48 protein-coding genes (2 of these 48 only partly in view) are annotated in these 57,671 nt (G+C 63.4%); 16 read left to right on the forward strand and 32 right to left on the reverse strand.

All coding sequences use genetic code 11. The features are described from left to right. On the reverse strand, nt 1-1,413 hold the start of the coding sequence (gene metH, locus NFH97_RS19405; protein ID WP_349625394.1) for a methionine synthase. The gene continues 2,289 nt to the left of window position 1, outside the view; 1,413 of the gene's 3,702 nt are visible here — the first part of the coding sequence; its start codon is at nt 1,411-1,413; its stop codon lies beyond the left edge, outside the window. A 319-nt stretch (nt 1,414-1,732) separates the two neighbouring features. On the opposite strand from metH, the gene nfuA reads away from it, so the two are divergent. Beyond that, on the forward strand, nt 1,733-2,323 hold the full coding sequence (gene nfuA, locus NFH97_RS19410) for a Fe-S biogenesis protein NfuA (RefSeq protein WP_045992189.1): 591 nt from the start codon (nt 1,733-1,735) through the stop codon (nt 2,321-2,323). 642 nt (nt 2,324-2,965) lie between these two features. On the opposite strand, the gene NFH97_RS19415 is transcribed toward nfuA, so the two are convergent. The 6 genes from NFH97_RS19415 to NFH97_RS19440 form a co-directional block, all read right to left on the reverse strand. Beyond that, entirely contained in the window at nt 2,966-3,193 is a 228-nt protein-coding gene (locus NFH97_RS19415) for a hypothetical protein (RefSeq protein WP_349625395.1), read from the reverse strand. 398 nt (nt 3,194-3,591) lie between these two features. After that, nucleotides 3,592-3,966 carry a hypothetical protein gene (locus tag NFH97_RS19420; protein ID WP_306168751.1) on the reverse strand — a complete coding sequence of 125 codons (375 nt, stop codon included), beginning with the start codon at nt 3,964-3,966 and terminating at the stop codon, nt 3,592-3,594. Beyond that, nucleotides 3,932-8,743, reverse strand: a complete 4,812-nt coding sequence (locus NFH97_RS19425) for a polymorphic toxin type 17 domain-containing protein (protein WP_349625396.1) — start codon at nt 8,741-8,743, stop codon at nt 3,932-3,934. Before NFH97_RS19425 ends, NFH97_RS19420 begins: the two co-directional genes overlap by 35 nt. Nucleotides 8,744-9,094: 351 nt before the next feature. After that, a complete protein-coding gene (locus NFH97_RS19430; RefSeq protein ID WP_349625397.1) occupies nt 9,095-12,079 on the reverse strand; it encodes a type VI secretion system Vgr family protein in 2,985 nt (994 codons plus the stop codon). A gap of 393 nt (nt 12,080-12,472) precedes the next feature. Then, the gene (locus NFH97_RS19435) at nt 12,473-13,507 is read right to left on the reverse strand and encodes a DNA-binding protein (RefSeq protein WP_213227851.1); all 1,035 of its coding nucleotides are present in this window, start codon (nt 13,505-13,507) and stop codon (nt 12,473-12,475) included. 1,028 nt (nt 13,508-14,535) lie between these two features. Continuing rightward, a complete protein-coding gene (locus NFH97_RS19440; RefSeq protein WP_108195028.1) occupies nt 14,536-14,745 on the reverse strand; it encodes a hypothetical protein in 210 nt (69 codons plus the stop codon). A gap of 221 nt (nt 14,746-14,966) precedes the next feature. Here NFH97_RS19440 and NFH97_RS19445 point away from each other — a divergent pair, with 221 nt between their 5' ends. Further along, entirely contained in the window at nt 14,967-16,169 is a 1,203-nt protein-coding gene (locus NFH97_RS19445) for a tyrosine-type recombinase/integrase (RefSeq protein ID WP_222516804.1), read from the forward strand. An 86-nt stretch (nt 16,170-16,255) separates the two neighbouring features. On the opposite strand, the gene NFH97_RS19450 is transcribed toward NFH97_RS19445, so the two are convergent. Both NFH97_RS19450 and NFH97_RS19455 read right to left on the reverse strand, forming a co-directional pair. Further along, nucleotides 16,256-16,414 carry a hypothetical protein gene (locus NFH97_RS19450; RefSeq protein ID WP_156088610.1) on the reverse strand — a complete coding sequence of 53 codons (159 nt, stop codon included), beginning with the start codon at nt 16,412-16,414 and terminating at the stop codon, nt 16,256-16,258. Next, entirely contained in the window at nt 16,414-16,833 is a 420-nt protein-coding gene (locus tag NFH97_RS19455; protein WP_213227843.1) for a hypothetical protein, read from the reverse strand. The genes NFH97_RS19450 and NFH97_RS19455 overlap by 1 nt, the downstream gene beginning before the upstream one ends. 173 nt (nt 16,834-17,006) lie before the next feature. Between NFH97_RS19455 and NFH97_RS19460 the strand changes: the two genes are divergently transcribed. After that, on the forward strand, nt 17,007-17,432 hold the full coding sequence (locus tag NFH97_RS19460; protein WP_045992080.1) for a SufE family protein: 426 nt from the start codon (nt 17,007-17,009) through the stop codon (nt 17,430-17,432). 34 nt (nt 17,433-17,466) lie between these two features. Here the strand turns inward: NFH97_RS19460 and yidD are convergent, their stop codons facing one another. The 6 genes from yidD to NFH97_RS19490 form a co-directional block, all read right to left on the reverse strand. Continuing rightward, complete coding sequence (yidD, locus tag NFH97_RS19465; protein ID WP_261395504.1) at nt 17,467-17,766, reverse strand: membrane protein insertion efficiency factor YidD; 300 nt, start codon at nt 17,764-17,766, stop codon at nt 17,467-17,469. A gap of 100 nt (nt 17,767-17,866) precedes the next feature. Beyond that, nucleotides 17,867-18,310 (reverse strand): phosphoribosyl-AMP cyclohydrolase, encoded by a 444-nt coding sequence (gene hisI, locus NFH97_RS19470; protein ID WP_213227839.1) that lies wholly within the window; start codon nt 18,308-18,310, stop codon nt 17,867-17,869. 5 nt (nt 18,311-18,315) lie between these two features. After that, nucleotides 18,316-18,834 (reverse strand): Fur family transcriptional regulator, encoded by a 519-nt coding sequence (locus NFH97_RS19475; protein ID WP_108133629.1) that lies wholly within the window; start codon nt 18,832-18,834, stop codon nt 18,316-18,318. 72 nt (nt 18,835-18,906) lie between these two features. Further along, on the reverse strand, nt 18,907-19,887 hold the full coding sequence (locus tag NFH97_RS19480; RefSeq protein WP_045992077.1) for an alpha-L-glutamate ligase-like protein: 981 nt from the start codon (nt 19,885-19,887) through the stop codon (nt 18,907-18,909). A gap of 3 nt (nt 19,888-19,890) precedes the next feature. Further along, nucleotides 19,891-21,405, reverse strand: a complete 1,515-nt coding sequence (locus NFH97_RS19485; RefSeq protein ID WP_108447945.1) for an inactive transglutaminase family protein — start codon at nt 21,403-21,405, stop codon at nt 19,891-19,893. A 61-nt stretch (nt 21,406-21,466) separates the two neighbouring features. Beyond that, nucleotides 21,467-22,318 carry an ATP-dependent zinc protease family protein gene (locus NFH97_RS19490; RefSeq protein WP_108133627.1) on the reverse strand — a complete coding sequence of 284 codons (852 nt, stop codon included), beginning with the start codon at nt 22,316-22,318 and terminating at the stop codon, nt 21,467-21,469. A 438-nt stretch (nt 22,319-22,756) separates the two neighbouring features. Here NFH97_RS19490 and NFH97_RS19495 point away from each other — a divergent pair, with 438 nt between their 5' ends. Then, nucleotides 22,757-23,440 (forward strand): type 1 glutamine amidotransferase domain-containing protein, encoded by a 684-nt coding sequence (locus tag NFH97_RS19495; RefSeq protein ID WP_222516807.1) that lies wholly within the window; start codon nt 22,757-22,759, stop codon nt 23,438-23,440. A 41-nt stretch (nt 23,441-23,481) separates the two neighbouring features. Then, nucleotides 23,482-23,685 carry a hypothetical protein gene (locus NFH97_RS19500; RefSeq protein ID WP_108133625.1) on the forward strand — a complete coding sequence of 68 codons (204 nt, stop codon included), beginning with the start codon at nt 23,482-23,484 and terminating at the stop codon, nt 23,683-23,685. Between the two features lie 335 nt (nt 23,686-24,020). On the opposite strand, the gene NFH97_RS19505 is transcribed toward NFH97_RS19500, so the two are convergent. The 12 genes from NFH97_RS19505 to gorA form a co-directional block, all read right to left on the reverse strand. Then, nucleotides 24,021-24,779 (reverse strand): FadR/GntR family transcriptional regulator, encoded by a 759-nt coding sequence (locus NFH97_RS19505; protein ID WP_213227835.1) that lies wholly within the window; start codon nt 24,777-24,779, stop codon nt 24,021-24,023. A gap of 217 nt (nt 24,780-24,996) precedes the next feature. After that, nucleotides 24,997-25,809, reverse strand: coding sequence for an NAD-dependent epimerase/dehydratase family protein (locus NFH97_RS19510; protein WP_349625398.1), 813 nt, complete (start codon nt 25,807-25,809; stop codon nt 24,997-24,999). Between the two features lie 50 nt (nt 25,810-25,859). After that, complete coding sequence (locus NFH97_RS19515) at nt 25,860-26,723, reverse strand: amidohydrolase family protein (RefSeq protein WP_349625399.1); 864 nt, start codon at nt 26,721-26,723, stop codon at nt 25,860-25,862. Continuing rightward, on the reverse strand, nt 26,720-27,862 hold the full coding sequence (locus NFH97_RS19520; RefSeq protein ID WP_349625400.1) for a mandelate racemase/muconate lactonizing enzyme family protein: 1,143 nt from the start codon (nt 27,860-27,862) through the stop codon (nt 26,720-26,722). Before NFH97_RS19520 ends, NFH97_RS19515 begins: the two co-directional genes overlap by 4 nt. A gap of 73 nt (nt 27,863-27,935) precedes the next feature. Continuing rightward, the gene (locus NFH97_RS19525; protein WP_222516811.1) at nt 27,936-29,216 is read right to left on the reverse strand and encodes a TRAP transporter large permease; all 1,281 of its coding nucleotides are present in this window, start codon (nt 29,214-29,216) and stop codon (nt 27,936-27,938) included. A 2-nt stretch (nt 29,217-29,218) separates the two neighbouring features. Next, nucleotides 29,219-29,848, reverse strand: coding sequence for a TRAP transporter small permease (locus NFH97_RS19530; RefSeq protein ID WP_231498708.1), 630 nt, complete (start codon nt 29,846-29,848; stop codon nt 29,219-29,221). A gap of 57 nt (nt 29,849-29,905) precedes the next feature. Further along, complete coding sequence (locus NFH97_RS19535; RefSeq protein ID WP_045992069.1) at nt 29,906-30,913, reverse strand: TRAP transporter substrate-binding protein; 1,008 nt, start codon at nt 30,911-30,913, stop codon at nt 29,906-29,908. 589 nt (nt 30,914-31,502) lie between these two features. Beyond that, nucleotides 31,503-32,474: a SphA family protein gene (locus tag NFH97_RS19540; protein WP_052704298.1), complete on the reverse strand. Its 972-nt coding sequence runs from the start codon at nt 32,472-32,474 to the stop codon at nt 31,503-31,505. A gap of 283 nt (nt 32,475-32,757) precedes the next feature. Then, nucleotides 32,758-33,150 (reverse strand): ectoine synthase, encoded by a 393-nt coding sequence (locus NFH97_RS19545; RefSeq protein ID WP_045992068.1) that lies wholly within the window; start codon nt 33,148-33,150, stop codon nt 32,758-32,760. Between the two features lie 194 nt (nt 33,151-33,344). After that, nucleotides 33,345-34,610 carry a diaminobutyrate--2-oxoglutarate transaminase gene (gene ectB / locus NFH97_RS19550; protein WP_045992067.1) on the reverse strand — a complete coding sequence of 422 codons (1,266 nt, stop codon included), beginning with the start codon at nt 34,608-34,610 and terminating at the stop codon, nt 33,345-33,347. An 85-nt stretch (nt 34,611-34,695) separates the two neighbouring features. Then, nucleotides 34,696-35,274: a diaminobutyrate acetyltransferase gene (ectA, locus tag NFH97_RS19555; protein ID WP_045992066.1), complete on the reverse strand. Its 579-nt coding sequence runs from the start codon at nt 35,272-35,274 to the stop codon at nt 34,696-34,698. A 322-nt stretch (nt 35,275-35,596) separates the two neighbouring features. Then, nucleotides 35,597-36,958, reverse strand: a complete 1,362-nt coding sequence (gene gorA / locus NFH97_RS19560) for a glutathione-disulfide reductase (RefSeq protein ID WP_349625401.1) — start codon at nt 36,956-36,958, stop codon at nt 35,597-35,599. Nucleotides 36,959-37,180: 222 nt separating this feature from the next. Between gorA and can the strand changes: the two genes are divergently transcribed. From can to NFH97_RS19600, 8 genes are all read left to right on the forward strand, one after another. Continuing rightward, nucleotides 37,181-37,828, forward strand: coding sequence for a carbonate dehydratase (gene can, locus NFH97_RS19565; RefSeq protein ID WP_108133618.1), 648 nt, complete (start codon nt 37,181-37,183; stop codon nt 37,826-37,828). Between the two features lie 397 nt (nt 37,829-38,225). Next, on the forward strand, nt 38,226-39,797 hold the full coding sequence (locus NFH97_RS19570; protein WP_108133617.1) for an ABC transporter substrate-binding protein: 1,572 nt from the start codon (nt 38,226-38,228) through the stop codon (nt 39,795-39,797). A gap of 104 nt (nt 39,798-39,901) precedes the next feature. Then, entirely contained in the window at nt 39,902-40,948 is a 1,047-nt protein-coding gene (locus tag NFH97_RS19575) for an ABC transporter permease (RefSeq protein ID WP_045992062.1), read from the forward strand. Next, nucleotides 40,945-41,886 carry an ABC transporter permease gene (locus tag NFH97_RS19580; protein ID WP_045992061.1) on the forward strand — a complete coding sequence of 314 codons (942 nt, stop codon included), beginning with the start codon at nt 40,945-40,947 and terminating at the stop codon, nt 41,884-41,886. Before NFH97_RS19575 ends, NFH97_RS19580 begins: the two co-directional genes overlap by 4 nt. Nucleotides 41,887-41,896: 10 nt before the next feature. Further along, entirely contained in the window at nt 41,897-42,919 is a 1,023-nt protein-coding gene (locus NFH97_RS19585) for an ABC transporter ATP-binding protein (protein WP_108133615.1), read from the forward strand. Between the two features lie 65 nt (nt 42,920-42,984). Then, entirely contained in the window at nt 42,985-44,013 is a 1,029-nt protein-coding gene (locus NFH97_RS19590) for an ABC transporter ATP-binding protein (protein ID WP_045992090.1), read from the forward strand. 108 nt (nt 44,014-44,121) lie between these two features. Beyond that, a complete protein-coding gene (locus NFH97_RS19595; RefSeq protein WP_349625402.1) occupies nt 44,122-45,051 on the forward strand; it encodes a LysR family transcriptional regulator in 930 nt (309 codons plus the stop codon). A 30-nt stretch (nt 45,052-45,081) separates the two neighbouring features. Then, the gene (locus tag NFH97_RS19600) at nt 45,082-46,128 is read left to right on the forward strand and encodes a hydrolase (protein ID WP_349625403.1); all 1,047 of its coding nucleotides are present in this window, start codon (nt 45,082-45,084) and stop codon (nt 46,126-46,128) included. Between the two features lie 127 nt (nt 46,129-46,255). Here NFH97_RS19600 and tamB read toward each other — a convergent pair whose 3' ends face one another. The 3 genes from tamB to NFH97_RS19615 are packed head-to-tail and all read right to left on the reverse strand — an operon-like array spanning nt 46,256 to nt 53,161. Then, the gene (gene tamB / locus NFH97_RS19605) at nt 46,256-50,344 is read right to left on the reverse strand and encodes an autotransporter assembly complex protein TamB (RefSeq protein ID WP_349625404.1); all 4,089 of its coding nucleotides are present in this window, start codon (nt 50,342-50,344) and stop codon (nt 46,256-46,258) included. Nucleotides 50,345-50,378: 34 nt separating this feature from the next. After that, nucleotides 50,379-52,259 (reverse strand): autotransporter assembly complex protein TamA, encoded by a 1,881-nt coding sequence (gene tamA / locus NFH97_RS19610; protein ID WP_222516815.1) that lies wholly within the window; start codon nt 52,257-52,259, stop codon nt 50,379-50,381. A 32-nt stretch (nt 52,260-52,291) separates the two neighbouring features. Then, on the reverse strand, nt 52,292-53,161 hold the full coding sequence (locus tag NFH97_RS19615) for a hypothetical protein (protein WP_146164684.1): 870 nt from the start codon (nt 53,159-53,161) through the stop codon (nt 52,292-52,294). A gap of 234 nt (nt 53,162-53,395) precedes the next feature. On the opposite strand from NFH97_RS19615, the gene NFH97_RS19620 reads away from it, so the two are divergent. After that, nucleotides 53,396-53,962, forward strand: a complete 567-nt coding sequence (locus tag NFH97_RS19620) for a Fe-Mn family superoxide dismutase (protein WP_349625405.1) — start codon at nt 53,396-53,398, stop codon at nt 53,960-53,962. 154 nt (nt 53,963-54,116) lie between these two features. On the opposite strand, the gene NFH97_RS19625 is transcribed toward NFH97_RS19620, so the two are convergent. Both NFH97_RS19625 and galU read right to left on the reverse strand, forming a co-directional pair. Further along, nucleotides 54,117-55,409, reverse strand: a complete 1,293-nt coding sequence (locus NFH97_RS19625) for a nucleotide sugar dehydrogenase (RefSeq protein ID WP_108133609.1) — start codon at nt 55,407-55,409, stop codon at nt 54,117-54,119. A gap of 4 nt (nt 55,410-55,413) precedes the next feature. Continuing rightward, on the reverse strand, nt 55,414-56,304 hold the full coding sequence (gene galU, locus NFH97_RS19630) for a UTP--glucose-1-phosphate uridylyltransferase GalU (RefSeq protein ID WP_045992053.1): 891 nt from the start codon (nt 56,302-56,304) through the stop codon (nt 55,414-55,416). A 145-nt stretch (nt 56,305-56,449) separates the two neighbouring features. On the opposite strand from galU, the gene ubiG reads away from it, so the two are divergent. Both ubiG and NFH97_RS19640 read left to right on the forward strand, forming a co-directional pair. Further along, entirely contained in the window at nt 56,450-57,175 is a 726-nt protein-coding gene (ubiG, locus tag NFH97_RS19635) for a bifunctional 2-polyprenyl-6-hydroxyphenol methylase/3-demethylubiquinol 3-O-methyltransferase UbiG (protein WP_108133608.1), read from the forward strand. Continuing rightward, nucleotides 57,172-57,671, forward strand: partial view of an HAD family hydrolase gene (locus NFH97_RS19640; protein WP_213227817.1) — the 5' portion only. Its footprint extends 163 nt past the window's final position; only the first 500 of its 663 coding nucleotides appear in the window; the start codon lies at nt 57,172-57,174; the stop codon falls past the right edge of the window. The genes ubiG and NFH97_RS19640 overlap by 4 nt, the downstream gene beginning before the upstream one ends.

Raw genomic sequence — 57,671 nt, forward strand, 5'->3', positions numbered from 1 at the left:
GCGGAAGGCCTCTTCGCCTTCCTTGAGCGAGATCGAGTTGACCACCGCCTTGCCCTGGATGCACTTGAGGCCGGCCTCGATGATCTCCCACTTGGAGGAGTCGACCATGATCGGCACCCGCGCGATGTCCGGCTCACCGGCGATCAGATTGAGAAAGCGCACCATGGCTTCCTGGGACTCGAGCATCCCCTCGTCCATGTTGATGTCGATCACCTGGGCGCCGTTCTCGACCTGCTCGAGCGCCACCTCCAGGGCGGTGGTGTAGTCCTCTTCCTTGATCAGTCGCTTGAAGCGAGCAGAGCCTGTGACGTTGGTACGTTCCCCGACGTTGACGAACAGCGAATCGTGCTCGATGTTGAATGGCTCCAGGCCAGACAGACGGCAGGCTCTGCTGCGGTCTGGAATCTGGCGCGGGGGCAGGTCCTTGATCGCGCGGTGGATGGCGGCGATATGCTCGGGGGTGGAGCCACAGCAGCCACCGATGATGTTGACCAGGCCACTGCGCGCGAACTCGGCGACGATCTCGGCCATCTCCTCGGGGGTCTGGTCGTACTCGCCAAACTCGTTGGGCAGACCCGCGTTGGGGTGAGCCGAGACGAAGGTGTCGGCCTTGGTCGACAGCTCCTCGACGTAGGGGCGCAGCTCCTCTGCGCCGAGGGCACAGTTGAGGCCCACGGTCAGCGGCTGGGCGTGGCGCACCGAATTCCAGAAGGCCTCGGTGGTCTGGCCCGACAGGGTGCGCCCGGAGGCGTCGGTAATGGTGCCCGAGATCATTACCGGCAGGCGCTCGCCGGTCTCGTCGAAGATCTCTTCGAGGGCGTAGATCGCCGCCTTGGCGTTCAGGGTGTCGAAGATGGTCTCGATCATGATCAGATCGGAGCCGCCTTCGATCAGTGCCAGGGCTGCCTCGCGGTAGTTGTCACGCAGGGCATCGAAGGTCACGTTGCGCTTGGCTGGGTCATTGACGTCCGGCGACAGCGAGGCGGTGCGCGAGGTAGGGCCAAGCACCCCGGCCACGTAGCGGGGCACCCCGGTCTCTTCGCCGACGTCGTCGCACACCTGGCGGGCCAGCCGAGCGGCTTCGCGATTGAGCTCCGGGACCAGCTCCTCCATGCCGTAGTCCGACTGGGACAGGCGAGTCGAGTTGAAGGTATTGGTCTCGAGGATGTCGGCACCCGCCAGCAGATAGTCGCGATGGATGCGCGCCACCAGATCCGGGCAGGTCAGGGCCAGCAGATCGTTGTTGCCCTTGAGGTCCGACGGCCAGTCCTTGAAGCGCTCGCCGCGGAAGTCTTCCTCGCTCAAGGCCGCATTCTGCAACATCGTGCCCATGCCGCCATCCAGCATCAGAATGCGGTCTTTCAGGCTATCGATGAGGCGGGCTGTCTGAGGGGTCGGTGCTGCTACGGCCATGGGCGGGTGTGTCTCCAGCTAGACGCTTGTCAGGTCGACGAACGATAAATTTTTATGGGCCAGCGCTTGTGTCCACGCGGCAGGACCCCCATGTGCATGCCGGAATACACGGCGATGTCTCGGGAGTCGGTCGAAGGGGCCATATGGTACCAAAGCACCGGGCCTGGCGGCAGGGGCAGCGTACCTGCGAAGGCGGAAACCAAAATCCGAGTAAAATACTCGGGATTGAGTCTGACGCAGGTGTCGCTTACCATGGTCCTGACCAAACCCGCGGGGCCACAGCGCCCGCTGTCAGGCGGGGCGAACTAGCGAGAGACCCATGAGCGAGAATATCCAGATCACCGACAGCGCACAGGACTACCTGGCGGAGCTGCTCGAGAAGCAGAACGTCGAAGGTATCGCGGTGCGGATCTTCATCACCCAGCCGGGCACGCCCTACGCCGAGACCTGCCTGGCGTACTGCCGGCCGGGCGAGGAAGAGCCCAGCGACGAGCGCCTGGAGCTTTCCAAGATCGCCGTCTATCTCGACGCCAACAGCATTCCGTTCCTGGAAGAGGCGGTGGTCGACTTCAACGCCGACCGCATGGGCGGCCAGCTGACCATCAAAGCGCCCAACGCCAAGATGCCCAAGGTCAACGCCGACAGCCCGCTCGAGGATCGCATCAACTACATCCTCTACAGCGAGATCAACCCGGGCCTGGCGGCCCACGGTGGCGAGATCAAGCTGATGCAGCTGACCGACGACCAGGTGGCGGTGCTGGCCTTCGGCGGCGGCTGTCAGGGCTGCGCCGCGGTGGACCTGACCCTCAAGGAAGGCGTCGAGAAGACGCTGATGGAGCGCATCCCGGAACTCGCCGGCATCCGCGACGTCACCGACCACACCGACACCACCAACGCCTACTACCGTTGACGTTCAACCGCGCCGACTGGCGCACTGAGGTTCCGCCCTCAGGATCAAAGGTGAATCAACAACGCCGCTCCATGGAGCGGCGTTGTGGTGTTTGGGTAAACCATTAGGGGTAGGGGCGCGCGAGACTGGTTGGGGAGCGATAGGCACCCCCTGTCGAGCCGGTGTCTGCGAACAGCCATCCACCGAAGTCATAGCGGAACTGCCGGCGGTCGCTGTTCTGGTTGGTTAGCGCCGAGAGCCGCAGCAGGCGGTCGCACTGGTAGGCTTGAATATAAATAATAAGAGCTGGACCATGGGGGCACGGCGTTCGATGGGCTGGTCCTTGCATGCGCGGCAGGGTGTCATCGCCCGCGGCGGGTGCATGGGTGTAGTGACAGGCCTCGATCAGCCAGTGTTCGGGGTCGTACTGCTAGTGCCAGGTCTCACCACTGGGGGCGATGCGTCGGGTCAGGTTGCTGCTGGCGTCATAGTGGTTGTGGGTGCCGGCGTAGCGCTTGAGCAGGTTACCCATGGCCGGCGACAGGCTAGCCGGTGCGCCAGGATGATATCGGGTGCGATGATAGCGGGTGCGTTGGCCGGTGGAGACATCATGATGTCACAGATGCTCTCTGTGATACAATTCACATCCAACTTCGCAGATCCCTAACTTTCTGGCAACTCGGATAGTAGGTCACAGAATTCCTGCTCGCTTAACTCAAACTCTTCGCCCATATCCATTGCCATCAATGTGAGAAGTATGTTCTCTGTTTTTGAGGATATATAAATATCACTTTGTTGGTGTATGATAAATGAAGCTCTAGATATAGCATGTGCATCGTATTTTCCAGGGCATACTTTTTTGAGCTCCTTCGCAATGTGGGAATCACTCATTTCTGCTCCAGTTCTTAAGTTCGTAGCCGGTCGGGGGGGGGAGTGTTGGGAGCTTTGGGAGTCTAACGTCTTCCCATTAATGCTCTTCGGGTGTACCCGAATTACTGATCCAGACTGATCAAGACCTTCCATCCATTGCCTCACCGAACCAGAATTTTGATTATACTCTGTTACAAAAAATGCCCCTTAGTCGGACCCTCTGTACGCGCAGGAACTTCTTGAGTGTAGTAGCGTACTCTTCCATCAGGGAGAGTGCGAGTTGTAGCGGCATTTTGCTGTGCTTTTTGTAGTCCTGATAGCTTAGCTCTTAAAGCTGCCTGAGCATTCACATTTGCACAATACCCACTCAACCCCAGCGGATCCACCCATCCTGTCGGATTCGGAGCGTACATGTAAAATCATAAATCTATGTACTCTAAGCTGGCCCATTTTATATTTGGCATGGGAAATGGCTTTCCCTTTGTTTGGTATAGAATCAAGCTATCTCCAGCTTTCTTCCACCTCCCACCTAAAATTTTGGATATTTCTTGGGGTGTGTTTTTCGATATAATTGGACTGCCGATTTCTATCGAGAATTCATAATATTCTGGAATCTTCCAATACCTTTTTAGTCGACACAACTCTATTTCTTCATACGCCTCTAGTTTCTGGAGTAGAATATCACCTGCTGCACGCGCTTGCTCCACATCTGCAGCCTCAGTAAAAACATGAAGATTGACTATTCCTTTCAAAACTGGATCACCTGTGAGTAATTTTTCCATCAAGCGAAACATTAGCGTGTGTTCCGTCTCTTGTCGTCCATCCTATCTGCTCGCGACCAGTTCTTGATAACTGGACATCCCATTCAAAGGGCTCTCCGGCTGTTCGAGAAGGGCCTTTAGTCCACTCGTTCCCAAATCGATCAAGATAGCCTCGGTTGGGGCCCCTTGGAATTGGAGTTGAACCATCCCAACTCTCTGGAGGTACATATCGAATTCTTCCTGAGGTTGGCAACTGAGCATCTTTGATCCTAGCCGTTTTTGTCCTCGGTCTACTGCCGCGAGATTCCTCACAACACCGACTCAGCCCCAGCGGATCCACCCATCCTGTCGGATTGGGGGCGTACATGTACAGGTTTTCGCCGCCGGCCAGTCCTATCGGGTCCTGGGTGGTGAAGCGTCCCGTCTCTGGATCATAGTACCGATGGCGGTTGTAGTGCAGCCCGGTTTCTTCATCCAGGTACTGACCCTGGAAGCGCAGCGGATTGTCGGTGGTGCTGGGGTTGCCGTGGCCGTCACTGGCCTTGGTGAGCTCGCCCCAGGCGCGGTAGTGGCCGACCCAGGCGAGCTTGCCGTCGCATTCTGCCAGCTCCATCGGGGTGCCGAGGTGGTCGGTGTGGATGCTGTAGAGCGTCGGTTCGGTTGGCTGGTATTCGGTATAGAGCACCGCGCCGGTGCCGCTGCGGGTGTGGACGGCCTCGAAGCGGTTTTCGAGCTTGGCGGCGGGCACGAAGCTGTCGGGTTCGAACAGGTAGACCACCCGCCGTTCGGGGGTGAGGCCGGGATACTCGAGCCGATGGCAGCGCTGGGCGATCGGTAGCGAGTGAGGCCGTTCGGGGTTCTCGCGGGCCAGCTCCAGGCGTTCGGGGCGAAACAGCGGCGGCAGGCCACCGACAAAGCGCTCTTCGCTCTGCAGCAGGTCGCCGTCCCAGTTGAACACCGTCAGCTCACTGGGCTGGCCCTGGCGGTTCACCTCTTTCCATACCCGTCGGCCGAGGCCGTCGTAGGCGTAGCGGGCACGCATGCGCGGCAGGGTGTCATCGGGTGCATGGGGGTAGTGGCAGGCCTCGATCAGCCGGTGTTCGGGGTCGTACTGGTAGTGCCAGGTCTCGCCGCTGGCGGCGATGCGTCGGGTCTGGTTGCCGCTGGCGTCGTAGTGGTAGTGGGTGCCGGCGTAGCGCTTGAGCAGGTTGCCCATGGCCGGCGACAGGCTGGCCGGTGCGCCTGGGTAATCGAGGCGAATGCGCTCCTCGGATCCGTGGTCGAGATGATCGCGGGGGCGCCCGCGTCGCCAGCGTGTGGCGTCGGAGGTTGTACCTTCGTTTCCTTTTTCGCCTCTTGTTTGTGGTGGCACGGGATCGACCAGATTGCCGGCCGGGTCGAAGGCGAACACTTCCTCGAGGCCGGGGGCGCTTGCCTGGCGCAGCCGGCCCAACGGGTCGTAGCCGTAGCGGGTGGTGCCACGCAGGTTGTCGTCCACCTGGCTGAGCAGGCCGTTGGCGCTGTAGTGCCACTGGCGCCTGACGGTGGGGTGTCGGGGGCGGTCCTCGACGGATGCTTCGAGGGTGCGGATGTGCTGCTCTAGCAGGCGTCCCAGCGGGTCGAAGCGTGATTCGACCTCGCGGCTGCCCTGGTGTCGGCGCACCTCGCGATGCAGGTCGTCGCGCTCGAAGGCCATCAGCTCGCGCTGGTCCAGGGTCATGGCGTGGACATGGCCGGAGCCATAGCGCAGCCAGGCCAGGGTCTGGCCGTCGGGCAGGGTGGTGGTCTCGCGGTTGCCCAGGGCGTCGTGGGTGTGGCGGGTGACGCTGGAATAGTCACCGCCGTTGGGCAGCTGATGACGCTGCACCTCGGCGATCAGGTTGTCGGCGGTGTCGAAGTGAAAGCGCGTCTCGCTGTGGCGGCTGGCGGCGCGGGTCAGGCGTCCCAGCGGGTCGTAGCCGTAGCGGGTAGTCAGCGCGGGCTGGCCCGGTCGCTGGCTCTCGCGCTCCACCACCCGGCCCATGGCGTCGCGGGTGAAGGTGGTGACCAGCTCGCCTTCGCGACGCTCGATCAGGGCTCCGCCATCGTCGTAGCGGTAGTGGCGGGTGCGCCCGTCGAAGCCGGTGTCCTCGATCAGTCGTCCACCGCCGTCATAGCGGAACTGCCAGCGGTCGCCGTTCTGGTTGGTCAGCGCCGAGAGCCGCAGCAGGCGGTCGTAGTGGTAGGCGAAACGCTGGCCCATGGGGTCGCGGCGCTCGATCGGCTGGCCCTTGCCATTGTAGCGATAGCGGGTGCGCTGCCCGGTGGGATCGAGATACTGGGTCAGCCGGCCTTCGCCGTCGTGGGAGAAGTGCTCGATGGCGCCGTCGGGGTGCTCGACGCTCAACAGCAGGCCGGTGGCGTCGCGGGTGTAATGGGTGCGATGCCCGGCGGCGTCACGGCGCTCGATCAGCCAGCCGCGGTGGTCGTAGCGAAACTGGGTGGTCTTGCGTGAACAGTCGCTGGCACTGGTCAGCCGACCCTGGTCGTTCCAGCGATACTGGTAGGTGTTGCCGGCGGCGTCGGTCATCGCCGTGGGCAGGCCGCGTGCGTTGTGACGGAAGGTGGTGACACGCCCGCTCGGGGCGATCTCTTGCAGCGGCAGGCCGCGTTCATCGAAGCGCAGCGAGCGTTCTCGCCCGTCAGGCTCGGTGACGCGCACCGGCAGGCCCTTGTCGTCGTAGTCGATGCGGGTGCTCAGGCCCTGGGGGTCGACCGTCTCGATCAGCCGACCCTGGTCGTCATAGCGATAGTGGGTGGTGCGTCCTTCGCCGTCGATATGGCGGATCAGCCGGCCGTGCTCGTCCCAGCGCCAGTGCTCGCTGCCCAGCGCCGGGTGGAAGGGGTGAGTGATCGACTCGATCTGGTTGTGATCGTTGTAGCGGTAGAAGGTCACCACGCCGTCGGCGTCGGTGACGCGGGTGTACCACAGGCCGCGATGGTACTCGAAGCGGGTGTCCTCGCTGCCGTCTTCCAGGCGGTTGCGTACGCAGCGCGCGTCGTGAGCGGCGGGCAGGGCGCCCTCGGCCTTGCCCGGCCAGTCCCACTCGAGCTCCACCGCCAGGCCACTGCGGTGGGTGTAGCGGGTGACCAGATGGTGCTGGTAGCGGTACTCGCGGGTGTAGCCGCGCATATCACGACTTTCGATCAGATCACCGTCGGCGCTGTGCTGGTAGCGGACCAGCACCTCGGGTTCGTGCGCCTCGGCGGCTTCGTCATTGTGTTTGGTGACGTCCTTGCCGACGCCCGCACCGGGATAGTGGCGCACCACCTTGGTCAGCAGCCCCGCGCTGCTGTAGTGAAAGCGCAGCAGCAGGGCGGCGCCGTCGGTCAGCCGGTCCAGTCGGCCCTGGCGATAGCTCAGGTGCAGGGCGCGGCCCTCGCGCTCGCGCTGCTCGACCAGGCGGAAGTGGACGCGCTCGCCCCGCCCGGACTTGTCGATGCGGCGGTAGAGCTCCTGACTGCCGTCGAGGTAGTGAAGCCGGTAGTGCTCGCTGTCGGGGTGTTCCAGGGTCACGCTTTCACGCGGCAGGAAGCGGCTGCCGCCGACCTCGAGGGGGTCGATGGGCAGGGCGCGGTTCAGGCTGTCGATAAAGGTCAACTGCTCGCCCAGGGCCTCGAAGCGGGTATGGAACGGGCTGCTCCAGCGGGCGCCCAGCTCGCTGTCATCGAGTTCGTCGATGCTGGAGCGGTAGTAGCGGGTCCATTCGACGTCGATCAACCCCGGTACGCTGAAGTCGGTGTGCCACAGGTTCTCGTCACCCATCACATAGTCCACAGGGTTGGGACTGGTGGGGGTGGGGCGATGCAGCGAGCACACGCAGCCTGCCGGAGTGGCGCTTGGCTCGGCTTCGTGGCGGGTGGTCTGGCGATTGTCTGCCGACAGGTAGTGGACCGTACGTTGCCCGGTGACGGCGGTGCCCTGGTGATTGACGTCCCCACGTTGCGACGACCGGCGGCGAGTCGCCTGGGCCAGGTCGCGTATCATCGGCAACAGGCGCTCGAACCCGGCGTTGACCATGGACCTGGCCATCCCGCCGAGCTGGCTGAGAAAGGCGATGAGGCGCTGACGGTCGCCACCAAAGGCCTCGAGCAGGCGGTCAAAGGCAATGAATACGACACGCTTGCCTTTCTCGAGAAGGTTCCACCACTCGGGGTTCTCGTCGATCAGTTTGAGCTGTGTGGCGGCATCGACCGGGTTGTTGATGAACTCGGCGAGTTTGCCGACGATGGTGTCAATTTCGCGCAACAGCTTCGGTTTCTGTTCCTCGAGCTTGGATTCGAGTTCTGCCAGAAAATCCATCGCCGCACCGCTGGCCTGGTTGACCAGAATCTGAGCGGCGATGTCGACGCCTTCACCGCGGGCAAACGCCTGTATGCCCTCACGGGTACCCACGCGGATAGGGCGGGAGGCGTTGCCAAAGGCGGGCACCAGACCGATGGCGTCGATCACCAGCACCGCCCAGAGCCAGACGTTCTGGTAGTTCGGCGTGCCGTCTGCGTCGTTGCCATCGAGGTCAACCACGTCGCGGGCGACGTCGCCGATGGCCATGACGTTACCGACTACCGGCAGCATGTAGGCGGCCTGGACGACCACGTCGAGTACCGTGACGGATCCCTCCTCCACGTCCATCATGATCACGGCTTCCGGGGTCTCGCCTTCGCTGTAGGGCTCGGCGGTGATCACCCGGCGATGGTTGAGTGCCTCTTTCAGAGGATCGTGGTCCAAACCTGGAATGACGTGGTTGCCCCAGCTTGTTCTCGCGGCCATGCTAAGTTTCCTTCCTTATGTCCCCACAAGAGGGCGCCATCCCTGATGCATTCAGTGAGGTATTGACCGCTACCCACCGAGCCCCTTGGCGATATTGGCCTGTCGACTCAGGAGCGTTTCTTCGGTGATCCACCAGGCCAGCCTGGCGACGTCAGGTCGGTGTCCTGAGCGTGGGGGGTGTCCTTGAGGTCGCCGAATGTCGGCCTGGTGGGGACGTCACCCTTCCAGCCGGGTGATGACAGCTCGGTATTGCCAAGGCCTGGGAGCTGCTCCTGAAGCTTCTCCTGCGCGATCTTTTCGAGTTGTGCCCTGGCTTGCTGCTCGACTCGCCCCGCAAGGTCGCTCGGGATGTCACCTGGGATGGTTGGCAACGGAGGCCCCTTGGGCCAACCTGGCGACGATAGACCCGCGCCGGAAGTGCTTGGCCTTCCTCCAGGCGTACCACCTGTCCAGCCGGGAGACTGAAGGAGGCTGGGCGCTTGGGGAGGCGATCCTTGATCTCTGGAGCTGCCTGACACAGCAGTCTGGGTGTCGCTGGACGTGGTGGCGTACGTTGGCTTGATCGGCACCTTGACGGGCCATGCCTGGGGCCGTTTGTCGATTTCTCGCGGGTCCTGGAAGTACTCGACCTGGACTCCCCCCAGAGGTAGCCCAGACAGCGTTGCCTTGCCGGCGGCGTCCAGCACCCCTTGGCGTACCGAGCCATCGGCGAGGAAAGCGCGATAGCGGGCGCCGGGCACCGGGCACCGGCCGACCGTTGCCATAGAGGTGTTCAAGATCCAGGTTGGAGGGTTCGGTTTCTGGAAGGTTGTCCAGCGGATAACTCAGACTCGTGGGCCCGCCAAACAGGTGCTGGCTGCCCTTGACGTCGATAGTGCCGGGGGCGTGAATTTCGATGTCGCCACCCTTGAGTCGGATATAGCCGCCACCGCAGGTCAGCAGCACTTCCTCGGCAGCGGCAATGTGCACGGCGTCTTCGGTGGAGGTGATGCTGAGCTTTTTCTCTGCAGTCAGCACCATCTCGTCGCTCTGGGCCTGCACCTCGACCTTGCCCTGGGCGGCGAACAGCTTGATCCCGGCGCGTTGGACGAACAGCGACAGCCGATCGGCGATGCTGGCGACCAGGCGTTTGCCGGCGGCCAGGTTGATGTCTTCGCTTGCGGTGACGCTCAGTGACTTGCCTTGGGCCAGGTGAGTGGACTGGGGGGTGCTGATGGCGATGCCCGCCGGGGAGGCCAATTGCAGCCAGGGCTCCTTGAGTCGCGCGGCCTCGCCACGCCCACCTTTGCTTGCCGTTGTCGCACTGCCGCCGTCGAAGGCTGTGGCAGAGTCGGCACTACCGTGGCGCCCCTGGGCGTCGTCGCTGGCCTTGTGCAGGTCGGTGCGGCTGGCAAGCGCCTCGGCGTCGTGGTCGACAGCGCTGTCGCTGAGACTGTCGGCAAGCTGCCAGGCGCTTTGTAGTTCGCGCCAGGCGGGGCGCATGTCGAGCTGCTCACCGTTGGCACCAAGCTGTCCCCAGCTGCTGACCAACAGGCCCTGGTTGGCGCGCACGGCGCCGTAGGCGTCGGTGCGCAGCTCGAAGCCGGTGCCGCGAAAGTCGCCGCGGGTATTGCCGTGCTGGTGGATCAGATAGCCGAGGTTCAACTGGCTCTTGGCGTGCTCGGAGTTGAGCCGCACCCGCTCCTGGTCGGTGGCGTCATCGAACACCAGCTCGTTGTACTTGCCGCCGCGATAGGTCTTCGACTTGAAGCCCGACAGCAGGCCGTTGGAATGCCATTCCGGACGTTCATCGCCGTTGTAGACCCGACCGGTGATCAAGGGGCGATCCGGGTCGCCCTCGAGGAAGTCAACGATCACCTCCTGGCCGATGCGCGGGACAAAGACCGCGCCCCAGCCGGCGCTGGCGTTGGGCTCGCTGACCCTCAGCCAGCAGCTCGAGCCAGCGTCGTGGTGACCCAGCCGGTCCCAGTGAAACTGCACCTTGACCCGGTTGAGCCCGTCGGTGTGGATTTCCTCGCCTTCCGGCCCCACCACGGTGGCGGTCTGGGGGCCACCCATCACCGGGCGCTGATGGTCGAGGCTCGAGCGATAGGGCAGGCACAGGCGCTGGGTCTCGATGTCGACCAGATAGTGGCCGGTGCCGGCGCGCTGGTAATCGTCACGGTGGAGGCTGGAGCCTTTATCCGAGAGATCCAGCCCGTGGGCGCGACGCGCCTGATCGAGCTGTTCCTGCAAGCTGCCGGGCAGGGTCGACAGATGCGCCGATACCGGCAGGGCATTCTCGGCATGCACGCTGAGGCCCAGCACCAGGAACTCGCGCTCGCTGTCGTCGCCGCGCTCATGTTGGCCATGCTGGGTCAGGGTGAAGTGGCCGCCTACCTGAAGCTGGCGGGCGCCACCGGCGCCATGGAAGCGCTTGGCGCGGGACTCCAGGGCTTCCAGACGATTGACCGCCAGTCGTTCACCGCGACGGTGGTCCGGGTAGTAGTACTCGCCTGGATAATCGTAGACCTCGGTGTCCGGCAGGTGGCCCTGGTCGCGGATGGTGTCCTGGGCGATGTCGCTGGGGTGGCGAGGCTGCTTGTAGTTGAAGGTGGCGAGGCTTACGCGGGTGGGCTGCTGTTGACGGCGCCCACCCCACTGGGTCAGTGCGTCCTCGGCCTCAGTGGCGGCCTGGCGATGGAAGCGGATGGCCTGGGGGGTTACCGCTGGGCAGGTATCTACGCTGTCGGTGATCACCAGGCAGTGATCGCCTTCGCCATGGCTGAAATAGAAAAACAGTCCTTCTTGTTCCATCAGCCGGTTGACGAAGTGGAAGTCGCTCTCTCGGTACTGCACGCAGTAGCTGCGCGCGGGGTAGTCGCGACGAAGATCAAAGCGGTAGCGCCCCTTGGCGATCTCGTGGCCCTGGAACACCGCCTCGATCACCTCTATGACCGTCTTGTCCTGGAAGATGCGGCTATCGCGACCGAGGCTCAGCAGCGACAGCCAGGGCACCAGCACCAGTTGATAGTAGTAGACGCCACCGTCTTCGCCGAGCAGGGCTGCGGTATCGACCAGGCCGGAAAGCGGCCGGTAGCCGCCGTCGGCCTGGCGGACCTCGATCAGCGCTGGCTGGGCGATCAGCGACTTGAGTTCGATGTCGCCACGCTGGGAGATCACGTCCAGGGTGTAGCAGAAGGGGCGCGAAATGGCCTCTTCACCGACCAGGCGATGGGGGATCAGCGATTGCCCGGCCAGATGAAACTTGAGCAGGCGCTGATCCTGACTCAGTGTGACGTCAAAGGCACCGAGCAGGTCGCTTGGGCGATACGAGGACCAGGAGGGGTCGTCCATGCTCAGCATCCTCCTGCCAAACGTGCCCACTCGGTGGGCGCCGATGGAAGACGCAGCGATGAGCGCAAATGATGGGGAGCAGATGGCATGGCGGTTCCTCCCTGAACGATTCCGTCAGTCCGAATCTGGAGGATCTTACCGGCGGGACGGGGCCCGGGCAGCAGGGGAAAGGCGTTTTCAGAAAGGGCTTACGCAGGAAAACGACATGTCGAGCAAGCTGTGCCTTGGCAACGCCGCAAATCGGGCATTGAAGGAGGCGGTGCACGTCGCTTGGGCCCTGAATGGGGCTTGTGGTTTGCAGTGCCGTTGCGCTGGATCCCGGGCGTGCCGTGCGAATGCCACCCTATGCAATCACACGGCCAGGCCGCTGCCTGAATACCAGGAGGCGCAGCCCTAGGGCGAAGAGGTCTGTTGTTTGGCGTTTCCGCTGGATGTGCCTTCGTTGTCATCGGCGCGTTCGCGCTGTTGTCTGGCCAGCGCCCAGATCTTCTCGTCAAGCTTGGCCTCGAGCGCCTTGAGTCGCTCTGACTGATTTGCCAGCAGGCGCCTCTGCTCTTCGATACGCTCGTTGAGCAGGTCTACCTCGTGGCCTCGAGCGCGCAGGTTCTCCTCGGCTCGCGAGCGCTCCATCTGCGTCTCGCGGTGGCGCTTTTCCTCTTCTGACAGTTCGCCCCGAAGTGCCTGAAGCTGCTGCTGCAACACCTCCTGGCGCTGATCGGCCTGCTTGAGCCGCTGGGCATGGGCCTTTTCCGCACTTTGTCGTTCCTGGCGTGCCTCGTCCAGCATGGCCATCAGCCGCGCCTCGGCGGCCTCGTGGCGCTGTTCTTCCTGGGCCAGGCGCTCGCGATGCTGCTTCTGCTGATCATCCAGTGCCTGCTGGTATTCCCTGCCTTCACGCTCCTTGTCCTGCTGCAGACGATCAAGCTGCGCTTCGAGCTGGGTGGCGCGCTCGCCTTCCTTGATGAGCTGCTGCTCCAGCGCTTGATTGGCGCTCGCCAGCCTTGCCGATTCCGAGGCCGCCTCCTGCAGGCGCTGCTCCATGGATGACAGATGGGCCGACAGGGCGCTTTCGCGCTGTTCGGCGTCCTCGGCGCGACGATCGGCGGCGGCCACCTTTTCAAGCGCGCCTTCCACGTTGCGATCGGCCTCCTGGCGATAGTGGGCCAGGTTTTCCGCCGCCGCCTCCTGGGCCTTGCTCCAGAGCTCTTCGGCCAATCCCTGAAGCTCCACGGGCATCCCCTGGGGGGGCGGAACGTCTCGTCGCTCTTCCCGGCGTGAACGCCATTCGCGCAGATGCTCGCTGATGGTGGTGAAGCTGCCGGTGCCGAGTATCTCTCGGACCTTCTGAACGCTGGGGGCTTCCTGCTGCTTGAGCAGGGTATCCACCGCTCGTTGAACGTCGTCGTAGGTGATCCCGGTACGGGCCATGAAGCTCTCCTTGTGCGGTGGTCGATTCCGCCAGCGGCTGATCATGCCTGAATGCCCCCTCGCTCGCCATGCTCCGGTTCGCTTTCTGTGACACCCGTTGGCACTGCCGTGCGGTGACGTCACGTGAGCGGTGCTCACATTCCTGCGAACCCCTGCCTGCTCCGTGAGGGGGCGGCTGATGCCGCCAGCCATCATTTCCATTAAGCAAAGGCGATAGTACGTGTAATTACATAAAGCGTAAATACGTACCAATATTTATGATAAGCGACATTAAATCAAGATTACGTGCCTTATCTTGAATTTACGCACTTACAGGGGCAGACTAAGACAACCAGCGCTCGTTGCGGATGCATGGGAGAAGTTGGCGTCGTATAGCGCGGGAAGGGCTGCTGCGAGTTGGTTGCAGCGGTAGAAGCGGCGCGCCTTCTCGTTGATGTCGAACAAGGGCGCGTAGAGGACGTCTAGGGAGAAGTTCTTCTTCGGATAATGGATGGTTTAAAATCAATGCGTTACATGGTTTCTTGCTCGCCCGGCAGGGCGGCCTTGGGTTAGGCTAGAGCAGGGAAAAACGAGACCAGGAAAGAACGCGGGCATGGGAGCGCCAGACCGGGGAAAGCGAGAGCGGAGAACGGTTCGAAAAGAGATGAGCTAGAGCAGAGAAGGGCCAGCCCGGGGAAAGCGAGAGCGGAGAATGGCTCGAGAAGAGCTAGAGCAGAGAAGGGCCAGGCCGGGGAAAGCGAGAGCGGAGAACGGCTCGAGAAGAGCTAGAGCAGAGAAGGGCCAGGCCGGGGAAAAGCGAGAGCTGAGAATGGCTAGATCAGAGAAGGGCCAGAATAGAGAGCGGCAAAAGTAGAGAAGCACGAGGGCGGGAGAGGGCGGGCAGGTGAGTAGCGGTCAAGCCACCCTGACAGCAGGGCATCAAGGGTTATGCCCACGCCACTTGGCATAAGCTGCCGTTCCAAGCGCCAGAATGATCAGCGGCGAAGCCACGAACAGGAACGTCTTCAGGGATTCGAGAATATCCGGTGTCATACGTCCTCCTCAGAGGAAAACCTCTTCTTAGTAGTGATTCCGAGAGCTGCACAGCCAATCCCCAGCAGCACCCCCGCGAGCGAAAGGAGTGCGGGCATCTGAGACGTGAACAGGCCGCCCATGACACTGAGTGCCGCGATGGTGGCACCAACCCGGTCAACGAAGTCCCCGAAGCCACGGGCAACGAAATGCTGGTTGTGACTCATGATCGATCTCGACGGCTCCCTGTCGTTCATACGTCAGCATACCCGAGACCCTCAGATACCGGCGCAACCAGGCTGCGCGCTATCGCGTTCTCGCACATTGGCCGCGCGCAACCGGATGTGGCCATCGGTGTCTTGAGCGGCCAGCTGGTCAGCAGGACTTTTTATCTATTCAGCCGCGCCAAGCGAGGACACGCAATGGCGCAAGCCAATGGGCAGGTCATATGAGCAAGACACCTCCGATACAGGCACAGGACGGCAGGGCGGTCTTCGACAGCACGCCGGGAGGCACCCTGGTCGACGGCGAATTACCGTCTTCGTCGTCCCCGCAGGCCCTGATCGAGGCGGAAGATGACTGGCAGGCGGTGGCCCACTGGCTTGCCGAATACGGCGGCAGCGCGCAGACCCAGCGCGCCTACCGCCGCGAGGCCGAGCGGCTGCTGCTGTGGCTTGAAGAGCGCCGCCTTTCGCTGGCCCAGATGACCCGGGCTCACCTGGATGAGTTCGAGGCCTTTCTCGCCGACCCGCGCCCACGCGAGCAGTGGGTAGGCCCGGTCAGGCCGCGTCAGGATCCTCGCTGGCGGCCGTTTCGCGGCCCCCTGTCGCCGGCAAGTCGGCGCCAGAGCCTGGTGATCCTGCAAGGCATGATGGCCTGGCTGGTAGAGGCGGGCTGGCTGTCGCGCAACCCGTTTCGATTGATGCGCGACAAGCGCAGGCGCCTCAACAATGGCCAGCGGCGTGTCGAGCGCTATCTGGAGCGTCCGCTGTGGGACTGGCTGTGGGCCTGGCTCAACGAGCCGCTGGAGCCAGGTGCCGACCGACGAGCCAGATTTCTCTGGACCAGGCGGCGACTGGTGTTCGGCTTTGCCTACCTGCTGGCCCCGCGGATCAACGAGATGAGCCAGGCGCGCATGGAGGATCTGGTGAGGCGGGAAGGGCGCTGGTGGTGGCAGGTGGTTGGCAAGGGCGGCAAGTTTGCCGAGATTCCGGTGCCGCCCGACATGATCGAGCTGGTCCGGGAGGCGCGGACGCTCTACGGCGAGCCGGCCGATCCCGCCGGGGATCCAGCGCCACTGTTGAGACGCCTGGATGGTAAGACCGCGCTGGGTGACAACCAGTTGTACCGACTGATACGCACGACCTTCAGCCAGGCCGCGGGCTGCCTGGAAGAGCAGGGCGGGGATCCCCAGGCGGTGGCACGGCTACGACAGGCTACGCCGCACTGGCTCAGGCATACCGCTCTGACCCATCAGGCCCAGGCGGGCGTGGAGCTTCGTTATCTGGCGCAGTCGGCACGTCACTCACGCCTGGAGACGACGTCACGCTACCTTCACACCGAAGACGAGGAGTGGCATCGCCAGCAGTCGCTGCACGGCCTTGGCCAGGCAGAAGGACCAAGATGGGGTCAAGGGAAGGGGGGAGAATAAGGAATGAAGAAACAGCCCTCCCCCCTGGACAGGTTTCTGGCTGAGGGCGGCTAGCAGAGCCCGCCAATGGAGCCAACCAGGCAATCCTAGTGCTCGAGGGGGCCGCGCTTTCGGGCGATATAACGATTGGCGTGCTCGGTGAGCGCCTTGACGTCGGACTTGTAGCCACGGTCGAGTCGGTAGGCGGCCACCGCCAGCGCCAAGGTGGCGCCCAGCATGATCAGCATGGCGATATGGAATGTCATCACTTGTCCCTCCAGGTGAGCAGGGCCTTGGCATAGGATGCCACGAGTGCCAGCCCAAAGCCAACGAAGGCGCCCCAAAGCGGCTTGGCCGTGCTGGCCACCACCAGCGTCGCCCCCGAGCTATCCTTGTCGGCGAAGAACAGCGCAATCAGCGAAAGTGCGCCGACGGTTGTGCCCGCGCGATCGGCCAGATCCAGCAAATTGGTAAGGATGGCCGCTCGCTTGGCCCGGCGCTGGGCGGCCAGGTGAGCGATGATCTCTTCCAGCTGCTGCTGCGTCAGGCCTCGCTCGGAGGCCGGCGTGCCGGTCTTGCCGGCCCGTGACGAGCCCAGATACTGGTCGAGCTCCTTTTCCAGTGCATCGAGTCGTCTATCACGTGAGCGATGCGGGCCCTGTCCTTGGGGGTCTGGCGCTTGCATGTCGATCTCTTTATGTAGCTTAGGCGGCGAGCGACAGCGAGTGCTCCGTTGTCACCCGCTCAGGGCGAATTCTAGCATGACGCCTGGCCGGGTTCTCCGAACCGGGGCTGACCGGGGGAGGACGACGGCGGGGCCTGGCAGGTATAATCCTGGCAGCATTCTAGGGAGTCACCATGACCACGACGAGTACCGCAGAACAGGCCCAGCAGGAGCTGCTGGAAGAGTTTGAACTGTTCGACAACTGGATGGACCGCTATCAGTACATCATCGACATGGGCAAGGCATTGCCGGCCTTCCCCGATGAGCACAAGCGTGACGAGCTGAAGATTCAGGGCTGTCAGTCCAATGTGTGGATGCACCACGAGCGCCAGGGCGACACCCTGCACTTTGCCGCCATCTCGGACGCCGCCATCGTGTCAGGGCTGATCGCCGTGCTGATGCGCATCTACAACGATCGAAAGCCCAGCGACATCCTCGCCACCAGTCCACATTTTCTCAAGGACCTGGGCCTCGACAAGCACCTGTCGCCGACCCGCAGCAATGGCCTCAACGCCATGCTCGAGCGCATCTATCGCGTCGCTGAGCAGGAAGCTGCCTGACGCTTGAACCCTGGGCGTCGACGAGGCGCCCGCGTCAGTCCGCTGATCTCGAGTCGCTGTCGCCGCGCACCTGAAACCGCTCATCGAGCTCCGGATCCTGGCGGCAAAGCCTCTCGCTGGGCCCGCCAGGCACGGGATCGATGCCGCCCTTGGCGCCAGGATGGCAGCGCAGAATACGCTTGAGCGCTAGCCAACCGCCCCGTATCGGACCGTGAACCGTTATGGCTTCGTGACTGTAGTGCGAGCAGCTTGGCCAATAGCGACAGCGTGGGCCCAGCAATGGGCTGATGACACCCTGGTAGAGGCGAATCAGCGCCAGTAACGGCCATGCCAGCCAGCGCTTCGGTCCGCGCGCCCGGGGTGATGGCTCCTGCGCGGGGGGCGATCGATCATCGCGACCACGACTGCTGTCAGCCCCGGCCGTCGCCGGTGACTCAGGATCCCTTGGTGTAGAGCTCATCGGGATCGATCAGCGCAGCGCTGTTGATGCGGGCGCTGTCAGCTTCCAGGGACAGATAGAAACAGCTACGACGGCCGGTATGGCAGGCTGGACCGGTCTGCTCGACCTGCAGCAGCAGCGTATCGCCGTCACAGTCCAGCGACGCACTCTTGAGATGCTGCTGCTGGCCGGAAGACTCGCCCTTGCGCCACAGCTTGGCGCGGGAGCGGGAGTAGTAGCATACCCGGCCAGTGCGCAGCGTTTCCTCCAGCGCTTCCCGGTTCATCCACGCCATCATCAGCACTTCGCCGCTATCGTGCTGCTGGGCGATCGCCGGCAGCAGGCCATCGCCGTTGAATCGCACATTGGCCAGCACCTCTTCGAGAGAATGACGGCTATCGCAGGGTTCGCGCTCGAGGCGTTTGAGCAGGTCGGTCATGGGGCTCAGGTGGCGTCCTTGGGGGTGGAAGAGGATGTATTGACTGGATCAGCGGTGGCGTCGGCACGCTCCTCGGCACCATCGTTGCGGCTGCCTTGGCAGGCCTGGCACAGGCCAAGCAGTTCGATGGTCTGGCGCTGTACCTGGAAGCCCAGCGTCCTGGCACGGGTTGCCAGTTGCTCGTTGATCTCGTCGAGGTGCAATTCCTCGACGCGCCCGCAGTCCCGGCAGATCAGCAGCTGGAAGCGATGGGCATGCTCGGGGCAGGGGCAGGCGACGTAGGCATTGAGCGACTCGATGCGATGTACCAGCCCCTGTTCGATCAGGAACTCCAGCGCACGGTACACCGTCGGGGGGCGCGCGGCGGCGTGATCCTTGGCTAGCCGATCCAGCAGATCGTAAGCCTTGAGGCCACCGCTGGCCTCACCGATCAGTTCCAGTACACGTCGCCGGATGGGGGTGAAACGCACGCCACGATGTGCGCAGTGAGCTTCAGCCTGTTGTAGCAGGGCGGTTTCGGTCATGGGGTCCAATATTCACGAAGCGGCAACCTAGTCTACGCGCTGGCCCGCCGGCGGGCCAGACACGCGAAACTGTCAAATGGCTTCTGCCGGGGCTTCCTGCAGCTCGCCCTGGCGGGCGAAGTGGTGCTGGGCGAAGGCCACCCGCTCGGCAGCGCTGCGCTCCTCGGTCTGCGCCTCGATCAGATCGAGGCGTCGCCGCAAGCCTTCGCCATTGGCCATCTGGATCGCCAGGCCAGGGCGGGCGTTCAGCTCGAGCAACATGGGGCCGCGGTCACGATCGAGCACCATGTCGGTGCCGAGATAGCCAAGCCCGGTCATCTCGTAGCAGCCGGAGGCGAGTTCAAGAAGGGTGGTCCAGCCAGTGATCTGCAGGCTGGCCAGTTCATGGCCGGTATCGGGATGATCGGTGCGCGAACGATCGAACTGGACGCCTCGTACGGCGCGCCCGCTGGCGATATCGATACCGACGCCCACCGCACCCTGGTGCAGGTTGGCCTTGCCGTCGGAGGCGGCGGTGGACAGCCGCATCATCGCCATCACCGGGTAGCCCTTGAACACGATGACACGGATATCCGGCACGCCTTCGTAGGTATAGGCAGCGAAGGTGGTATCGAAGTTGATCAGCCCCTCGACCAGGGCAACGTCCGGGGAGCCCCCAAGCGAATAGAGCCCCGAAAGGATATTGGAGACGTGGCGTTCGACATCCTCGATATCCAGCTCCGCGCCGCTGGGCTTGATGAAGTGCTTGCCCTCGACTCGCTCGATGACCAGGATGCCCTTGCCGCCGCTGCCCTTGGCCGGCTTGATCACAAAACCGTTGTGGCCCGCCAGCATCTCGCTGATGTGCTTGACACTAAACTGGGTCGACACCGTACCGATATGCTCCGGCGTGGTGATGCCGTATTCCTGTGCCAGCAGCTTGGTCTTGAGCTTGTCATCCACCAGCGGATACAGCTTGCGACTGTTGTAGCGACCGATGTAACGGATGTTACGCCGGTTCATGCCGATGATGCCCTTGGCCTTGAGCTTGCCGGGACTGGTCCAGTTGAGCATGGCTCAGTCCTCCGTGACCGGCTTGAAACGACGAAGTTCGAGCAGCCGGTAACCGGTGTAGTTGCCCAGCAGCAGGATCAGCGCCATCAGGATGAGCTGCAGGCCGAGGAAGTTGAAGGTGATGTGGCGAATCCACGGATTGTTCATCGCCAGATAGGCCAGTACCGCGGTCAGCAGGCTGCCGCCGCCCTGGATCAGCACCTCCTTGGGGCCTTCTTCTTCCCACAGGATCGACATCCGCTCGATGGTCCAGGACAGGATGATCATCGGGAAGAAGGTGATCGTCAGGCCCGCATTGAGACCAAAGCGATAGGACAGCACGGTGAAGATCGAGATGATCGCTATCACCGTTATTATCACCGCCGTCACCCTGGCCACCAGCAATAGATTCAAGTGTGACAGATAGCTGCGGATGACCAGACCGACGGCCACCACCAGCAGAAACCCGACCAGGCCGGTGAGCAGGGTGGTCTGGATGAAGGCCAGGGCAATCAGTACCGGCATGAAGGTACCGGACGTCTTGATGCCGATCAGCACCCGCAGCAGCACCACCACCAGCGCACCGATCGGGATCAGCAGGATGGTCTGGAACAGCGCCTGCTCCTCGAGCGGCAAGCTGTGAATCGAGAAGTTGAGCAGGGTATCGCTGTCCTCGGCGAGCTGGCTGCGTACCGCCGCCGCGGCGGGCTGGTTGCGTACCAGCATGGAGAAGGAAATACGTGAATCGCGACCGCCTTCCACCTCGAGCACGGCATTGCCAGCGCTTTCCCACATCAACAGGTTGTCGGGCTTGCCCTGTTCGCCGGTGGCCGGATTGAACAGTGCGCGCTTGTCGCCGTCATAGACCTGTATCCACGAGGTCAGGCTCTGGCGCCGACGGCCGCTGTCGAGCATCAGGCCACTGACCTCACGGGCGGCAACGCCGGCCTGGTTCAACAGGCGCACGGCCAGCGGCACACGATCGAACTGGGTCAGCAGTAGCCTGGCATTTTCCCCCTGGCGGTCATCGGCGAATTCGCTCAGCAATTCACGGGCGAAGGTAAAGGCGTCGGACGAGCGTGCCCAGGCGCGGTCGATCACCTGCTGGGCGGCGGTGTCGTAGGGACGCTCCCAGGCGACATCGGTCACCGGCGGCGGCGGGGGCGGAGCGGTTGCCTTGCGGGCACCTTCGGTCACCAGTACCTGGGCGGTGTAGTAGAGGCGCTGATCGCCCACCGCCTCGCGGGTGGACCACTCGGCGCGACGTGCGCCGTTTTCCTGCAGGAACGCCAGGCCGTAACCCGGTGAGGCGGTGTGCTCGGTCAGCACACGAAAGCCGGCCTGAGAGGAGGGCAGGGCCATGTCCACCTTGGCCGGCTCGCCCTGGCCATCGAAGGTGACCTGAGCCTCGATTTCCCAGACCTGGCGCTGTTCACCCGGCGTCCAGGGGACCTCGAATTCCACGTGGCGGTGAATGCTCATCGCGATGCCAACCACCATCAGCAGGGCGACGATCAGATAAAAGGGCAGTCTGGACATGGGTCTTCCTTAATCGGGAGCGAAAGGCCGACGCCCCGAGGCGTCGGCACACAGCGTTATCTCAGGGCTGTTCCTGATCATCACGATCGGCCGCTTCCTCGTCGGCGGCTTCGCTGGCCGATTCCCCTCCTGGGAATTCGGGACGGTCGTGCAGGTAGTGGCGTGCCACGTCGATGACGGCGATATCCAACAGGAAACGACGGCCAAGCAGGACGGGATAGCTCAGGTGGGTGCGGTCGTTCAGGGTGAATTCGACCTGTTCACGCAGCGGGCCGAGGGTCATCAGCAGGCTGACCACGGGGCGGCTTTCTTCACCGTTGGCCTGGACGATGGTCACCTTGCGTTCTACCGGTGCCTCGATCCATTCATCGCGCACGGCCTCGACCACCGAATCCTCTTCATTGAGGCCCAGCTTGAAGCGCACCCATTCGTCACCATCCCGTTCGAAGGTGGTGACATCGGTAGCGGACAGCGATGAGGTATTGGCCCCGGAGTCGATCCGCGCCTTCAGATAGGTGCCCACATCGGGCAAGCCAACCCACTCGCTGCGTCCCAGCAGTTCCTTGTTGTCGATACCGGACTCGGTGCTGGCCTCACACTGCGTCGTCCGAGGACCGGGCTCCGCGCTGCCGCGCTCGAGCCCGGCCAGATCCTGGCGTACGCCGCGCAGCAGGCTACCGACTTCGCGGATATCGGCGGTCATGCGGCGATCCTGCGCCGCCTGTTCACTGAGCATGTCGTGGGTCAGGTCGCAGCGTCCCGCCAGGCGCGTCTCGAGCCCTCGGATCTCGGCGTGGAATTCCGAAGGCGTGAGAGGCTCAGGAGGAGGCGGAGCGTCGACCGGTGCCAGAGCACAGCCACCGAGCATCGCGGCGGCGGCCAAAGAAAGAAAACGAGTCGGTCGGAGGGGCATGACGCTAGCGTCCTTGTATCGGCATCGACAAAAATGGTGTGACTCGACAAGACCACTTCCGAGGAAGCTAATCGAACGAGACAAATTGAAGCGATGATAAGGAGCGACGCCAGCGCTGTCCATGCTGGGGCCGGGTTGATCACGCCTCAGGTGCTCCGCTGTACTGCTGAGAACCGCCCACAATCCCGAGCCCCCACCCCTGAAAAAGCGCTAAGGTGTCTACTGAGCGGGGCCCATGTCTACCTCATCAGAAATCGGGACAATAGACCCAAGGAGTTGCCTGAGTATTGGCGGCTACACATGTCCCATGGTCTTCCGCTTCTACTATGCAGAACCTTTCGTGCTTTGCTGAAGCTAGCACGAGGCTGACTACAATAACGCAACAAGATAGCGACAGAGTCGACTACAAGGTTCAACGTTCTCGTCGGAGCCCTCGCCATGGATAACAAGATTCTTGTGGTAGTGACCAGTCACGCCAAGTATCCCAATCATGATCGAGCCACGGGTCTGTGGCTAGGTGAAGCCGTGCATTTTATCGATCATGTCGAACAGGCTGGCTGGACCTGCGACATCGCAAGCCCCAAGGGGGGCTATACGCCCATCGATCCCCACAGTCTGGCGGCCGCCGAAGCGATTGACTGGGACTACTATCAGAACAAGGACTTCATGAACCGCCTGGGTACGACGCTGGCCTTGGACGAGGTCAACGCAGCGGACTATCGGGCAATCTATCTGGCGGGCGGGCATGGGGTCATCTGGGACTTTCCGGGCAACGAGACGCTTAAACGCCTGTGTCGGGACATCTACGAGGCAGACGGTATCGTATCCTCTGTGTGTCACGGTGCCGTGGGCTTGCTCAATGTGACCCGGGATGATGGGGAATACCTGATCAAGGGCATGAAGGTGACCGGCTTTTCCAATCACGAGGAGCACCTGGCCAAGCTCGACGACATCGTGCCGTTTCTTACCGAAACGGAGCTTGTCGAGCGTGGCGGACTCTATTTGAAGGCGGATCGCGCCTGGGAGCCATTCGCCGTAGTCGATGAGCGGCTGGTCACCGGGCAAAATCCAGCCTCGGGCCGACGCGTGGCCGAACTGGTGCTGGAAGCGTTGGGCGACTGATCACCGTCGGTCAGCAAGATCTTTTCTATCCGGACATCACCATGGCAGCCAGACATCGTCAGGGAAGACGCACGATAGCGATTATCGTCACCACGGCGCTGGTCGCCGGACTCGTCATGGGGTTCTACGCAGGAAGCCGCTACCAGCTCTGGCATCTGCAGGACGCCTGCCTGGATGCCGGAGGACGGGTTTCAGACGACGGTGTGGCACGATGTGACATCGAACGTGAGGTTCCTGCCAGCTAGCCTGTGCTCGCAAGCGGAGAGGAAGCGTCGCTGGGTTGTGCAGGATGGAAAAGCAGTCAGACGATCGACATGGAGGCCGCAGAGCGCCAAAGGGGAGGCAGCAGAGCATCAGAGGCTTGTCCGGGAGAACCGGCAAACACCTCATTTAACATAATATAGATTATGCGAACTATGGGTCATGAAAGCTTGTGAAGGCTGATAACAGCCTCGAACTTACCTCGAACTCGGCGGTAGCTTCCCACCGAGCCCAACGGATTCAGATCATCGAACTGGCAGTCCTGTCGAGCGGACTGCGTCAACCGATGACAACTGACGTACTGGCGGCCGGCACTGACTCAACCCTTCTCCTTGAACTGCTGGTAAGTCTCCCGGGCGCGTTCCAGGTGGCGCGCCATGGCGGCTCTGGCGGCGTCGGGGTCGCGTGACAGGATCGCGTCGAGAACGTCCTGGTGCTCGGCTTCCACGCGCTTGAGATAGGTGCTGGTGGAGTCGGTATTGACCTCGCTGGTCGCGAGCTTCGAGCGCGGAATCGCGCTCAGGTTGAGCTGCTCCAGCGCCTGAGGGAAGAAGGGATTGTGGGTGGCCCTGGCAATCGCGTGGTGGAACTCGAAGTCCTCGTTGCGAGCCTGACTACGCTGCTGTCGGGCCTTGACGAAGGCCGCATGGGTATCACGCAGGCGAGTCTCGTCGTCGGCCTCGAAGCGCTCGGCGGCCAGTGCTGCCGCCGCCGGCTCCAGATTAAGCCGCAGCTCGATGACATGCAGGATATCTTCGACGGTGGTCGGGCGAATCCGCTTGGCGGGCATGGCCTCGGCCGGTGCGGCCCGGATCACCGTGGTGCCGACACCACGCCGTGCCTCGACCAGGCCCAGCGACTTGAGGTGAGCCACCGCCTCGCGGATCACCGTCCTGCTGACACCAAAGGAATCACACAGGCCGCTTTCTGTCGGCAGCTTCTCGCCGACGGCGATGGTTCCGGCGGTGATCAGACCTTCCAGCTGGTCGGCCACGTTCATCGACAGACTGCCTTCACGCGTCAGCTTCTTGACGTTTAGCGGTGCCGGTTCCGTGCGGGGTGCTGGCTTGGCTGCCATGGTCGATTCCTCTTCAGTTCGCGTGGCGATGACGCGACGTGCCGCAAAGCGCTATTTTTCAGGGCTATTTATCAGGGCTGTATATCAGCACTGACTATCAGGACGCCAGTGTATCAAGGCGATGGCGTCAGGTCCCCGGTGTCAGGCTGCTCGATCCTCTCTCCCTCTGTCAGTGCCGGAGACGGATGCCTGGTCGCTTTCCGCGACGATTCAGTGGCTATTTATCGTCAGGGTGGCCCTGGCCTGCAAACTTGCCGCCCTGGAAGCGCACCGAAGGGTCATCGGGAGCCAACCGCCCTCCCCTGGCCTCGATCTCGGCACGCCAGGGTTCGGAGCTGTCCCTTGGCACCCAGCCCAGAAAACCTGCTTCGCGATTGTCCCACCATTGTTCGGCGTTGTTGGAGGCGCCGTAGACCACGGTGTAGCCCAGTTCAGGGACGCAGAAGGCGCGCTCGAGCAACGCCATGAAATCCTCGACGCTCATCCAGGTGGCCAGCATGCGGGCATCGGCGGGCTCGGGAAAGCAGGAGCCGATACGCACCGCCAGGGTCTCGACACCGAACTTGTCGAAGTACAGGCTGGCGAGGTCCTCGCCGAAGCCTTTCGACACGCCATAGAGCGAATCCGGGCGTTTCGGCACCTTGGCGTCCAGCCGCTGATGCTGTGGGTAGAAGCCGATGACGTGGTTGGAACTGGCGAATACCACCCGCGGCTTGTCATGACGGCGCACCGCCTCATAGAGGTGATAGGTGCCCATGATGTTGGCCGGCAGGATCTGCTGCCAGGAACGCTCCACCGATACACCGCCCAGGTGGATAACACCATCGCAGCCTTCCACCAGGCGAGCGACAGCATCGACGTCGGTCAGGTCTGCCGTGACGATCTCTTCATGGCGGGTGTCGTGGGTCACGTCCTGGTCGACGGCGACCATGTCGGACAGGCGGACCTCCTTCGCCAAGCGACTCAAATGAGGTCTCAGAGCGGTGCCCAGGCCCCCGGCGGCGCCGGTGACCAGCAGTCGATTCAACATGTCAGAATTCCTTCTCGGGTGTCGTGTCTCGTGTCTCGTGATACGCGCCTTCAGCGACCGAAGCCGTACAGTTCGGCGGGATTGTCGACCAGGATGCGTTGGCGCTGCTGCTCATTGGCCCAGGCCAGCAGTACGTCGAGTTGGTCAGGGTCGTCGGGATACTGATCTCGCGGGACACCAACATGGGGCCAGTTGCTGCCCCAGAGGATGCGCTCCGGTGCGTGGTTGATGACCCGCCGGGCGATGGCGCCGACGTCGTCATAGTCGGGCCCTCCGCTCAGGCTGGTTTCATAACCGGCGCAGATCTTGAACCAGGCGTTGCCGCGGTCAAGCAGCCTGAGAATGGCGTCGACGCGAGGATCATCGGCCGGCACCGGATCGATGAACTTGCCGATATGATCGATGATGTACGGGCACTCGATGCGTTCGAGCATCGGTAGGTGCTGGTCGAGCTCGCGGCCATTGAACTGCACCATCAGGTGCCACCCCAGGGGCGCGATCAACGGCTCGACCTCGGGCAGGCGAGCCAACGGCATGGCGCCTCCGCCCAGGTTCATGATGCGTGCGCCGCGCACACCTCGGCCATGCCAGTCTTCGAGGGTTTTCAGCGGGGTGTCAGGACTGACGGCGGCGACCCCGCGGGCCTTGTCCAGGCCCAGTTGATCGAGCGAAGCAAGCAAGGCGCCATTGTCGAACTGATAGGCGTTGGACTGGGTCACGACCACCCTGTCGAGCCCCATCCAGCGCTGGAAGCGCCGGAGATCCTCGACGGTTGCCAACTCCTTGATCGGCGGCCCGCCTGGCTGGCCTTTGTAGCCATCGAGGAAGAGATGAATATGGCAATCGGTGGCGCCGGCGGGTGCCTTCAGCCTGGGCGCGCGCCCTTCCAGCGGACGGGTATTGGCCGGTATCACTGTCTTGTCTCCTTGAGGGCGAAACGTGTCAGGGCGTCGCGATCGATCTCGATGCCCAGTCCAGGGCCGTCAGGGATATCGACCCAGCCCTGATGATGCTCCAGCGGCTGGGTAACAATTGCCTGGCGGAAGGGATTGTGGGTCCGATCGAACTCCATGATGGGTTCGATCGGCTCACGTCTCGGCGGATTGGGCGGCAGCGCCGCCATGGCCTGAAGGCTGGCGGCGATGCACACGGCGGTGCCCCACACATGGGGAATCAGGCGCACGCCATGAAGCGCCGCCATATCCACGACGCGCCGCATCTCGGTGAAGCCGCCGACGCCGCATATGTCGGGCTGGCAGATATCGATGGCGCGACTGGCCAGCGGCTCCTGCATGGCGTAGCGGCCATGCCAGTTCTCGCCACTGGCGACCGGTAGAGGCTGGCCATCGCGCACCGCGCGATAGGTATGAATCTGCTCCGGTAGTACCGGTTCCTCGAACCAGTCGACGTCGTAAGCCGCCGCCCGCTTGCCGACCTCGAGGGCCTCCAGCAGGTCATAGCCGTGGTTGGCATCGATCATCAGACGCCGATCGGGACCGATGGCCTCGCGCACGGCGGCGATGACCCGAAGATCTTCCTCGACGTTGAAGCCGATCTTGATCTTGACCCCGTGAAAGCCTTCCTCGGCGTAGCCCGCCACCTCCGCGGCGATATCACTGACCCGGTCCACGCCATCGCGACGAAAGGAGCCGGTGGCGTAGGCCTGGACGCGTTCGCGAAAACGCCCTCCCAAGAGCTCCGACACGCTGGCACCGTAGTGCTTGCCCTTGATGTCCCACAGCGCGATGTCGATGCCGCTGAGGGCCGTCATGGTCAGCCCCCGCTGGCCCTGGTCACGCAGCCGGTTGTAGAGCACGAGCCACAGTCTTTCATGCTCCAGCGGGTTGGCGCCGATCAGGGTGTCGGCGTAGGTGGCCACCACCGCGGCGTTGGCCTGGGCCGGACCGAGGCACTCCCCCCAGCCGACGGTGCCGTCTTCGCAGGTGATCTCCACCAGGCAGTGCTGGCGGCGTTCGAAGCGCATGGAAGCACTTTCGAAGGCCTGTTCAAGGGGATGATCCAGCAGATGGGTCTCGATCCTGGCGATCTTCATCGGTGTGCCTCTTTTCCTGTAGGTGGTCAGCGGTGTGTGGCGCCTCGTCGAAGGGGGCTTGGCATGGTCGCCATCACTCCAGCATGTTGGGCAGCGCCATGGACAGTGCCGGAACGTAGGTCACCAGCATCAGAGCGGCGAACAACGCCAGGTAAAACGGCCAGATGGTGCGAACGGTCTGTTCGATCTTGATCTTGCCGACCACGCTGCCGACAAACAGGCAGGCACCCACCGGCGGCGTGCACAGCCCGAGCCCCAGATTCATCATCATCATGATGCCGAACTGGATCGGATCCATGCCGAACTGGGCGGCAATCGGCAGAAAGATCGGCGTGCAGATCAGGATCAGCGCCGCCATGTCCATGATCATGCCGAGTGCCAGCAGGATCAGGTTCAGCATCAGCAGGATGGCGAGCGGATTGTCGGTGATCCCGAGCAGTGTGTTGGACAGCAACTCCGGCACGCTATAGAGGGCGAGCAGATAGGAGAACGCCGAGGCGCAGCCGACCAGGATCATCACCAGCGCGGTGGTGCGCACCGACTGGTAGACCGCCTGCTTGAACGATGCCCAGTGCAGCTCGCGATAGACCAGCGCGGTGACGACGATGGCGTAGATGGCCCCGAAGGCGCCTGACTCGGTCACCGTCAGCACGCCAGACAGCACGCCGCCCACGATGATGACCGCGGTCAGCAACCCTGGCAGTGCGGCGGCAAAGCTGATCGCCAGCGCCTGCCAGCCCGGAAAGCGTTCGCCCTGGTAACCACGCTTGACCGCTACCAGATAGGCGGCAAGGGCCAGCAGGCCACACATCAGGATGCCCGGCACGATGCCCGCCATGAACAGCTTGGTGATGGACAGGCCGCCACCGGCCGCCACGGCGTAGAGGATCATGTTGTGGCTGGGCGGAATCACCACCCCCGCCACCGACGAGGTCACCGTCACGTTGACCGCGTAGTCCGCGTCGTAGCCCTTCTCCTTCATCACCGGAATCAGGATGGAGCCGAGCGCTGAGGTGTCCGCCACCGCGGAACCGGAAATCCCGCCGAACAGCATCGAAGAGGTCACATTGACCACCCCGAGCCCTCCGCGCACTCGGCCCACTGCGGCAGAGGCCAGGCGCACCAGGCGCTGGGAAATACCGCCGTGCAGCATCAGCTCGCCGGCGAAGATAAAGAACGGAATGGCCAGCAGGGAAAAGACCGAAATGCCCGAGAGGATGCGCTGGAATGCCACGAACAGCGGCAGTCCCTCATAGAGAAAGCCCCCTACTGCTGCCAGTCCTACCGCAAAGGCCACCGGAGCGCCGACCGCCAGTCCCAGGGCAAAGAGTCCAAAAACGATAGCGAGTCCCATGCTCAGTCCTCCTGGGTCGGGTTGTGCCGGCCGCCAAGCCGCTTGACGATGTTGGCCACAGCGAACAGCACCATCAGCGCGCCACAGATCGCCAGCGGCGCGGCACGCCAGCTTTCGGAGAGTCCGAGCATCGGGATAGGTCGTGCCAGGTTGGTCATCATCAACTGCCAGCCCTGCCAGGCCATGAAGCCGCCAAAGGCCACCACGAACAGATCCGCCAGATGGTGCATCAGACCCTTGATGGGCGCCGGCATGTTGTCGCGCAGCAGGTCGATGGACAGGTGGCTGTTGTGACGAACGCCGGCAGCGGCGCCGAGAAAGGTGATGTAGGCCACGCTCAGAAGCGCCGTCTGCTCGACCCAGGTGGGGGTGTCATTGAGCACGTAGCGGCCAAATACCAGCCAGCCAAAGGTGATGATCAGCAACACCAGCAGCACCCCGGCCACCATGATGCAACCATGGGCGATACTGTCGAGGATGCGGTCCAGTCGGCTGGGTGTTTCACGCTTGTAGCGTATGCTTCGTGACTCCGGCGATGCCGGAGGAAAGGCACCACGGCGTACCGTGGCGCCCTCTTGCTCTGACTCGGTTTGCTCGGACCCGACGTCAGAGGTGTCGGTGGGTGCGTTCACGCATCAGCCTCCCCGCCCGCCCCCGGCACCGGGGACGGGGCTCTCGTATCAATGGGATCAGTCGGCCTGAGCCGCGCGAATGTCGTCGACCAGCGAGGCCAGGTCCGGGTTCTCGGCAAGAAAGCCCTCATAGACCGGTTGCATCAGCGCCTGGAATTCTGACTTGTCCGGAACCTCATTGATCTCGACGCCTGCATCCAGCGCCGTTTGCCGACTGGCCGCGGTACGCTCTTCCCACAGTTCACGCTGCTGCTCGGTGGCGACCTGCCCGGCCTCCCGGACCGCCGCCTGGTCCTCTTCGGACAGCTCGTCCCAGGTACTGCGGGCCATGCACAGGCACTCGGGAATGACCAGGTGGTTGGTCAGCGAGTAGTAGCCGGCAACCTCGTAGTGACCGCTGGATTCGTAGGACGGGAAGTTGTTCTCGGCGCCGTCGATCACACCGGTCGTCAGCGATTGGTAGACCTCACCGTAGGCCATGGGGGTGGCGTTGCCACCCAGCGCATCGATCATGTCGACGTAGAGGTCGTTGTTCATGACCCGGACCTTCATGCCCTCGACATCTTTCGGAGTCTCGACCGGGTGGTCGGTGTTGTAGAGGCTGCGCGAGCCTGCCCCGAACCAACCCAGCGCGACCAGGCCCTGCTCCTCCATCGCTGCGGCGAAGCGTTCGCCGATCTCGCCATCCATCAGTTCGTACATGCGCTCTTCACTTTCAAAGATGAAAGGCAGCGAGAGTACGTTGGCCGCCGGCACCATCGGACCCATGGGGCCCATGTTGAAGTTGCCGAAATCCAGAGCACCGTTGCGGGTCTGCTCGATGGCATCAGGCTGATCCCCCAGCACGGCGTTGTGATAGACCTTTGGTGTGATGCGCCCTTCCGTTCGCTCGTCCACCTCCTTGGCGAAGGTCTCCAGCGCAATGCTGTTGGGGTACTCGGGAGGATGAATGTTCCAGCCGCGCCACTGTTCGGCCAGGGCTGGCGTTGCCAGCAAGGCGGTGGTCGCGGCCAGGCCGGCAAGATGGATGGCGCGGGTGAGCTTGCGTGAAGCGGCGGGATTCATGGCGAGTCCTCTGGTTGACCTTGTTGGCGTTGTTGTCATACCCGGTTGGGCAAGTGTCCGGCCCTCTCGTACTGCCATCACATGGCGATGGCCTGAGCCGTTTTCTGGAAACCATGGCATACTATGTATGACAAAGTAGAAGAGAGGACTTCCTGGCTGCAACCCCTTCCTAACACTTTTTGACTAAAGTGCAATGCCACTGTCGAGGTGCGTTAGCCAAGGCGGCCAACATGATCGACATTTTTCGGAAAAGCCCTTTATTAGCGGGCAATAACGATCTGTCCGAAACCGGTTTCTGGTGCAGAGAGGTCCCGCTGCAGCGGCAGCTTAGTTGTAAAATGCTGTCATTTTCGAGCGTGACGCGTGGCCTGCTGTGTCCCTGTGCCGCCTGAGCTGCATAGGCGGCAGGAAGTCTCGAGAGACGTGCAGGGCCTCGGCTGATAAAGACGTTCAGCGTAGACAATATCGATGCAGAACAACCGTAGAATCGGGCGCCGCTGAGCGCCCGAGAACATGGCGGAGATTCGTTCGGGGGAAGGATCGAGGCGGCGCGCCCGAACCATCGGATCGGGCGCTGGTCGGGAGATGGCTAGAAGGCCCAGGCCGCCGACAGCGACACCGTATCGCCATCGAAGCGATTTTCGGATGACACATCGTGAAGCCACTTGCCGATCAAGGTGACCGGCGCCTGGCCGAGTGAGACGCTCTTCATGAAGGCCGGCCCTACCCCTGCCCCGCTACTGCGAAAACCATCTTCCAGGCGATCCGGTACCGGTCCCGAGTCCGACTCGAGCTGTTCGTACACGTACCCGGCCAGACCCAGTCCGAAGCTTGGTGTCAGGTACTTCGCCGCCAGCACGTCCAAGTGAAACTCGTCGCCGGTGGTGTAGTCGGTGGCATCGTTCTTGAAGTTGAACAGGATGCCCGCGGTCATCGACAGGTCCCATCCGCTTTCGGGCAGCCAGCTGTAGGTAATGGTGGGATCGATCGACCAGTAGTGCCGCCCCAGGTTGATCCGATCGTCCTCGTCGTAGCGCCCCACCGGAATATTGATACCCACCGCCGCCGTGGTGTGGTGAGTCCCGTTGGCCCAGTTGAGGGCGACCGGCACCAGGTACGGATCACCGAAGCCGCTGTTGCTTCCGGTGTTGAAGCGTTCCTGGCCCGGGATGCTGGCCTCGAGATCGACGCTGACGTCAAACACGTAGGGAAGATTGATCCCGGCGATGTAGGTGGCACCGAGCCACTCGACATCGGTCACCCAGGTCAGCTTGAGCAGGTTGAACCACAGCGTCTGGTCGAGACCCGCCGACAGCCGCCCGCCCAGGGGGCGCGCGCCGATATCGCCCTCGTAGCGCACCAGGTCGTTGCGCGCATAGACCCCGGGTGGCGGGGCCAAGCCTGCGGCAAAGTCGTTATAGGCGCCCGGTACATAGATGCTGCTGCCGCCTTCCGAGGCATGAGCCGTCGCTGGGGCCAGCAGTGCTGCACCAAGGATCGGCGCTGCCAGCAGGTAGTGATACATACCGGAGGTCAGGAGTCGGGGGCGACAAATGGCCATGGGGACGGTTCCATTGAGAAGTTTGCTGCAAAGTATAGGAAGCACTACGAACTTTTGGGCACAATTTTGACGTACCTGCCTCCTATGCCCCCACGTACCCTGCTGCTCTTCCCGTGACGTCTACCTCCAGCGTCCTGCGACTACTTCGGTCGTCCTGCGATTACTTCGGTCGATTGGCCAGATACGACAACGGCGCCCCAAGGGGCGCCGTTGTCGGGTGCGGGAAGCGAGACTTACCCGCTCCCACACTTGCTCTTTCCTGTTCAATCCTGACGGTACGCCCTTACTCGCCGGCGGGCGCGTAGGAGCCATCTTCGCGGTGCACTTCCTTGCCCGTCAGGCCCGGAGTGAACACGCAGGCCAGGTGCATGGTCTTGGAAGCACGCAGCAGGTGCTCGTCATGCTGATCCAGGATGTAGATGTCGCCCGGCTTGATCGGCCAGATCTTGCCGTCGGCCAGGGTCTCCACCTCGCCTTCGCCCTCGATGCAGAACACCGCCTCGAAGTGATGCTTGTAGTGGATGTGGGTCTCGGTACCCTCGAAGATACGGGTGATGTGGAAGGAACACTGACCGCCGTCATCGGCGAGCATCAGGCGGGTGCTGTCCCAGTTACCGTTCTCTGCCTTTACCAGGCGGTCGGTCTGACGAGCTTCTTCCAGGTTGCGAACGATCATCGAATTCTCCGTTGTCGGGTGTCGGGGGCGTCGGCGGTGCCGGGCATCGAAAGGCCCTGTGCGAGGCTTCGAGCGCTGGTGGCGTCCGCAGAAAAAGCGAGGGCGAGCCCTCGCTTTACATATTGCTCAGGGCAGGATCAGCGGCACCTTGCTGCTGGCGCCTGCCCGCAGATAGCCTGCGGGCGTATCCTGTTTCAGCTTAGCGCCTCGTGGGTGCTGCGCTCGAGGATATCGAGACCTTCGATCAGATCCTCGTCGGTGATGGTCAGCGGACACAGGCACTTGACCACCTCACCGTCCTGGCCACTGGTCTCGATCACCAGGCCGTTCTCGAAGGCCTTGGCGGTGATCTTGTCGGCGATATCGCCGCTTTCCACGTCGATGCCGCGCATCAGGCCGCGGCCACGCTCGGAAGCCGGATACCCCTTGTCGCTAAGCCAGGCGGCGATCTTCTGAAAGCGCTCTTCCACGATCCGCGCCTTGCGCTGGATGTCACGCTCGAAGGTATCGTCGCTCCAGTACTTGCGCATGGCAGCGGTAGCGGTGACGAAGGCCAGGTTGAAGCCACGGAAGGTACCGTTGTACTGACCCGGCTTCCACTTGTCGAGCTCCGGGCGCATCAGCACGTGGGCGAACGGCAGGCCGAGTGCGGACAGCGACTTGGAGTTGGTGACGATGTCCGGTGTGATGCCGGCATGCTCGAAGCTGAAGAACTTGCCGGTACGACCGCAGCCCGCCTGGATATCATCGATGATCAGCAGGATGTCATTGTCGCGGCAGATGCCCTCGAGACGCTTGAGCCAATCCAGGCCGGCCACATTGATGCCGCCCTCGCCCTGGACCGTTTCGACGATGACCGCGGCGGGCACGTCGAGACCACCGGACTTGTCGCCGAGCAGCTTCTCGAAGTAGTCCAGGGTATCGGTCTCGCTACCCATGTAGCCATCGAAGGGCATGAAGGCTGCACCCTGGGTCGGAATACCGCCGGTCGCCTCGCGGAACTTGCGGTTGCCGGTGGTGGCCAGCGCCCCCATGGTCACGCCGTGGAATCCATTGGTGAAGGTCACGATGTTGTGACGACCCTTGGCCACACGAGCGAGGCGAATGGCAGCCTCGACGGCATTGGTGCCGGTCGGCCCCGGGAGGTGGACCTTGTAGTCGAGACCACGCGGCTTGAGGATCACCTCTTCCAGGGTCTCCAGATAGTCGCGCTTGGCGGCGGTCCAGAAATCAAGACCGTGGATGATGCCGTCGGTGGCCAGGTAGTCGACCAGCGCCTGCTTCAGGTGCGGGTTGTTATGGCCGTAGTTCAAGGTGCCGGCACCGGCCAGAAAGTCGATGTACTCGCGGCCTTCCTCGTCGGTCAGGCGAGCGTTCTGCGCCTTGGTGAAGACCACCGGAAAGGAACGGGAATAGGTACGAACTTCGGATTCCATGCGTTCGAGGATCTGGGTCTGCATTGCGACCTCCTGTCGGGTTCGTAGGGGAAGTTATCGGGTATCGGTGGCGACGGACGCTGGCGCCCTGTCACCACCCTGGAAGCCGTTAGATACGCGTCGTGTCGAAGGGACCGATGCGTACCAGGTTTTCCGGATCGTGCTCTCCACCCAATTGGTCGGTAGAGAAGTACTCGCGGCTGTTCAACGGCGCCTGCCAGCGATCGGCCAGGCGGCGGAACAAGCCCCAGGAAGCCTGGTTATCCGGTGTGATGGTGGTCTCGAGGTGGTGGACCTCGGCAAATTCAGGGCGGGTCAGTATGGCTTCGACCAGTCTCCGGGCCAGGCCGGTACCGCGGGCCTTCTCGCCCACCGCGACCTGCCACAGAAAGTAGGTGTCCGGAGCATTGGACTTCACGTAGCCGGAGACAAAACCGACGATCTCGCCTTCCTCGTTGGTGGCAACGGCACAACTGTCACGGAACTGGGTGGCCAGCAACAGGTAGGCGTAGGCGGAGTTGACGTCCAGGGGCGGGCAGGACTTGACCAGCTCGTAGATGCCCCAGCCATCCTCGGGAGTGGACTTGCGAATAAACAGCGGCGCCGCTTCGTGACCCACCACCGCGTCGGCCACCGTAGGCTTGGCGAGGTCGGCTGATGGTGTGAAGGGCTCAGTGCTTGCGGTCATGTTCGTTATGCTTCGCTGTAGCGAATTTGGACAACCATTATAACAGTCGAGTATGACATTTCAAAATCTGGATTATTCTTAACCCCTGGAAGTATAAAAAAAAATTATGCGAGCGGCGCCAGGCCACGTCTCATGGCGGCTCGGAGCGATCGCTGCCGCTCACCTCCCCTATCCCTTTGGCGTAATCGATTGCCTCTCCAACGAGACGATTTCGTCCGCATGAAGCAGTATAGTCGGCCCTTTTGGATCGGCGAGAAAAGGCCACAAAAAAGGGCACCCACAGGTGCCCTTTCTGGCGTCGGCCGGTTTCTGACTGTCGTCGTCAGGTACGGGTCGGCGTGCGCATGGTGACAAACTCTTCGGCGCCGGTCGGGTGGATGCCGACGGTGGCATCGAAAGCTGCCTTGGTCAGGCCCGCACGCACCGCGATGGCGATGCCCTGGATCACCTCGCCGGCCTCCTCGCCGACCATGTGCGCCCCTACCACCACGTCGCTTTCGTCGTCGACGATCAGCTTCATCAGGCAGCGTTCATCGCTGCCGGACAGGGTGTGCTTCATGGGGCGGAAGTCGGCGCTGTAGACGCGGACCGCCTTGCACACCTCGCGGGCCTTCTCTTCGGACAGGCCAACGGTGCCGATGTTGGGATGGCAGAACACCGCAGTGGCGATGTTGTCGTAGTTCATCGGCGCCTTGGGCGCGTCACCGTAGTGGTGTGCAACCAGATGCATGGCCTCGGCCAGGGCCACCGGCGTCAGCTCAGGACCGCCGGTCACGTCACCCAGCGCAAGGATCGAGGGCACCGAGGTCTCGAAGCGATCGTTGACCTGGATGGAGCCGTTCTCGTTGAGCGCGATGTCGAGCTGGTCCAGGCCCAGGCCTTCCAGATGCGGCTTGCGGCCGGTGGCGGACAGCACCGCATCCACCTCAAGGGTCTCGCCATTGGTCAGGGTGGCCTTGATCCCGCCTTCGACCTTCTCGAGGGACTCGATGTTGGTGTTGAAGTGCAGGTTGACGCCCTTCTTGGCCATCTCGTCGCGGGTGAACTCACGCACCTCCTGGTCGAAGCCGCGCAGGAACAGCTCGCCGCGATACAGCAGGTGGGCGTCGGCGCCCAGGCCGTTGAAGATGCTGGCGAACTCCACGGCGATATAGCCGCCGCCAAGCACCAGAAAGCGCTTGGGAAACTCGTCCAGGTCGAAGATCTGGTTGGAGTTCATGGCCAGTTCGCTGCCGGGGAACGGCGGCACCCAGGGCCAGCCACCCACCGCCACCAGGATCTTCTCGGCGCTGATGGTCTCGCCGCCAACCTCGACACGGTGTTCGTCCACCACCTTGGCGCGACCGTTGATCAGGCGTACCCCGGCGTTGTCCAGCAGCTTGCCGTAGATGCCGTTGAGTCGCTTGATCTCACCGATCTTGTTGTCGCGCAGGGTCGCCCAGTCGAAGCTCGGCGCCTGGTCGAGCTGCCAGCCGAAGCCGCGAGCGTCGTCGAAAGCCTCGTGGAAGTGTGCGGCGTAGGAGTAGAGCTTCTTGGGCACGCAGCCCACGTTGACGCAGGTACCGCCGAGGTAGCGATCCTCGGCGACGGCCACCCTGGCCCCGGTTGCCGCCGCGGTACGGGCAGCGCGGACACCACCGGAGCCGGCACCGATGACAAAGAGGTCATAGTCGAATTGTGACACTTGCGTCTCCTGATTCTGTTGCTGGGGCCCTTGTTGTCGGGACCGCTTTCGGATCATTAGGGGCCTGGCCTACCAGGGACCTGCCTCGAGGCCCACCAGGATGGGAAACCTTCCCATGATACCAGCGGGCTGGCTACCACGGGAGGGTGCTTGACCACCTTGACCGAGGGGGGTAAAAACATGCACCACTTTAGCCATCCACTGCTTGCACGGGGAAAGTTCATGAGTGATATCGACAATCTGCTCGCCAATAATCGGGCCTGGGCCGACAGAATCTGCCAGGAAGACCCTGATTTCTTTGCCCGCCTTGCTCAGCAGCAAAGCCCGGAGTATCTGTGGATCGGTTGTTCCGACAGCCGCGTGCCGGCCAACCAGATCATCGACCTTCCCCCGGGTGAGGTGTTCGTCCACCGTAACGTCGCCAACCTGCTCTACCACAATGACATGAACGCCCTGTCGGTGGTGCAGTTCGCGGTGGACGTGCTCAAGGTACGTCACATCATGATCGTCGGCCACTACAACTGTGGCGGCGTGCGCGCTGCGGTCACCGGCGGCGAGAACGGTATGGTGGACAACTGGTTGCACAGCGTACGCGAGCTCTACAGCATGCATCGCTCGGAACTCGAGCATCTGCCGTTGGACGAGCAGGTGGATCGCATGTGCGAGCTCAACGTCCAGTCTCAGGTCAAGACACTGTGTCGTACCAAGATCGTCCAGCGTGCCTGGCAGCGCGGCCAGGCGCTGTCGGTGCACGGCTGGGTCTATGGCCTCAGTGACGGTCGCGTCACCGACCTGGAATGCAGCGTGCACGGCCTGGACCAGGTCGCCCAGCTCTATCGTATCGATCGCGTCTGTCCGCCCCAGCAGTGACGGCTGGCCTGAACTGACCGATTGACCGCCAGGCGACCCTGGGCACCGCTGTCGCCTCGGCGCTGTGTCGATTGCCCTTTCGCGCCCCCGAATCGCGTTCGGGGGCGCTTGCACTTGCGGTTACCTCACTCGCCTCCGCCGGCTACCTCAGATCCTCTATTTTCCCTTGCTTTCCTGTCTGCGCCACCTTCTCGTCGCTCACCGCTTGTCTGCCCCTTGAGGACACGCTCCCCTGGCCCATATTCGTTCCTCGCATGGGTGCTGTCACAATTTCGATTGTGTTTAAACGCGACACCTCACTATGTTGATGCAGGACATTGACTAGCCGGCGCTTACAACATTGACCAAGGCGCCCGACTGGCAATTACAACAACCTCAACAAGCAGGAACTCCTTCCATGTTCAAGAAGACCCTTCTGGCCGGTGCCCTCGGTGCCGCCATGCTGACGGCTGCCCTGCCCCAGACCGCACTGGCCGAAAACACCCTGCGCATGGCCTACGACGCCGATCCGGTGTCGCTGGACATCCATGAGCAGCTCTCCGGCGGTATCCTGCAACTGTCGCACATGGCCTTCGATCCGCTGGTGCGCTGGACCAAGGACTTCGAGTTCGAGCCCAGACTCGCCACCGAGTGGGAGCAGGTCGACGACACCACCATGCGCATCAGCCTGCGCGAAGGGGTCACCTTCCATTCCGGCAACCCCTTCACCGCCGAGGACGTCGCCTGGACCGTCGAGCGCCTCAAGCGCAGCCCGGACTTCAAGGCGATCTTCGAGCCCATCGAGACGGTCAACGTGGTCGATGAGCACACCGTGGAGATCATCTCCAAGCGGCCCAACCCGCTGCTGCTGAACATGGCCACCTACATCTTCCCGATGGACAGCCAGTTCTATTCCGGCGAGACCGACGGCGGCAAGGCCAAGGACGAGATCGTCAAGAACGGCAACTCCTACGCCTCGCGCAACATCTCCGGTACCGGGCCCTTCCAGGTGACCAACCGCCAGCAGGGCGTTCGGGTCGACTTCGAACGCTTCGATGACTACTGGGACAGCGAGTCGCCGGGCAACGTCGACGCCATCACCCTGACCCCGATCGGCGAGAACGCCACCCGCGTCGCCGCCCTGCTGTCCGGTGACGTCGACTTCATCGCGCCGGTACCGCCCAACGATCTGGAGCGCATCGAGAGCGACGAGGACACCAATCTGGTGACCATGTCGGGCACCCGCATCATCCTGTTCCACATGAACCAGGAGCGGGTCGAGGCCTTCCAGGACCCGCGTGTTCGCCAGGCCTTCAACTACGCGATCAACCAGGAAGGCATCGCCGATCGTCTGATGAAGGGCTTCGCCACCCCGGCCGCCCAGTTCTCGCCCGAGGGCTACTCCGGCCACAACCCGGATCTCGAGCCGCGTTTCGATCTCGACCGGGCCAAGGAACTGATGGCCGAAGCGGGCTATGAGGACGGCTTCTCGGTCAGCATGATGGCGCCCAACAACCGCTACGTGAACGACGCCAAGATCGCCCAGGCGGTAGCCGCCATGCTGGCGCGGATCAACGTCACGGTGGACCTGAAGACCCTGCCCAAGGCCCAGTACTGGGGCGAGTACGACGACCGCGCCGCCGACATGATGATGATCGGCTGGCACTCCGACACCGAAGACTCCGCCAACTTCCACCAGTACCTGACCGAGTGCCCGGATGCCGACAGCGGTGGCGGCCAGTACAACGCCGGCAACTACTGCAACGAGGAGCTCGACCAGCTGATGGTCGACGCCAACCTCGAGGTGGATCTGGAGAAGCGTGGCGAGATGCTGCGTGAGCTCGAGCAGGGCCTCTACGACGATGCCGCCTTCATTCCGCTGCACTGGCAGAACCTGGCCTGGGCCTCGGCGGCCAACGTCGACATCGAGCCGGTGGTCAACGTGATGAACTTCCCCTACCTCGGGGATCTGGTCATCGAAGAAGAGTAAGACGACAGGCACCGCCGCGCGGTGCCTGCAAGCTCCCATTCAGCAGCTGCCTCGGCTCCGTGACATGGTCGCGGAGTCGAGCGCCTGTACCCTGGACAATCCCCATGATCGCATTTCTGATCAAGCGCCTCTTTCATGCGCTGCTGGTGATGTTTGTCATCAGCGTGATCGCCTTCGCCATCCAGGACAACCTGGGTGATCCCATCCAGCAGATGGTGGGTCAGTCGGTGCCCGAGAGCGAGCGCGAGGTGCTGCGCGAGGAACTGGGGCTCAACGATCCCTTCCTGGTGCAGTACTTCCGTTTCGCCGTCAACGCCGCCCAGTTCGACTTCGGCTATTCGTACATCTACAACGAGCCGACTACCGAGGTGGTCCTGCGACACCTGCCGGCGACCCTGGAGCTGGTATTCGCCTCGACCCTCCTGATCATCTTCCTGTCGGTGCCGATCGGCGTCTACAGCGCGATCAAGCCCCGCGCCTGGCTGTCCCGTTTCTTCATGGGGGTGTCGATCATCGGCATCTCCATCCCGGTGTTTCTCACCGCTATCGTGTTGATCCAGCTGTTCGCCATCGGCGTGAGCTTCACGCCCTTCCCCGCCGATACCGGCTGGGGCGCCTGGCTCAACGGCCTGCTGTCCACCGAAGGCGGCATGCCGGCCTACGGTCGCGGCGACCCTATCCACGTGTTCGGCACCTGGACCACCAACTTCGCCTCGCTGGAAGGCCTGACCTACCTGGTGCTGCCGGCCATCTCGCTGGCCTCGATCATGCTGCCGCTGTTCATTCGCCTGATCCGCGCAGAGATGCTCGAGGTGATGCAGTCGGAGTACGTCAAGTTCGCCCGGGCCAAGGGCATCTCGATGCGTCGCATCTACTTCCTGCACGCGCTGAAGAACACCATGTTGCCGGTCATCACCGTCGGCGGCGTGCAGATCGGCACCCTGGTGGCCTACACCATCCTCACCGAGACGGTGTTCCAGTGGCCCGGCATGGGCCTGATGTTCCTCGACGCCATCGAGCGCTCGGACATCCCCCTGATCGTGACCTACCTGATGATCGTCGGCCTGATCTTCGTGATCACCAACACCCTGGTCGACTTGATCTATGGCCTGGTCAATCCCACCGTCAAGCTGACAGGTAAGCCCGCATGAGCACCCAGAGCACTGCGACGAGCAGCCGGTGGGAGCGGTTTCGCGACTCCTACCTCTTGTACAGTTTCAAACGCGACCTGATCGCCCAGACCAGTCTTCTGATCTTCGTGGTGATGGTCCTGGCCGCGCTGCTGGCGCCTTGGCTTGCGCCGGCCGATCCCTACGACCTGGCCCAGATCGACATCCTTGCATCCGAGCTGCCGCCGTTCTGGATCGACGGCGCCGACCCCCAGTACCTGATGGGTACCGATTCCCAGGGGCGCGACCTGCTCTCGACCATCCTCTACGGCATGCGGGTGTCGCTGGTCATCGGCTTCGGCGCCGTGGCGCTGCAGGCCACCCTGGGGGTGTGCTTCGGTTTGCTGGCGGGCTATCTGGGTGGGCGCGTCGACGCCTTTCTGATGCGCCTGGCAGATATCCAGCTGTCGTTCTCGACGTTGATGGTGGCCATCGTGGTGGGCGCCCTGTTCAAGGCGATCTTCGGCGGCGCCACCTACTCCGACTATGCCATGTGGCTGCTGGTGCTGATCATCGGCCTGGCCGAATGGCCCCAGTACGCCCGTACCGTGCGTGCCTCGGTGCTGGCAGAGCGCTCCAAGGAGTACGTCGACGCCGCCCGGGTGATGGGCCTGCGCAGCCGGCGGATCATGTTCCGTCACATCCTGCCCAACACCCTGTCGCCGATCTTCGTCATCTCCACCGTGCAGGTGGCCAACGCCATCATTTCCGAGGCGGCGCTGTCGTTTCTCGGCCTCGGCATGCCCGAGACCCAGCCGTCGCTGGGCTCGTTGATCAAGTCCGGCTTCGACTACATCCAGTCCGGTTCCTGGTGGATCACCCTGATTCCGGGCCTGGTGCTGGTGGTGCTGGTGCTGGTGATCAACCTGCTCGGCGACTGGCTGCGCGACGTGCTCAATCCACGACTGTACAAGGGCTGAGGTAGACATCATGGCACTACTCGACGTCAATCACCTCGACGTGCGCTTCGCCCTGCGACAGGGCGACGTGAAGGCACTGCGCGATGTGTCGTTCAGCCTGGATCGTGGCGAGCGTCTGGGCATCGTGGGCGAATCCGGCGCCGGCAAGTCGGTCGCCGCCTTCAGCCTGCTGAATCTGATAGCCAAGCCGGGCTATATCGCCGGTGGCAGCATCACCTTCGATGGCCAGGAACTGACCGGGCTCGGCGAGCGCGCCCTGCGCAAGGTGCGCGGCCACCGCATCTCGATGATCTTCCAGGATCCGATGATGACGCTCAATCCGGTGCTGTCCATCGGTGAGCAGATGGTGGAATGCCTCAAGGCCCACCGCCGTATCTCCAGCAAGGAAGCCCGCGCGATCTCGCTGCGCAAGCTCGAGCAGGTGCAGATCCCGTCGCCGGAAAAGCGCCTGGACCAGTATCCCCATGAGCTGTCCGGCGGCATGCGTCAGCGCATCATCATCGCCATCGCGCTGCTGCTCGACCCGGATATCATCATCGCCGACGAGCCCACCACCGCCCTGGATGTGACCATTCAGGCGGAGATCATGGCGCTGTTGCTGGAACTGTGCGAGAAGCACAACGTCGGCCTGATCCTGATCACCCACGATCTCGGCGTGGTCAGCCAGGTGACCCAGCGCATGCTGGTGATGTACGCCGGACGGGTGATCGAGCAGGGCCCGACCCGAGAGATCATCAATGATCCCCAGCATCCCTACACCCAAGGGTTGATCAACGCCCTGCCCCAGATGGCGACCCCGGGCGAGCGGCTCAACCAGATACGTGGCAGCATGCCGTCGTTGAGCCAGCTCCCCAGCGGCTGTCCGTTTCATCCGCGCTGCGACTTTACCCAGCGCCACGACGGCAGCGAACGGACACCCTGCAAGACCGAGGTACCGGCCTTCGTGCGCTCCGGCAACTGTGAGGTGGCCTGCCATATGGTCGCCGAGATGCAGGATGCCGAACGCATCGTGGCCAGGGAGGACAACTCATGAGCCAGACCACTCAGGCAGCCGTCAAACCGCCGACCGAGCCGATTCAGCAGGACGGCCCCGCCGACATGAACCCTGCCGCTGGAGGCGACAGCCTGCTCGAGATCCGCGGACTGGAAAAGCGCTTTTCACTGTCCGGGGATTTCCTCGAGCAGCTCAAGTTCCGGCGTGGTCGTATCGTGCGCGAGCAACAGCACGTGCACGCGATCAATGGGGTCGACCTGGACATCCGCCGCGGGGAGTCGCTGTGCGTGGTGGGCGAATCCGGCTGCGGCAAGTCGACGGTAGCGCGTACCGTAATGGGCCTGCTGCGGCCCAGCGCCGGCGAGATCCATTACGACGGCGAGCGTATCGATCATCTCGATTCGAAAGCATTGCTGCCTTTCCGTCAGCGCATGCAGATGATCTTCCAGAACCCCTACGCCTCGCTCAATCCGCGCATGACAATCCAGCAGACGCTGGAAGAGCCGATCCGCCTTCACCACCCGGACTGGAAGCCACAGCAGGTCGTCGACAAGGTCCACGAGGTGATGAGCTCGGTGGGTATCGCCCCGGACTGGGGCTCGCGCTACGGCCACGAGTTCTCCGGTGGCCAGCGACAGCGTATCGCCATCGCCCGAGCGCTGGCGGTGGATCCGGAATTCATCGTCGCCGACGAGCCGATTTCGGCGCTGGACGTGTCGATCCAGGCCCAGGTGCTGAACCTGTTGATGGAAGCCCAGCGCGAGCACCATCTCACCTACCTGTTCATCACCCACGACCTGGCGGTGGTGGAGCATTTCGGTACCCGGGTGGCGGTGATGTACCTGGGCCGCGTGTGCGAGGTGGCGCCCACGGCGACGCTGTTCGCCCGCCCGCGTCACCCCTACACCCAGGCGCTGATGTCGGCGATTCCACGCCTGGAGGACGACCGTCCCCAGCACCTGCGTCTGCAGGGCGAGGTGCCGACCCCGGTGAACCTGCCCTCGGGCTGCGTGTTCCACGGGCGCTGCCCCCACGCCAACGAGCGCTGCCGCCGGGAGATTCCCCGTCTGATCGCCACCGACGAGGGCGGCCAGGTCGCCTGTCATGGTGTCGAGGAAGGTCGTCTGTCTTGACCGCTGCCTTGACCTCCATCGCCTTCACCTGCAACACGCCGACGCCGGGTACGCCCGGCGTCGGGTTATCTGGCACAATCGACGTTTCGCAGGACAGGTGACACTTCCATGGAAATACGTTGGCTGGAAGACTTTCTCGCCTTGGCCCGCACGCGTCATTTTTCCCGTGCCGCCGAAGAACAGAACGTGACTCAGCCCACCTTCTCCCGGCGCATCAAGCTGCTCGAAGAGGAGATGGGCACCACCCTGATCAACCGTCAGACCCTGCCGCTGTCGCTGACGCCGGCCGGCGAGGCTTTCCTCGCCATGTGTCACGACGTCACCCGGCGGGTCGACCTGACCCGCCAGCGACTGGCCCAGATGGCCGAGGAACAGGCTGGACAGCTACGCCTGGGGGCACCCCAGAGCCTGCTGGCGCAGTTCCTGCCCCAGTGGCTCAGCGGATGGCAATCGCCACCGCCGCTGCAGCCCTACCTGCGTGCCACGGCCTGGCTGGTGGGCGACTATTTCCAGGGGCTTGCCTCCGGCGAGATCGACCTTGCCCTGTGCTACTGGCCGACCAGCGGCAATCCGCTGGAACTGGCCAACGAGGACACCGATTACTGCGTCATCGGCCGCGAGCGCTTTATGCCGGTGTGCCTGCCGGATGCCAGCGGCCAGCCTCGCTTTGCGCTGGAAGGCGGCAAGGGGCGCGCCCTGCCGTTGATCGCCTATCATCCCCGGGGCATGATCGATGCCGCCATCCGCTCCCACCTGGACCGACTCGGCGACGCCCCTACCCTGACGGTGCTCAACGAGAGCGTACAGAGCGGCAATATCCGAGAACTGGTCGCGCTGGGCTATGGCCTGGGCTGGTTGCCCGAGCGCAGCCTGGGCGAGGCGCTGGCCTCCGGCGCGCTGGTGGCGGCAGGACCGCCACGCTGGACGGTGTCCTTCGATATTCGCCTGTATCGCCACCTCTCGACCCGTCGCGCGGCGGTCGACGCCGCCTGGCAGGAGCTGTGTGCTCACGCCCTCGACGCCGAGGGTCAACCATGATGCCCCCGACCACCCAGCGGAGACCTAGCCTTGCCCCAGCCTGACGCCCGTTCAAGCTTGTCCCCTGCCTCCTCGGGCCTTCGCGCGGATGCAGCAACACCGGACGGCTTTCGTGCCGCTCGCTGGCTGTCCAATCCGCATGTCCAGACGCTGCTGCCGAGGGTACTTCGTCCCGCGGAGGTGGACTGGCGGCAGGAATTTCTCGACCTGCCCGACGGTGACGAGGTGGAGCTTAGCTGGGTGCTGCCGGAACCCGATGACCAGAGCGCCCCGCTGTTCGTGCTGTTCCATGGCCTCGAGGGGGGAATCACCTCGCCCTACGCCCACGATCTGCTGGCGGCGGCCAGAGACCAGGGCTATCGGGCCTTGCTGATGCACTTCCGTGGCTGTGGCTCACGCCCCAACCGCTTGCCGCGCGCTTACCACAGCGGCGATACCGGCGACGCCAGGGTATTGCTTGAGGTACTGGGCGATCGCTATCCCGAGGCAGCCAAGGTCGCCGGTGGCGTGTCGCTGGGGGGCAATATGCTGCTTCGGTTGGTCGCCGAAGAGGACGCAAACTCGTTGGGGGTCGACGCCGCGGTGGTGATCAGCGCGCCGCTGGATCTGGCGGCCTGCGCCCAGCGCCTGGGCGAGGGTTTTTCGCGGGTCTACGAACGCCACCTGCTGGCCTCGCTCAAGCGCAAGGTGATACCCCGGCTCGAACGCGGCGAGCTTTCCCTTAAGGTCAGCGTCGAGCAGGTGCGCCGGCTGAAGCGCCTGCGCGACTACGACGACGTCATCACGGCGCCGATGCACGGCTTCCGGGACGCCGATGACTACTATGCCCGTGCCTCCAGCGGCCCGGTGCTCGATCGGGTGGCCGTTCCGACCCTGATGCTGCATGCCCGTGACGATCCTTTCATGCCGGCCGACCTGATCGAGCGCTTCCCGGCTCGCTCGCCGCTGGTGACCCTGGAAGTCGCCGAACGCGGCGGCCATGTCGGCTTCATGGAGCCAGGCCCTCGCCGCCCTCGCCCTTGGCTTGGCCGACGGCTGGCGCGCTACCTGCAGGAATTGTCGCTGGACCAGCAATGACATGGCTCCTGCTCATGCAAGGGCAAGTCAGATCAAGCACTGTCACGCATCATCACACAAGAGCCCCGGCCATGGCCGGGGCTCTTGTGGTTTACGCGGTGTGTTGCGTGCTGTGCTACGCGCTTGGTCACTGCAGTTCCGGAGGATCTCCCGGCAGGCTCCAGGTGTAGATCAGGTCCACCGCCTGGGCGGCGCCGGAGACCGCTTCCAGGTAGAGGCTCCGCCACAGCTGGTAGGTCAGGGTCAGCTCGGCGATGGGCGAGAAGATGCCGACGCCGTAGCCCACCTCCAGACGGTCGGTAAGACGGCCGCTGACCACCACCTGACTGCTCTCGCCACTGCCGGAGGTATCCAGCGACAGGTCCTGGATGCCGAAGGCCTCACCCATGGCGCCTACCGCCCCCCCGGTCTTGCCCAGGGTCAGGCCGATCAGCGCCGAGGTCAGGGCGCCGCTGGAGTCGCCGCTGTCATCCGGCGCCCGGCCGCGCAGCACGTAGGACAGCGCCCGAGACTCGTCCATCGACGGCTCGGAGAAGATCTCCAGATCCGGCTGGCTGGCGGTACCGGTGACCTTGAGACCGGCGATCACTCCGTCTTCGGTGCTGGCCGGGTTACGGATGGCTTCGAAGTCCAGCGTCGGCAGACTCGGCGGGCCGGCGAAGATCAGCTTGCCCTGGCGAATCTGCAGATCCTGGCCGTAGGCGCGGAAGCGGCCATCGACCAGGCTGACGTCGCCGAACAACTGCAGTGGCCCGTTGTTCTGGCGCACCTCCAGATCCCCTTCCAGCTCGGTCTGCAGACCGTAGGCGCTCAGGCGCATGTCGGGTCCCAGCAGCAGCCGTACGCGGATGTCGATGGCCATGCCCGCCTCGGCCATGGCCTCGGCAGTGGACTCTCCTACCGGGTCTTCCTGGGCACGCCGTTCGGCCTCCTTGGCCTCCTCGTCCATCTCGCGGGTGATGATGATCTCGTCACCGCTCGGGGTGACCGCGGACGCCGGAACGTCACCGACCTTGAGCCTGGCCCAGGGGATCCGCACCTCGCCACGTACCCGCAGTCGCGAGGGGTTGGCGGTGATGGTCAGGTCCGGGGCCAGCTTCAGCTTGCCGAAGGCCGGCATGGCGGCGAGCAGCGGATCCTGCACCGCGGACAGCGCCATGTTGGCCTCCCAGCTACCGTCAGGCCAGGCGGCGTCACCGGTGATATTCAGGCGCCCTTCCTCGGCGTCCACATGGCCGGAAATCCGCGCGCTGTCGCCGGACAGCGCGATATCCAGCCGACCATCGGTGACCGCCAGGGGGATATCACCACCGTGGACCCTGAGCCCGGTCAGACTGATGTCGCCACTGAGATCGGGCGCTTCACGGGTTCCGGCGATACGGATGGTGCCGCCAAGACTGCCCTCGAGTTCATCGAGGCCGGCCGCCAATGGCTGATAGGGTGCCAGGCGCACGTCGGTAATGGTCAGGGTGCCGTCCAGGCCACCGCGTCCCATGGGATCGTCGATGGCCAGGGCCAGGTCGATATCGCCGCTCTGGGCCAGTGACAGCGCCAGGTCCATGTCGATGCGGGCCTCGCTGGCGTCTGCACTGAGCGACATGCTGGTGGCAGGCACCGACCAAGGCTGGCCATAGGCGTCCTCGCCGGTCACGCTGACCTCGCTGTCGACCTGGACGTCGGCCTGCCAGCGACTGCCGCCGGCCGACCAGCCAGCGACGACACGAGCGCCGGTGTCGCCGTCGATGGCCCAGCCCTGAGGCAAGGCCTCGTTGACCAGGTCCATGGGTAGCTCATTGATCTCGAGGGTCAGCGAACCGGCGTCCGCCGAGGCGCTCAGCGGCTCACTGATGCACACGGCGCCGCCCTGGCGACGTGCCAGGCAGAAAGGCTCGGCCTGGACCGACCCCGCGGCCAGGTCGGCCTCGAAACTCAGCGGATCATCGAGGGCGATATCGCCCTGGGGCAGCGTGACTTCCAGCGGCGACAGGGTTCCCTTATAGCGGTCGCGGGCCTCGTTCATGGCCCCGTCAAGGGCCAGCACCAGACGGTTGAGTGGCCCCTCCTCGCTGCCCTCCACGGTGAGCTCAAGGCGGTGATCCGACAGCCGCCCATCGAGATCCAGGGCGATATCGGAGAATCGCTGGCCACCGGCTTCGACCTGTCTTGCCTCAAGACCGATATCGAGCTCGGGGTCGTCGATACCGGCCACACGGCCGGACAGCGACAGCTCGCCGACGCGATTCTCCTCAAACGCCACCCCGCTGCCGTTCAAGGCAAGGTCAAGCTGGGGCGCCTGGAGGCTGCCGCTGGCCGTGATGTCACCGGATAGCTGGCCGGCAAGCCCCGGATACAGGCTCGCCATGTCCGGCAGTGATATCTCGGCGTCGACGTCGAGGTTGGACTCGCTGACCTGGCCGACGGCCTGGATGCGATTGTCGCCCTGGCGGAAATCGAGGCTGTCGATGTCCCATTGCATATTGCTGTTGCCGGCGAGTTGGGCCTCCAGCGACAGCGGTCGGCCATCGAGGGTACCCTCGATATCCAGCGCCGGCACCTCCACCCGCCAACCCTCATCGGTCTGGGTGAACGCCACCTGCAGGGTGCCGTCGATATCCCCCGCGAGCCCTTCGACGAAGGGTTCCGGATTAAGGCCCGTGAGGGTCGCTGCCGCCTCCACCGAGACGCCGTCAGACCAGTCGACACGTCCCTCGGTGCTGAGAGCGCCGGCGCCCTCCGGTGCGACCTCAAGCGGCGCCCAGGCAAACTGTGAAAGATCCCCCTGGCCCTGAAGGGCCAGGGTGGTTGGCGGTACATCCGGTCCCTCGGCGGCCAGGGCCAGTTGCAGCGTATAGCCGGTCAGGGAACCCTCGATGGCGAGATCCAGATCGCGGGCGATCCACGGCTCCACCTCGGCCGTGGCAGCGGTGGCATTGCCAGCTTCAGCATTGTCTGGTGCGCTTGTCTCGGCGTCGCTCACCTCGCCAGTCTCTTCGATGCCTTCAGGCAGGGGGCTGTCCATGCCAGGCAGCGGCCATTGCAGTCTGGGGCTCTGGAAGGTGGCGCTGAAGGGCAACGTGGGGTCGAGGGCGTCGAGTCGGGCGACCAGGTGGGTGTCCACCGGGCCCGAGGTCTTCAGGTCGATTTCCAGGTCGGCCAGACTGCCGGCTGCACTCAGCTCGACCCGCTCGCCGGACAGCGCCGGGAAGATTTCCGGCAGGTACAGATCGGCGGCAAAATTGAGCTCCAGCGGGTAGTCGCCGCTCAACGTGGCGCGGGCCTGGAGCTCGGCGTCGGCATCGGCGGAGGCCACCGCCAGGGGCTCGATGGTAACGGTCTGGCCGCGGGCATCGAGACTCAGGTCCAGACGCTCGACGTGGTAGTCGAAGGCACCGTCGACGGTGGTGTCCTCGACCACCAGCTCGGGTACTTCAATGGCCAGTGGCAAGGTGACCTCGGGCAGCACCAGACGCTCACGCTCACCCAGCGGGATGTCATCGGCCTTGGCTGCGGCCCCTTCCATCTCGGCGGCGGCCTCGCTCGGCAACGGCGAGCGCACCGCGATGGCGGCGTCGATGGCCTCGGCGCTGACGATGGGCCCTTCGTGTTCGGCGTCGCTCAGGGCCAGCATGGCGCCGGGCGTCAACGGCAGGGTCAGATGAAGACCCGCCAGGCGCGTAGGTCGAACGCTAAGGGTATCGCCCTCGGCCACCGCCGCGGTGGTGAAGCTGTCCCAGGCCAGTCGAGTGCCGTCGGCTAGTTGCACGGCGACGTCCTCGACCGCCAGTTCACGGATCTCGACGGGAAACGGCAGCGCCAGGGGCCCCGGCTCGGCGCTGGTCGGCTCGGGTTCTACGGGAGGCTCCTCCGCGGCTTCGCTCTCGCCCAGGCGTACGTCGGTACCCGACACCCTCAGGTAATCAAGACACAGCCGGCCATCAAGAACGCAGTCCTCTGCCCAGGACAGCGACAACGCGTCCACCGACAGCCGCAGGCTGCCCATCTCCATGCGAAAGCCATCCAGCGCAAAGGTGTCGAGCAGCGCGCCTTCGACCGCCTCGTACTCGAGAAAGCCCATGCGCTGGCCCTGATCCAGCGCCATTCGGGTGCCCCAGGGACTCAGCACCAGGCCGCCAATCAGCAGCACCAGGCCAACCAGGGTCAACGGCAGCCAGATCAGCAGACGTGTCAGGGCCCACAGGGCGCGTCCTTTTCTCATTGAAGCCTCGTGTCAGGGGCCAGCGGCATCGGGTTCAAAACTCGGGCCCGATGGCGAAGTGCAGCCGGAAATTGTCGTCTTCGTCATCGAAGGGATGGGCGACATCGAAGCGGATCGGGCCGACCGGAGAAATCCAGCGCACGCCCAGACCCGCGCCCTTGTTCAGGTCGCCCGGCCACCACTCGGAGAAGGCGTCACCGACATCGAAGAAGGCCGCGCCCCACCACTTGCCGGTGATCCGGCGCTGGGCCTCGACGCTGGCGGTGAACTCGTGCTGACCGCCTTCCAGGTCGCCGTTCTCGTCTTCCGGCGACAGCGACTCGTAGCTGTAGCCACGCACGCTGGAGTCACCACCGGTAAAGAAGCGAAGCGAAGGGGGAATCTTCTCGAAATCGTCGGTATTGATCGCGCCGACACCCAGTCGGCCGATAAAGCGGTTGTCGTCACCCAACTTGCGGATCCAGGCGGTATCGCCGGTCATGCGGAAGAACTCGGCATCAGAGCCCCAGGCATCGCTGGAGTACTGCAGCTCGAGATTCTGACGATCGCCCCAGGTGGGAAACTGAGGGTTGCGCGTACGGGTACGCGACCAGCTTACCCCGGGATAAAGCAGCAGCACCTGATCGGACTGCTCCCCCTGGGTAAAGTCCTCGTAGGTGGCGCGCAGATAGACCGTCTGCTCCCAGTCATTCTCGAACACCCAGTGCCGACCAAAATCGACAGTACTCTCGAAGCTTTCGGTGTCCTCGATGTCCTGCTGGCGCAGCCCGTACTGCAGTCGGTAGCTATCGTTGAGCGGATCCTCCAGCGGGATCTTGTAGGTGCCGCTGAACTGCTGATCCGGTGCCGACAGATATAGCTGATTGGTCCAGCTATGGCCGTAGCGGTTGACCCAGGGCTGCTCCCAGGAGAACTGCAGGCGCGGCCCCACATCGGTGGCGAAGCCGATACCCGCCTCGAACTGGTGACGATCCGCCGGCGTCACGCTGACATCGATCGGCATGGTCGGGAATTCCGGTGGATACAGTCCAAGCGCCACCGCCAGAGCGTCGCGGCTGATCCGCGGCCCCTGGTACGGCGTCGGGATCTCCGCGACGTCCACCGAGTACCACCAATTGTCGTTCTCGGGCAGCGCCAGGGAGCCCTTCTGGCGTTCCAGGCGGGGGCGTACCGTCAGCGAGCCGAACCATTCGGTCTCGCTCAACTGGTTGTTGAGTTCGGCGACGTCGCTTGCCAGGTAAGGATCGCCGTAGTCGAAGGGCACCAGATTGCGCAGGCGTTCCTCGACGATGTGATGGCCCTTGAAATTGACCCTGCCGAAGCGATAGCGCGGCCCGCTGTCCATGCCCAAGTACAGCCGGGCGCTGTTGGCCCAGGGGCGAATTTCCATGCGCTCATCGGTGAACTGCCAATCGAAGTAGCCTCGCTCCACGGTCAGGCCCTGCAGCCTACCCTTGAGACTCTCGTAGGGGGCGTGTTTGAGGATGTCGCCTTCCTCTTGCGGATAGGCGTCGATCGCCAACTGAAAGGGGGCGTCATCGCGGGCGTCGCCCTCCAGGGTGAAATCGATCACTTCCAGCTTGACCGGCTCCCCCTTGTCGATGGTGAGGAAGACCTCCTGGGGCTCGTCATCGCGGTCGAAACGCATCTCGATCTGCGGTTCATAGTAGCCGTAGACTCGCATCGCCTCCTGGGTCAGTCGAACCACCTCGTTGCGCAGCCGCTCCACACGATACTGGCTGCCGTCGAGCCCCTGCAGGTAGACCTCGACATTGTTGGCCATATCCCCTTCGATACCGACGATCTCGGCATCCATGCCCAGGGCCGGCACCGACACCGAGACCAGGCAAAGGGCGGCCCCTGATCGACGGACGAACGGACCCAGACCCGAACGAGCGGGAACGCGATTTTCCATAATAGACTGGCTTTCCTGACGTGGGTGCTGGATCAACGCAGCGCCTCCAGTTGGGCGCTGAACGCGAGCTGGGACTGACGCAGTTCGCGAAGATCGGCGCCAAGCGACCGGGCGCTGTCATCCAGCGCATCCAGGCGCTGCTCGAGCCTGGCTTCCATTGCGCGACGTTCCTCCGCACCATCTTGGCGCGATTGGCGCAGGCCTTCAACGTCCTCGTCCAGGGAGGCAAGCCGCTGCTCCAGGGTGTCGAACCGCGGCAACAGCTGCCCCAGCCGGGTATCCAGGCGCGTTACCACCTCATCGACCCTGGTGGTCAGCGACCCCAACCGGCCGGCAAAGGACTCGCGGGCATCATCGAAGCGGTCCATGCGAGCCTCCAGGGCACCTCGGGCATTGTCGCCGGCTCGTTCAACGGCACCCAGCGATGTGCGTGTCGCCGCCAGCGTATCGGCGATGGAGGCGATACGCTCTTCGACATCCTGCAGAGTGTCGGCGTTGTTGCTGTGTTGGTCCAGCGTTGTCTGTGCCTGTTCGGAAACAGTGTTTCTTATATCCTCGGCGGTCGACTCGAGTCGCTGGGCCAGGGCATCGTCCCGCTGTTCGAGTTCGGCCACTCGACGCTGGATGTCCGCCACCAGGTCCCCTTCTCCCTGCTCGGCATCGAACCGCGCATGAATGTTGGACAACTCCCCCCTCAAGCGGGTCAGCTCACCCTCGAGCCGCTGACGTTCCTGCCAGGCCAGCCAGCCAGCAGCCCCCACTGCACAGATAATCAACAGCACCAGTAGCCATAGCGGCCAAAGTCTAGGCGCCGGGGGCCGGCGATAGCGAGCGGCGGATACACTCTCTCCTGGATCGGGTACGATAGCGCCCGGACGGCCGACTTCCGGTGGATGCCCCATGAAACTCTCCTTGCGGTTCAGCGTGTGGCACTGTGGCACCGGATGACATCGCTGGCTCAGGGCCGATCACGTGCCACGGGCCTTGGCGGCCAAAGTTGGCTGATAGTGTAAGGTTTTTTACCATATTTACGCACGGCAGACGGATAACGCGTTAGCGCTATCCCGATCAACGCCTTGCTGTGGGGCACCTGCCATACCTCGCTTCACCATGACGTTCACGACCCCGGAGTCCCCATGATCCTTGAATTGCCTGCGCTGCCCTTCGATAGCCACCAACTGGAACCCTACCTCTCGAAGGCCTGGGTCGAGGATCGCTATCAGGGGGACCATCAACGTCATCTGACAGCGCTCAATCATTGGGCGAGCGGCTCAGGCACGGCTACGAGGTCCCTCGAGGACGTAATGTCAAAGGCCCATGGTGAGGTGCTCGAACATGCGGTCGAAGCCTGGAACCTTACCCTGTTCTGGCACTGCCTGTTACCGCGCCCGACAGCACCGGAGGGTCGACTGAACGAGGAACTGACACAGACGTTCGGTTCCTTTACAGGATTGAGAGAGGCGATGCACGGGCGGGTCGAAAACGAACAGGAGCAAGGGAACCGGCGGCCAGGCTGGCTGTGGCTGCTGCACTCCAACCGTGGCATGAGCCTGACGATCAGTGCGCGTGGCCAGCGGCTTGATGCCGCATCGGGCAGGCCGCTGCTGGTCATGGATCTTGGCTGTGGAAAGTCTCCGGTTGAGCAACTCTGGCCGCTGATTCACTGGGACTTTGTCGCCCAGAATCTCGGCGACTGTCATTGACCGATGACACCTCGAGCAGCTCAGTTCGGGCCAGGCCTGGTCTGGCCAAGACAGAACAAGACACCAAAGCAAAGAGCGCAGTAAATACTGCGCTCTTTACGGGACAGACCCGGTGCCGGGCCGATGGTTCGGCTGTCAGGCCCTGATCGATATATCAGGTTGACGGATCGGCGCGTCGGCCGATGCCGCGATAGTGAAAGCCCTGGGCGGCGACGTACTGGGGGTCATAGATATTGCGACCATCGAGGACCAGGGCGCCCTTCAGCTGTCGCTTGAGCGCCATCCAATCGGGATTCCAGTAGGCCTTCCACTCGGTGACCAGCATCAGCGCATCGGCGCCATGGCAGGCGTCGAGCGGGTCGTCCTGATGCAGGCTCAACAGCGGGTGGTCACCGACCACCGCACGTACGGCAGGGAGCGCAGCGGGGTCATGCAATCTGACGTGTACACCCTGGGCCCACAGGGCGCGCAGCAGCGTCAGCACGGGCGCATGATCGATGCGCGCAGTGCCGGGCTTGAAGGCAGCCCCCCAGATGGCCACGGTGCGCCCTTCCAGACGCCCCTGATAGTGAGCCCACAGCTTGCGGAACAGCGTCTCCTTCTTGTGCTCGTTGATCTCGAGCACCTGGTCGAGCAACTCGGAGTGGCGGCCGCTGGCCGACTGGACATCCACCAGGCCCACCAGATCCCGGCTGAAATTGGGGCCACCGAAACCACAACCGGGGTACAGGTATTCATAGCCGATGCGCTGATCTGCCCCCATGCCCTGACGCACGTACTCCACGTCCACGCCCAGGGTGTCGGCTAGCCCGGCCATCTCGTTCATGTAGCTGATACGGGTCGCCAGCATGCCGTTGATGGCCAGCTTGGTCAGCTCCGCGGCACGTCGAGGCATCCGCTTGAACACCTCGTGACGCCGATTGAAGGCACGCATCAATTCTCGCACCTGGCGCTCGGCGTGGTCATCGTCACAGCCCAGCAGCCAGCTGCGGGCGCGGGTAAAGGTCTCCCAGGCCCGCCCTTCCTCGAGGGTGTCAGGCAGCGCCACCGAGGTCACATTCTGGCCCTCGAGCACAGACTCGAGCCGCTCGGTGTCGCCCACAGGAAAGGTCGCGTTGTTGACGATAATGGCACCGTCGGCAAGACGCGAGGCGTTCTCCTCCACCAGACGGCTGGCATCGTCGCGCTGGGTCGGTGACAAGGCCAGCCACAGCACGTCGATATCAGGGCCGTCGACCTCGCTGTTCCGCTCCAGGGTCAGGTGCCCGGCCTCCATGGCCTCCGTCAGGCGTTGCAGTACCGAAGGCTCACGGATCAGCCAGTCACTATCCTTGAGCTCGCTCCAGCGGCGATCCAGCGGTTGCCAGCAGACATCATGTCCAACCCAGGAGAGCGCGGCGGCAGCGGTGGCTGCCGAAAGCTCACTTCCATGTATCACGACCTTCATGGCTTCAGTCCTCGGCGGCGTAGCGTTTCAGCAGCTCGGTGAAGCCCTTGCCATAGCGGGAGTGGCGCCGACCATAGGCCAGGATCGCCTCCAGGTAGCCGAGCTGGTGGCCGCAGTCGTAGGTGGTGCCCTGCATGCGGTAGGCGTCCACGCCTTCGGCGACGCGCAGCTCCTCGATGGCGTCGGTAAGCTGAATCTCGTTGCCGGCGCCGGGCGGGGTCTTGGCCAGCAGCGGGAAGATACGACCCGGCAACATGTAGCGTCCGATCACCGACAGGTTGGAGGGCGCTTCCTCGACCTTGGGTTTCTCGACCAGGCCGGACAGCTCACAGGACTCACCGGGCTCGGGGGACTCGCCCTTGGGCGCAACGATGCCGTACTTGTAGACCAGCTCGCGTGGAACCTCTTCCACCATCAGCTGGGAGCGTCCGGTGCGCTCGAAGGCGTCGATCATGCCGGCAAGGTCATTGCGCTCAAGGCCATCATCATCGACCAGTACGTCGGGCAACAGCACGGCAAAGGGCTCGTCGTCACCGATCACTGGACGGGCGCACAGCACCGCGTGGCCGAGGCCCAGAGGTTCAGGCTGACGCACGCTGATGATGTTGACGTCGGCAGGAACGATGGCACGCAGCTCCTCGAGCAGCTCGGTCTTGCCCTTGGCCTCGAGCCCGGCCTCCAGTTCAAAATGCTTGTCGAAGTGGTTCTCGATGGCGCTCTTGGTGCCGTGGGTCACCAGCACGATGTCACGAATGCCCGCCGCAACGGCCTCCTGTACCACGTACTGGATCACCGGGCGATCGACGATGGTGATCATTTCCTTGGGGATGGCCTTGGACGCCGGCAGACACCGTGTGCCAAAACCTGCGACGGGGAGAACGGCCTTGCGGATCATGAGACTTCCTTCTTCTCGAAATTGGGTTCGGCTGTCGTCCATGGCGATCTGGGCCATGGGACTCGGAACAGGGAATGCGTAGAATAGCGTACCAGACGAACTCGGTCCGCTGACATCGGCGGCATGGAACGCCCTGGAGATACAGATGAGCATATCCGATACCCCTTCCGCCAACGTGGACCACAACGAGATCGACAAGTTCTCCGCGCTGGCCGAACGTTGGTGGGATCCCGAAGGCGAATTTAAACCGCTGCATGCCATCAACCCGCTGAGGCTCGATTTCATCGACGCCAGAGTGGGACTGGCCGGACGCGAAGTGCTGGACGTCGGTTGCGGCGGAGGCATCCTCTCCGAGGCCATGGCACGCCGCGGCGCTCGGGTGACCGGTATCGATCTGGCCGAGGCGTCGCTGGCGGTTGCGCGTCAACACGCCGATGAGCAGGGGGTCGCTCTCGAATACCGCTACATCAGCGTCGAAGACATGGCCGAGGAAGCGCCGGAGCGCTTCGAAGTGGTGACCTGCCTGGAAATGCTCGAGCACGTGCCCGATCCCGAAGCCATCGTGCGTGCCTGCGCTCGCCTGCTCAAGCCCGGCGGACAGCTCGCGCTGTCGACCATCAATCGAAATCCCAAGTCCTACGCCCTGGCTATTCTCGGCGCGGAATACGTGCTCGGCATGGTACCTCGTGGTACCCATGACTACGCCCGTTTCATCCGCCCAGCCGAACTGGCCCGCTGGTGTCGCGATGCAGGACTCGAGATCGAGGAGCAAAGCGGTCTGGTCTACCACCCGATCACTCGTCGCTTCTCTCTGTCTGCCAACGACGTCTCGGTCAACTACCTGATGATCTGTCGCAAGGAGACCGCGTGAACGATTCGCTACCTCACGCCCTGCTGTTCGACCTTGATGGCACCCTGGTGGATACCGCCCCTGACCTGGCCCAGGCCACCAATCGATTGCGCCGGCTGCATGGTCTGGACGAGCTGCCCTACCCTGCCATTCGCGCCCAGGTGTCCAATGGTGGCAGCGCCCTGGTCACCCTCGCGCTGGGGCTCGAAAGCGAGCATCCCGACCACGCGGCAGCACGTCAGCAGCTGCTCGACCTCTACGCCGAAGCGGTGGCCGAACACAGCCAGGTGTTCCCGCCGCTCGACCGTCTGCTGCTCCACTGGGATGGCCTCGATCGGCCCTGGGGGATCGTCACCAACAAGCCACGTCTGTATGCCGAGCCCCTGGTCGAGGCGCTGGGACTCGCGCCGGGCGTCATGCTCTGCGCCGACGACCTGCCGGTGAAGAAGCCACATCCAGAACCACTGCTGGAGGCGGCCAGGCGCCTCGACGTAGCGCCCGAGGCGTGCTGGTATCT

This window comes from Halomonas sp. SCS19, assembly GCF_040147015.1.
Lineage (GTDB): Bacteria > Pseudomonadota > Gammaproteobacteria > Pseudomonadales > Halomonadaceae > Halomonas > Halomonas litopenaei.

Coding starts and splice junctions, on each gene's coding strand:
- NFH97_RS19485 (WP_108447945.1), bottom strand. CDS start 21,405: ATGTCCAGACTGCCCTTTTATCTGATCGTCGCCCTGCTGATGGTGGTT.
- NFH97_RS19615 (WP_146164684.1), bottom strand. CDS start 53,161: ATGGGGCATCCACCGGAAGTCGGCCGTCCGGGCGCTATCGTACCCGAT.
- NFH97_RS19540 (WP_052704298.1), bottom strand. CDS start 32,474: ATGGCCATTTGTCGCCCCCGACTCCTGACCTCCGGTATGTATCACTAC.
- NFH97_RS19590 (WP_045992090.1), top strand. CDS start 42,985: ATGAACCCTGCCGCTGGAGGCGACAGCCTGCTCGAGATCCGCGGACTG.
- NFH97_RS19450 (WP_156088610.1), bottom strand. CDS start 16,414: ATGACATTCCATATCGCCATGCTGATCATGCTGGGCGCCACCTTGGCG.
- NFH97_RS19570 (WP_108133617.1), top strand. CDS start 38,226: ATGTTCAAGAAGACCCTTCTGGCCGGTGCCCTCGGTGCCGCCATGCTG.
- ubiG (WP_108133608.1), top strand. CDS start 56,450: ATGAGCATATCCGATACCCCTTCCGCCAACGTGGACCACAACGAGATC.
- NFH97_RS19535 (WP_045992069.1), bottom strand. CDS start 30,913: ATGAATCCCGCCGCTTCACGCAAGCTCACCCGCGCCATCCATCTTGCC.
- tamA (WP_222516815.1), bottom strand. CDS start 52,259: ATGGAAAATCGCGTTCCCGCTCGTTCGGGTCTGGGTCCGTTCGTCCGT.
- can (WP_108133618.1), top strand. CDS start 37,181: ATGAGTGATATCGACAATCTGCTCGCCAATAATCGGGCCTGGGCCGAC.
- NFH97_RS19525 (WP_222516811.1), bottom strand. CDS start 29,216: ATGGGACTCGCTATCGTTTTTGGACTCTTTGCCCTGGGACTGGCGGTC.
- hisI (WP_213227839.1), bottom strand. CDS start 18,310: ATGACCGACCTGCTCAAACGCCTCGAGCGCGAACCCTGCGATAGCCGT.
- NFH97_RS19420 (WP_306168751.1), bottom strand. CDS start 3,966: ATGTTTCGCTTGATGGAAAAATTACTCACAGGTGATCCAGTTTTGAAA.
- NFH97_RS19430 (WP_349625397.1), bottom strand. CDS start 12,079: ATGGACGACCCCTCCTGGTCCTCGTATCGCCCAAGCGACCTGCTCGGT.
- ectB (WP_045992067.1), bottom strand. CDS start 34,610: ATGCAGACCCAGATCCTCGAACGCATGGAATCCGAAGTTCGTACCTAT.
- NFH97_RS19625 (WP_108133609.1), bottom strand. CDS start 55,409: ATGAAGGTCGTGATACATGGAAGTGAGCTTTCGGCAGCCACCGCTGCC.
- NFH97_RS19585 (WP_108133615.1), top strand. CDS start 41,897: ATGGCACTACTCGACGTCAATCACCTCGACGTGCGCTTCGCCCTGCGA.
- NFH97_RS19435 (WP_213227851.1), bottom strand. CDS start 13,507: ATGGCCCGTACCGGGATCACCTACGACGACGTTCAACGAGCGGTGGAT.
- NFH97_RS19490 (WP_108133627.1), bottom strand. CDS start 22,318: ATGCCCCTCCGACCGACTCGTTTTCTTTCTTTGGCCGCCGCCGCGATG.
- NFH97_RS19505 (WP_213227835.1), bottom strand. CDS start 24,779: ATGGCAGCCAAGCCAGCACCCCGCACGGAACCGGCACCGCTAAACGTC.
- NFH97_RS19415 (WP_349625395.1), bottom strand. CDS start 3,193: ATGAGTGATTCCCACATTGCGAAGGAGCTCAAAAAAGTATGCCCTGGA.
- tamB (WP_349625404.1), bottom strand. CDS start 50,344: ATGAGAAAAGGACGCGCCCTGTGGGCCCTGACACGTCTGCTGATCTGG.
- NFH97_RS19425 (WP_349625396.1), bottom strand. CDS start 8,743: ATGGCCGCGAGAACAAGCTGGGGCAACCACGTCATTCCAGGTTTGGAC.
- NFH97_RS19620 (WP_349625405.1), top strand. CDS start 53,396: ATGATCCTTGAATTGCCTGCGCTGCCCTTCGATAGCCACCAACTGGAA.
- NFH97_RS19575 (WP_045992062.1), top strand. CDS start 39,902: ATGATCGCATTTCTGATCAAGCGCCTCTTTCATGCGCTGCTGGTGATG.
- NFH97_RS19455 (WP_213227843.1), bottom strand. CDS start 16,833: ATGCAAGCGCCAGACCCCCAAGGACAGGGCCCGCATCGCTCACGTGAT.
- NFH97_RS19480 (WP_045992077.1), bottom strand. CDS start 19,887: ATGCTCAACTGGACCAGTCCCGGCAAGCTCAAGGCCAAGGGCATCATC.
- galU (WP_045992053.1), bottom strand. CDS start 56,304: ATGATCCGCAAGGCCGTTCTCCCCGTCGCAGGTTTTGGCACACGGTGT.
- NFH97_RS19440 (WP_108195028.1), bottom strand. CDS start 14,745: ATGAGTCACAACCAGCATTTCGTTGCCCGTGGCTTCGGGGACTTCGTT.
- NFH97_RS19520 (WP_349625400.1), bottom strand. CDS start 27,862: ATGAAGATCGCCAGGATCGAGACCCATCTGCTGGATCATCCCCTTGAA.
- NFH97_RS19510 (WP_349625398.1), bottom strand. CDS start 25,809: ATGTTGAATCGACTGCTGGTCACCGGCGCCGCCGGGGGCCTGGGCACC.
- NFH97_RS19545 (WP_045992068.1), bottom strand. CDS start 33,150: ATGATCGTTCGCAACCTGGAAGAAGCTCGTCAGACCGACCGCCTGGTA.
- NFH97_RS19445 (WP_222516804.1), top strand. CDS start 14,967: ATGAGCAAGACACCTCCGATACAGGCACAGGACGGCAGGGCGGTCTTC.
- ectA (WP_045992066.1), bottom strand. CDS start 35,274: ATGACCGCAAGCACTGAGCCCTTCACACCATCAGCCGACCTCGCCAAG.
- NFH97_RS19495 (WP_222516807.1), top strand. CDS start 22,757: ATGGATAACAAGATTCTTGTGGTAGTGACCAGTCACGCCAAGTATCCC.
- nfuA (WP_045992189.1), top strand. CDS start 1,733: ATGAGCGAGAATATCCAGATCACCGACAGCGCACAGGACTACCTGGCG.
- NFH97_RS19460 (WP_045992080.1), top strand. CDS start 17,007: ATGACCACGACGAGTACCGCAGAACAGGCCCAGCAGGAGCTGCTGGAA.
- NFH97_RS19580 (WP_045992061.1), top strand. CDS start 40,945: ATGAGCACCCAGAGCACTGCGACGAGCAGCCGGTGGGAGCGGTTTCGC.
- NFH97_RS19595 (WP_349625402.1), top strand. CDS start 44,122: ATGGAAATACGTTGGCTGGAAGACTTTCTCGCCTTGGCCCGCACGCGT.
- NFH97_RS19500 (WP_108133625.1), top strand. CDS start 23,482: ATGGCAGCCAGACATCGTCAGGGAAGACGCACGATAGCGATTATCGTC.
- NFH97_RS19475 (WP_108133629.1), bottom strand. CDS start 18,834: ATGACCGAAACCGCCCTGCTACAACAGGCTGAAGCTCACTGCGCACAT.